46 protein-coding genes and 4 pseudogenes (1 of these 50 running past the window's edge) are annotated in these 57,671 nt (G+C 38.3%); 11 read left to right on the forward strand and 39 right to left on the reverse strand.

Annotation, left to right across the window (positions count from 1 at the left end; all coding sequences use genetic code 11):
- The 11 genes and pseudogenes from ACFILZ_RS06470 to ACFILZ_RS06520 all read right to left on the reverse strand — a co-directional run.
- Nucleotides 1-402 (reverse strand): annotated as a pseudogene (locus ACFILZ_RS06470) (hypothetical protein); the annotation flags it as partial.
- A gap of 114 nt (nt 403-516) precedes the next feature.
- A complete protein-coding gene (locus ACFILZ_RS06475; RefSeq protein ID WP_375610627.1) occupies nt 517-681 on the reverse strand; it encodes a hypothetical protein in 165 nt (54 codons plus the stop codon).
- 9 nt (nt 682-690) lie between these two features.
- A complete protein-coding gene (locus ACFILZ_RS06480) occupies nt 691-1,845 on the reverse strand; it encodes an MFS transporter (protein WP_375610626.1) in 1,155 nt (384 codons plus the stop codon).
- Nucleotides 1,832-2,032, reverse strand: coding sequence for a hypothetical protein (locus ACFILZ_RS06485; protein WP_375614198.1), 201 nt, complete (start codon nt 2,030-2,032; stop codon nt 1,832-1,834). The genes ACFILZ_RS06480 and ACFILZ_RS06485 overlap by 14 nt, the downstream gene beginning before the upstream one ends.
- Nucleotides 2,033-2,356: 324 nt before the next feature.
- A complete protein-coding gene (locus ACFILZ_RS06490) occupies nt 2,357-3,595 on the reverse strand; it encodes a DUF2087 domain-containing protein (protein ID WP_375610625.1) in 1,239 nt (412 codons plus the stop codon).
- Nucleotides 3,596-3,605: 10 nt separating this feature from the next.
- Entirely contained in the window at nt 3,606-4,280 is a 675-nt protein-coding gene (locus ACFILZ_RS06495; protein WP_375610624.1) for a hypothetical protein, read from the reverse strand.
- A gap of 210 nt (nt 4,281-4,490) precedes the next feature.
- A complete protein-coding gene (locus tag ACFILZ_RS06500) occupies nt 4,491-5,684 on the reverse strand; it encodes an MFS transporter (RefSeq protein WP_375610623.1) in 1,194 nt (397 codons plus the stop codon).
- 88 nt (nt 5,685-5,772) lie between these two features.
- Complete coding sequence (locus tag ACFILZ_RS06505; protein ID WP_375610622.1) at nt 5,773-6,573, reverse strand: hypothetical protein; 801 nt, start codon at nt 6,571-6,573, stop codon at nt 5,773-5,775.
- Nucleotides 6,574-6,678: 105 nt separating this feature from the next.
- Nucleotides 6,679-6,810 carry a hypothetical protein gene (locus tag ACFILZ_RS06510; RefSeq protein ID WP_375610621.1) on the reverse strand — a complete coding sequence of 44 codons (132 nt, stop codon included), beginning with the start codon at nt 6,808-6,810 and terminating at the stop codon, nt 6,679-6,681.
- Between the two features lie 123 nt (nt 6,811-6,933).
- Nucleotides 6,934-7,092, reverse strand: a complete 159-nt coding sequence (locus ACFILZ_RS06515) for a hypothetical protein (protein WP_375610620.1) — start codon at nt 7,090-7,092, stop codon at nt 6,934-6,936.
- A gap of 523 nt (nt 7,093-7,615) precedes the next feature.
- The gene (locus ACFILZ_RS06520) at nt 7,616-8,704 is read right to left on the reverse strand and encodes a DUF3792 domain-containing protein (protein ID WP_375610619.1); all 1,089 of its coding nucleotides are present in this window, start codon (nt 8,702-8,704) and stop codon (nt 7,616-7,618) included.
- A gap of 479 nt (nt 8,705-9,183) precedes the next feature.
- On the opposite strand from ACFILZ_RS06520, the gene pyrF reads away from it, so the two are divergent.
- From pyrF to ACFILZ_RS06540, 4 genes are all read left to right on the forward strand, one after another.
- The gene (gene pyrF, locus ACFILZ_RS06525) at nt 9,184-10,029 is read left to right on the forward strand and encodes an orotidine-5'-phosphate decarboxylase (RefSeq protein ID WP_375607231.1); all 846 of its coding nucleotides are present in this window, start codon (nt 9,184-9,186) and stop codon (nt 10,027-10,029) included.
- A gap of 49 nt (nt 10,030-10,078) precedes the next feature.
- Complete coding sequence (locus tag ACFILZ_RS06530; protein ID WP_375610618.1) at nt 10,079-10,336, forward strand: hypothetical protein; 258 nt, start codon at nt 10,079-10,081, stop codon at nt 10,334-10,336.
- Between the two features lie 42 nt (nt 10,337-10,378).
- Nucleotides 10,379-11,863 (forward strand): histidine--tRNA ligase, encoded by a 1,485-nt coding sequence (hisS, locus tag ACFILZ_RS06535; RefSeq protein WP_375610617.1) that lies wholly within the window; start codon nt 10,379-10,381, stop codon nt 11,861-11,863.
- A gap of 591 nt (nt 11,864-12,454) precedes the next feature.
- Entirely contained in the window at nt 12,455-12,988 is a 534-nt protein-coding gene (locus tag ACFILZ_RS06540; RefSeq protein WP_375607234.1) for a replication protein, read from the forward strand.
- Nucleotides 12,989-13,861: 873 nt separating this feature from the next.
- On the opposite strand, the gene ACFILZ_RS06545 is transcribed toward ACFILZ_RS06540, so the two are convergent.
- Entirely contained in the window at nt 13,862-14,386 is a 525-nt protein-coding gene (locus ACFILZ_RS06545) for a peroxiredoxin (RefSeq protein WP_375607278.1), read from the reverse strand.
- A gap of 217 nt (nt 14,387-14,603) precedes the next feature.
- Between ACFILZ_RS06545 and ACFILZ_RS06550 the strand changes: the two genes are divergently transcribed.
- From ACFILZ_RS06550 to ACFILZ_RS06560, 3 genes and pseudogenes are all read left to right on the forward strand, one after another.
- Nucleotides 14,604-16,232, forward strand: coding sequence for an alpha-D-glucose phosphate-specific phosphoglucomutase (locus tag ACFILZ_RS06550; protein ID WP_375610616.1), 1,629 nt, complete (start codon nt 14,604-14,606; stop codon nt 16,230-16,232).
- A 1,277-nt stretch (nt 16,233-17,509) separates the two neighbouring features.
- Nucleotides 17,510-17,845, forward strand: coding sequence for a zinc ribbon domain-containing protein YjdM (locus ACFILZ_RS06555; protein ID WP_375607236.1), 336 nt, complete (start codon nt 17,510-17,512; stop codon nt 17,843-17,845).
- A gap of 1,052 nt (nt 17,846-18,897) precedes the next feature.
- Nucleotides 18,898-18,980 (forward strand): annotated as a pseudogene (locus tag ACFILZ_RS06560) (DUF4102 domain-containing protein); the annotation flags it as partial.
- A 444-nt stretch (nt 18,981-19,424) separates the two neighbouring features.
- Here the strand turns inward: ACFILZ_RS06560 and ACFILZ_RS06565 are convergent.
- The 26 genes and pseudogenes from ACFILZ_RS06565 to ACFILZ_RS06690 form a co-directional block, all read right to left on the reverse strand.
- Nucleotides 19,425-20,003 (reverse strand): NifU family protein, encoded by a 579-nt coding sequence (locus ACFILZ_RS06565; RefSeq protein WP_375607237.1) that lies wholly within the window; start codon nt 20,001-20,003, stop codon nt 19,425-19,427.
- 59 nt (nt 20,004-20,062) lie between these two features.
- Nucleotides 20,063-20,554 (reverse strand): universal stress protein, encoded by a 492-nt coding sequence (locus ACFILZ_RS06570; protein ID WP_375607238.1) that lies wholly within the window; start codon nt 20,552-20,554, stop codon nt 20,063-20,065.
- A gap of 62 nt (nt 20,555-20,616) precedes the next feature.
- The gene (gene trpS / locus ACFILZ_RS06575; protein ID WP_375610615.1) at nt 20,617-21,687 is read right to left on the reverse strand and encodes a tryptophan--tRNA ligase; all 1,071 of its coding nucleotides are present in this window, start codon (nt 21,685-21,687) and stop codon (nt 20,617-20,619) included.
- A 60-nt stretch (nt 21,688-21,747) separates the two neighbouring features.
- Nucleotides 21,748-23,319 carry a murein biosynthesis integral membrane protein MurJ gene (gene murJ, locus ACFILZ_RS06580; RefSeq protein ID WP_375610614.1) on the reverse strand — a complete coding sequence of 524 codons (1,572 nt, stop codon included), beginning with the start codon at nt 23,317-23,319 and terminating at the stop codon, nt 21,748-21,750.
- A 776-nt stretch (nt 23,320-24,095) separates the two neighbouring features.
- Entirely contained in the window at nt 24,096-27,326 is a 3,231-nt protein-coding gene (locus ACFILZ_RS06585) for a BID domain-containing T4SS effector (RefSeq protein WP_375610613.1), read from the reverse strand.
- A gap of 336 nt (nt 27,327-27,662) precedes the next feature.
- Nucleotides 27,663-29,627, reverse strand: coding sequence for a BID domain-containing T4SS effector (locus ACFILZ_RS06590; RefSeq protein ID WP_375610612.1), 1,965 nt, complete (start codon nt 29,625-29,627; stop codon nt 27,663-27,665).
- A gap of 306 nt (nt 29,628-29,933) precedes the next feature.
- Nucleotides 29,934-31,220 carry a BID domain-containing T4SS effector gene (locus tag ACFILZ_RS06595; RefSeq protein ID WP_375610611.1) on the reverse strand — a complete coding sequence of 429 codons (1,287 nt, stop codon included), beginning with the start codon at nt 31,218-31,220 and terminating at the stop codon, nt 29,934-29,936.
- A 353-nt stretch (nt 31,221-31,573) separates the two neighbouring features.
- Entirely contained in the window at nt 31,574-32,410 is an 837-nt protein-coding gene (locus ACFILZ_RS06600) for a BID domain-containing T4SS effector (RefSeq protein ID WP_375610610.1), read from the reverse strand.
- A gap of 341 nt (nt 32,411-32,751) precedes the next feature.
- A complete protein-coding gene (locus ACFILZ_RS06605; protein ID WP_375610609.1) occupies nt 32,752-33,918 on the reverse strand; it encodes a BID domain-containing T4SS effector in 1,167 nt (388 codons plus the stop codon).
- Between the two features lie 310 nt (nt 33,919-34,228).
- Complete coding sequence (locus ACFILZ_RS06610; protein WP_375610608.1) at nt 34,229-35,827, reverse strand: BID domain-containing T4SS effector; 1,599 nt, start codon at nt 35,825-35,827, stop codon at nt 34,229-34,231.
- A 1,201-nt stretch (nt 35,828-37,028) separates the two neighbouring features.
- Nucleotides 37,029-37,214: pseudogene (locus tag ACFILZ_RS06615) on the reverse strand (type IV secretory system conjugative DNA transfer family protein); the annotation flags it as partial.
- A 248-nt stretch (nt 37,215-37,462) separates the two neighbouring features.
- Complete coding sequence (locus tag ACFILZ_RS06620) at nt 37,463-39,091, reverse strand: BID domain-containing T4SS effector (protein WP_375610607.1); 1,629 nt, start codon at nt 39,089-39,091, stop codon at nt 37,463-37,465.
- 243 nt (nt 39,092-39,334) lie between these two features.
- Complete coding sequence (locus tag ACFILZ_RS06625; RefSeq protein WP_375610606.1) at nt 39,335-39,508, reverse strand: hypothetical protein; 174 nt, start codon at nt 39,506-39,508, stop codon at nt 39,335-39,337.
- 99 nt (nt 39,509-39,607) lie between these two features.
- Nucleotides 39,608-41,527: a Ti-type conjugative transfer system protein TraG gene (gene traG, locus ACFILZ_RS06630; protein ID WP_375610605.1), complete on the reverse strand. Its 1,920-nt coding sequence runs from the start codon at nt 41,525-41,527 to the stop codon at nt 39,608-39,610.
- Nucleotides 41,528-41,682: 155 nt separating this feature from the next.
- On the reverse strand, nt 41,683-43,317 hold the full coding sequence (locus tag ACFILZ_RS06635; RefSeq protein WP_375610604.1) for a BID domain-containing T4SS effector: 1,635 nt from the start codon (nt 43,315-43,317) through the stop codon (nt 41,683-41,685).
- A 10-nt stretch (nt 43,318-43,327) separates the two neighbouring features.
- Complete coding sequence (locus ACFILZ_RS06640) at nt 43,328-43,543, reverse strand: antitoxin VbhA family protein (RefSeq protein WP_375610603.1); 216 nt, start codon at nt 43,541-43,543, stop codon at nt 43,328-43,330.
- A gap of 65 nt (nt 43,544-43,608) precedes the next feature.
- Nucleotides 43,609-44,679: a P-type DNA transfer ATPase VirB11 gene (gene virB11, locus ACFILZ_RS06645; RefSeq protein ID WP_375610602.1), complete on the reverse strand. Its 1,071-nt coding sequence runs from the start codon at nt 44,677-44,679 to the stop codon at nt 43,609-43,611.
- Nucleotides 44,676-45,836 (reverse strand): type IV secretion system protein VirB10, encoded by a 1,161-nt coding sequence (virB10, locus tag ACFILZ_RS06650; protein ID WP_375610601.1) that lies wholly within the window; start codon nt 45,834-45,836, stop codon nt 44,676-44,678. Before virB10 ends, virB11 begins: the two co-directional genes overlap by 4 nt.
- Nucleotides 45,829-46,695, reverse strand: coding sequence for a P-type conjugative transfer protein VirB9 (virB9, locus tag ACFILZ_RS06655; protein ID WP_375610600.1), 867 nt, complete (start codon nt 46,693-46,695; stop codon nt 45,829-45,831). Before virB9 ends, virB10 begins: the two co-directional genes overlap by 8 nt.
- A complete protein-coding gene (locus tag ACFILZ_RS06660) occupies nt 46,692-47,396 on the reverse strand; it encodes a virB8 family protein (protein WP_375610599.1) in 705 nt (234 codons plus the stop codon). The genes virB9 and ACFILZ_RS06660 overlap by 4 nt, the downstream gene beginning before the upstream one ends.
- Nucleotides 47,350-47,652 (reverse strand): type IV secretion system protein VirB7, encoded by a 303-nt coding sequence (locus ACFILZ_RS06665; protein WP_375610598.1) that lies wholly within the window; start codon nt 47,650-47,652, stop codon nt 47,350-47,352. Before ACFILZ_RS06665 ends, ACFILZ_RS06660 begins: the two co-directional genes overlap by 47 nt.
- Before the next feature lie 210 nt (nt 47,653-47,862).
- Nucleotides 47,863-48,849, reverse strand: coding sequence for a type IV secretion system protein (locus ACFILZ_RS06670; protein ID WP_375610597.1), 987 nt, complete (start codon nt 48,847-48,849; stop codon nt 47,863-47,865).
- Nucleotides 48,836-49,321: a type IV secretion system protein VirB5 gene (locus tag ACFILZ_RS06675; RefSeq protein WP_375610596.1), complete on the reverse strand. Its 486-nt coding sequence runs from the start codon at nt 49,319-49,321 to the stop codon at nt 48,836-48,838. The genes ACFILZ_RS06670 and ACFILZ_RS06675 overlap by 14 nt, the downstream gene beginning before the upstream one ends.
- Complete coding sequence (locus ACFILZ_RS06680; protein WP_375610629.1) at nt 49,318-51,672, reverse strand: VirB4 family type IV secretion/conjugal transfer ATPase; 2,355 nt, start codon at nt 51,670-51,672, stop codon at nt 49,318-49,320. Before ACFILZ_RS06680 ends, ACFILZ_RS06675 begins: the two co-directional genes overlap by 4 nt.
- 22 nt (nt 51,673-51,694) lie before the next feature.
- Nucleotides 51,695-52,003 (reverse strand): type IV secretion system protein VirB3, encoded by a 309-nt coding sequence (locus ACFILZ_RS06685; RefSeq protein ID WP_375610595.1) that lies wholly within the window; start codon nt 52,001-52,003, stop codon nt 51,695-51,697.
- On the reverse strand, nt 52,004-52,324 hold the full coding sequence (locus tag ACFILZ_RS06690; protein ID WP_375610628.1) for a TrbC/VirB2 family protein: 321 nt from the start codon (nt 52,322-52,324) through the stop codon (nt 52,004-52,006). It abuts the gene before it with no gap.
- 398 nt (nt 52,325-52,722) lie between these two features.
- Here ACFILZ_RS06690 and ACFILZ_RS06695 point away from each other — a divergent pair, with 398 nt between their 5' ends.
- The 3 genes and pseudogenes from ACFILZ_RS06695 to ACFILZ_RS06705 form a co-directional block, all read left to right on the forward strand.
- Nucleotides 52,723-53,448 carry a thermonuclease family protein gene (locus ACFILZ_RS06695; RefSeq protein ID WP_375610594.1) on the forward strand — a complete coding sequence of 242 codons (726 nt, stop codon included), beginning with the start codon at nt 52,723-52,725 and terminating at the stop codon, nt 53,446-53,448.
- 1,028 nt (nt 53,449-54,476) lie between these two features.
- A complete protein-coding gene (locus ACFILZ_RS06700) occupies nt 54,477-54,713 on the forward strand; it encodes an EexN family lipoprotein (protein WP_375607261.1) in 237 nt (78 codons plus the stop codon).
- Between the two features lie 466 nt (nt 54,714-55,179).
- Nucleotides 55,180-55,570: pseudogene (locus tag ACFILZ_RS06705) on the forward strand (integrase); the annotation flags it as partial.
- Between the two features lie 382 nt (nt 55,571-55,952).
- On the opposite strand, the gene ACFILZ_RS06710 reads toward ACFILZ_RS06705, so the two are convergent.
- A complete protein-coding gene (locus tag ACFILZ_RS06710; protein WP_375610593.1) occupies nt 55,953-56,312 on the reverse strand; it encodes a helix-turn-helix domain-containing protein in 360 nt (119 codons plus the stop codon).
- Between the two features lie 1,195 nt (nt 56,313-57,507).
- Here ACFILZ_RS06710 and ACFILZ_RS06715 point away from each other — a divergent pair.
- On the forward strand, nt 57,508-57,671 hold the start of the coding sequence (locus tag ACFILZ_RS06715; RefSeq protein ID WP_375610592.1) for a TIGR01459 family HAD-type hydrolase. The gene runs 682 nt beyond the window's last position; only the first 164 of its 846 coding nucleotides appear in the window; it begins with the start codon at nt 57,508-57,510; the stop codon falls past the right edge of the window.

Consider the following 57,671-nt stretch of genomic DNA (forward strand, 5'->3'; position numbering starts at 1 on the left):
AAGAAGGGGAAGCTTTTTGCTTTTGCAGCCATTGGTCTTGATGTTTGAACCGAAACTGGCAGTGGTAAGGGGAAGGCTACATATTTTTGATGTTTCCGTTTCGCGATAGTTTTTTCCTATTTGAAATGCTTCTGCAATTTTTGTAAGTATATCTCCTGTTTCTAAATGACGATCGCTGAAATTTTCCATATTTCGTACATTTTTATCTTCTAGCACTTGCCATAATTTATCGATTGCTTGAAATCCCTCTGTTGTGTTTTGAATAAGACCAAGGTTTAAAAGGCGATTAATAGATTTGTGAATGTTTTTAGTTTCTGAATTGACAAGTTTGAGGATATCAGAAAAAATTTTAGCACCAAGTATAATAACAGTATAGACAGCGCGTAGTGTCGGTGAGGTCATGGCAAAAATGAGCGAATTATAAGAAAAATGCTTTGGCTGTATTGCACATGGATATCAATAGAATATTATTCGTGCAGAATGTAGCTACCTTACGCTTGTCTATCCCATAATCCTTTAAGCTATGAGACAATTTGCAACGGCGTTTACAGAGCAATCTTTAAAGACCATTTTGAGCTTTTTTGCCGCAGAGTGTGTTACAAAATCATAATTGAGCCATTTATGGCGAAGTGTTTTGCGCACCCTTGTTGTGCCCCCAGTAGCAAAAATTATATGTGACATTGAAGTTCCTTATTTTTTAGTTTGCATAAGGCAAAGGCAAGAAGCAAAGGCGGAGACACCAACAATCATGCAAAAGGTGAAAGCGATGTGATTGTTGAAATGGCTGATGATCCATCCACTTGTCCATGAGCCGGCAGCTTGGCCAATATTTGAAATAACAAGAATATAACTAAAAAGAACACTGGCAGAGAGGGATGAGGTTGTTTTCCTTGCTTGATAGTATATCTCTGGAATCATGACAGATTCATAGACACTGTAGGCAATTAACGCAGTCACAGCGGTAAAGACGCCACCCATAAGGAAAAATGCAGCGAAACTTCCCATAAGCCATAATAGGTAGAAAGTTGATTTATCAGAAAGGCTGAGATGTTTATTGATTATTCCTTGCCAGATACAAATACTGATGCCAACAATTGAAAAGAAAATTCCACTATAAGGGGCGAGATTGCTGTCAAATTTACTGAGAAGTGTTGTGGTGGTGATGAAAATTCCCATGAGGAATGCACAAAGCAAAGCCGTGACCAGCAAATAAGCAATAGAGCGATTATATATTATTGTTTTTAAAGAAGAAAGAAAAGAATTCTTTATTTTTTTGTTCTTTTCAAGAGATAATTTTTTATGGGGGTAGTGATAAACAATTTGAATGGATAAAACACAAAGATACAAACCAATGAGTGCAAAAAAAGCCATCAAAAAAACTGATGCGTTGTATTTTATGGCACTCGTTGCAACAAGAGGGGCGATAACGACAGCAGCATTTTGAAAAAAAGAATAGAGAGTTAATGCGCGCTTAAGAGCATTTTCATTGAGATGTTCTGATAAAATTTCTCTCAAAAATGGCTTTGAAATTGCTTTCGAAAAAGCCATTAAGGTAAAAAAGATCAACCATGCAGAAGGTGTGAGCGATAGGATAATGCACACAAAAGCGCTACTCCTTAAAATAAAGGCGGTAGCCATTAAGAGTTTACGCGAAAATCTTTCTAATAAACCCGTTGTGGTTACCATGAGAATGCTTTCAAGGATTACTGATCCAGCGAGATAAAAAGCGACATTGGCAGCAGTTATGAGAGAAGAGTTTCCAAGCAAAGGGAGTACAAAGAAAAAGGAAAATTCAGAAAGAAAAACTGTGCTATAGATGAAAAAAGTTATTTTATTTTTGCCCATGGAATTTCCATAGAAGTGTCGTTAAATGATCAAATACATTTTGTTGTATCTCTTGAGGAAGTTTTGTCAGCCCTGTTTCTGCTGTGCACATTTCGTTGAAATAGTATCCTTCTTGATTCACCAGCCAGTCCACTGCAAGAATATTGTTTTTTGTTTTTTCTACGATGTTTTTAGAAATATCGAGCATGATTTGGATTGAGCAACAACACTGTGCGCGGATGTCTACGCAACAATCGTAAGATCATTGAGACCTTGATCCTATATCTTCTCCTGATGGTTTTGACTGTTCCTAATCCTATTTGATAACCAATTGACATCCCGCATTCTTGCTTTTCCATTTTAACCTTTATGAAGAGGATGTACTATCCCCCCATAGATTGTCAACATATGAATGGGATGAATGATTTTGTAACCTTTTAATGAATTTATATTTTTTTAGTGGAAGGTTATTCATTCTCTTGAAATAGAGAAGAAAAACGATAGCGTTCGCTAATCATTTTTCAATTCTCTTTTAGCGCATGCGTTGATATTTTCCTCCATGGCGTTGTAAAAAACCTCTCTCAACAAGAGTGCGTCGTAATCGGGCAAAGTCTATCGTAAAGAGGTTGCATATCTTGGAAACTTCCGTTTCGCTATAGATTTTTCCCATTTGAAAGGCTTCACCAATTTTTGATAGCATCTCTTCTGTTTCTAAATGGCGGTCGCTTAAATTTTCCTTCTCCCGCTCATGTTTATTTTCTAGCATTTTCCACACTGTCTCTTCGGCTTGAAATCCTTCTGTTGTGTTGTGAATAAGTCCAAGATTCAAAAGGCGATTGATGGATTTGTGAATGTTTTTGGCATCTGAATCAATATGTTGGAGGATATCAGTAAGATTTTTTGCACCAAGGATAATGGCGGCATAAACAGAGCGCAGGGTAGGAGAGGTCATGGCAGAAATGAGTGAATTGCGTGTGTAGCGTTTGTGAAGTGCTTCTGCTCCCATGGGCAAAAGATCATTGCGAATGGGCAGTTCATTGATTTCTATGAGTTCTGCTTGGAGCGATTGTGCGCGTACAATTTGTTCGGCTGGGGTGCGTTTGCGAATAATCCCCAGACCACCCTGGCGATATTTGTGGTTTTCGGGGAGTGTTAAAGCCTCATAGGAGCCATCAAGCCGATAGAGGAGTTCTTCCCAGATAGGGGTTCTAACGCGTCGAACACGTTGTTCGCTATTGAGAGCAATCGTTGTGGTCATTGTTGGTTCATGCAGACAAAGATAACCACCAGGTGTGATATGTTCCCAAAGGGTTATAACAAATCGTACATCATCTGCTGGCGTTCCAGCATCAATCCAAGCAAAATCTATTGGCACCCAAGATTTGAGAGTTCTTTCATCAAGAGAGAAAAAATTTTCATTGATAAATGTTACAGTATCTTTTTCAATGCCATCTTTAAGAAGTCTTTGCCATGCTTCTTCTGCTGATTGACCTTCTACTGTAAAATCATCAATGGTAATAAGCCGAGGTTCGTAATTTTCAGGAATTCCTGAAGGGTCAAGCAAAGCTGTACGCTCTTCCCAAATGGCGGATTCTAGAAGCTTTTTATCCTGTTGCCATGCTTGTTTTGCTTTTTGGAGTGCTCTTGCGATAAAGCGCGTACTATCACCAGCACCGATTTCAATGACTGTACGCGGTCTTGCCATTTGAATGAGTGCATGGATCAGTTGAGCACTATTTTCTGTTCCCATACCAGGTCTTATCAGCTGCATCTTTTTATCCTTATAATTTTATCAATCGTAGCATTCCTGCTTTTACAAGAAACTTTATTGAATCCTCTAGCGGATGTTGAAGATGCATTGGTGTGGTGGCTTGCTTCAAGAGATGTTTTGTTTTTTCATGAAGCCGGATTGTACGTCCATTAAGTTGATTAATGGCAAGGAACCCAAGAGAAGAATCTATGATAATACATGTTGGCTCTCGTAAAAGAGCGGTTGCATCATTTTTTGAAAAGGCTTTTTGATTTGTTTCGATGAGACCGTGTCGTAGCAGTGATATCAAAAGACTATTCACGTCAAAAAGGCAACCATTGAGTTTGATTTCTTTTAAGGATTGGACAAGGCAGCCTTCACGAAGTGCTTCAAATGTGGGAAAGTCGAATCCGCCAAATGCCGCTCCTTTTGTAGAAATAACGATTGCAGGTTGTATTTGCCGTTTTCCAATTAAAGCTGGTTTATTTCTCGTTATCTGTACGTCCTTTGCCCATTGAACGCGTGATAAAGGATTGAGTTCACGTGGGTAAACGTCAAAAGAATTGATGGCTGTGGGCGGTGTGGTTTTTTGTAAGGCAAGGGTGTGGATGCTTTCATTCAAGTCATGTAGCATATAGTCTGCCAGTTGCCATATATAACCACCTGTTCCATTGTAAAAGTTTAAGCCTATAGGGTCTTGTTGCATGATGTTAAACTGTTTTCTTCTGCTTTAAAATATCAAGTTTTGGCAAGGGTTATTTGCTTGGGTTGTTTGCTCCTCCACACGAGAATGGTTTATCAAAATCACATTGCTTGGTATAGGGTTGCATGGGAGATACAATAATTTGATCAAGTGGTGATTTTTATGCCATTTTTGGGCATGTTTTTTTTTCGAGAGAAAAGATGGTAAAGTTTGCTAGGCATTATCCCATTCCTTTTTTTGCAGAGCGCGGTTTAATGTAAAGCCTAATATGCCTGTGATCATGGTGGCAATGCCGATGATAAGGAGTGTGTATTGGGTGTGATGCACTTTTACAAAACCTGCACTGATAAAACCAATGCACACGGCTGTTTGTATGATAAAGATATAGGCGGGCATTTGACTGTTTCGTTGTTCTTTTTGGATGGCTTTCATCATAAAACTTGCCATTAGTGCATTTTGCACACCGTTGGCACCCCCAAGGATGAAAAATGACAGCATCATCAACCATACAATGTGTGTGAGAGAAAAGCAGAAAATTGCAAATCCAATTATTGTCGCAGCCAGTGATGCTCCAGCAGCATTGCCAAAGCGGTGGAAAAGGCTGGAAAAGCAGAGCGGTCCAACGACGAGCCCTAGACTTATCATACTTGCAATTATCCCGTAGGTTTCAGCGCTTAAATACAGTTCGGTGCGGATGCGGACAATTGATAGGACATTAAGAGCCGAGGTGAGGGTGATGGTAATGATGAGGGGGGAAAGAGCATAGACAACATTTTTTTTACGCAAGAGCCCTCTTAAGTCTAGTCCCTTTTTGGCTTGTTGTACTGCGTTTGTTGTTGGCGTATGCATTTTTAAACTTTTAAAACAGAAGAGAGTGATAAAGGTTGCACAGAGAACCATGATGGATAGTGCAAAGAGCCCTTTTTGCCCGTTTGAAAGACCATATAGTACACCTCCTAACAGTGGTCCTGCAATGTAGCCGAGATTACGGACTGTTTGGATAATGCGGTTGTTACGGTCTAATTGCCGATCATTTTTTGCGAAGTCAGGTACAGCAACAAGGATAGCAGACCAAAAGAGTGAACCAGCACACCCTAGTGCAAAAGAAAGGGCAATATAAAGCCAAAATTGGTTAGCGATTGCGGCTGCGGCTATGAAAAGTGCTTCAAACAATAAAACAATGGGGACTGTTCGCGTTGGTTGGAAGCGATGTAAGAGGCGCGGCGCAATGGGTCCTGCACAAATTGCTCCTATAAGCCCTGCAAAAAGCAGCATTGAAATCGAGGCTGTACTTTCTGCTAAGTGTAAAGCAAATGTGACCTGCGCTGTTTCATCGGCAAAGCTGCTAAGAGCCAAAATAATAAAAAGCCCTATTTGGGCGAAAATCATGGATTTCTTCTTTGTCACAATGCTCCCCAAGATGCCAAAGCTTTTACAGCTTTCAAAATTTCCTGCTGTGCATATTTATATGGGGTATCATTTAATTTTGCTAGATCTAATTTTTTCCTGATAAAAGTTGGGAAAGGAAGCTCTCTAGATGAGATCTATACTCAAAATTGGCGCAATGCCCATTTGCAGCGATAAGGAGTTCTTTTGTTTCCAGTAAGGGCACCCATTGGAGGGTTGTGAGTGGGCGAAGAGTGATTTCATTTTCAATCTCAGAGACGTCAACAAGAGGGCGATCGATGCATAAACGTGAACTTGTATCACAAATTAATTGAGAAACCAGCATATGGCGTTTTAAGGTACCATTTGCGATGGCGGAGTTTAGTGCAGAGTGTTGAAAAGCATTATCAGGGTTTAAATTTGCTCTTCCTGATGCGCGGATATCATGTCGCGTTCGATCATCAAGATGGAGTAAATGCGTGACATAATTTTTATGATGTTGTGCATCGTGTGCTGTTTCCCAAAAGGCAATATTGATATTTGCCGCGATATTTTTTCCAGTTTCAGCAACGTGGAAAGCATCATGGGGAAAGTAGGCAACACGGTCTGTACGGTTTTGCAGCGCAATTGCTGTTGATTTATGCGCTTCATATTCAGGATATTTTAACCCTTGGAGGTCTTCTCGTGTGTTAGGCCGTGCAAACATTGTTTTGCCATCCTGTAGAGTAAAACCAAAATTATGAGCGTGATCTACATGGATCCCAACATGGGTAGAAGAATACCGGCCAATGAAGCAGTCAATATCTACACGTCCACCAGGTCTAAAACCTAAAGAATGTGCTAATTGATCTGCAAATTGTTTTGCCGCGTCCCATAGTATAGGAGTTGCAGCGTATAACCCATAATACATGACCGACCATTCTTGCCCTTTAGCATATTGATCAACGCGGGCAGTATATTCTTCTATAGTCCTTTCCGTATCTAAAACAAGAAAGTTTGAAGGAGGGTGTGGAGCTCACACGCCATTAACCACTGTTACTACTTCGGATTTAGGATTAAGTGCTAAGAGTTTATGAGGACGTAGAGCGTATTGTCTTAAAGCATCCAAAACATCCATTTCATTGAAAGGGATGTACGAAATTGACAATTCAGCTCCTTGCTTAGCCCAATTTTTTGAGAAAAGCCCTCTGAAAATAACTGAAACATGCACTTAAATAAGCTTAATTTTTAAAGTTGGATGGATAAACAGATTTGCATCAACAATACATCATTAAACTTCCAGCGAACCATTCATAACAAGCTTATCAAGCTTACTTTGATAAATTTGAACATCGTTACGCTGTGCATACTTAGTAAGCATTGCAGTTGGCATAACTTCATCAGCAGCCAATTCAATAACATTTTTTACTTTATCAAGTGAAATGTTCATATATTCCTCCCCTCATAGCTGATAAAATATAGATAATTTAAATATAAAAAACTATCAATTTTTTAAACTTAGCATAGATTTATTTTTTTTGTCAAATGTCATGTTGTTTGAAAATATTTCTTATTCTTTTTGAAGTTATATCATTGTTGTGTTGAGGCGTTTTTTAGCAATATCATTGAAGAGGGTATTCGCTTTTTTTCTTAACAACAAAGAGATGCGTGATTTTTTTGCTCTTTTCTTTGAAGGGATACACTGCATATAATGAAGAGCTCTCTATGTTTTCTTAAAAAGATAGATTGTTCTCTTTGAGGATTTTTGATTTTTTAAGGGCAATGAGTACAATATTCTCTCATCATTTGTGTATTCTGCTTTCAAGTTTGAACTTCGAAAGACTTTGTTTTTTTATGTTGTAAGGTCGTGTATAAGTTGCCATTTACGCAAAAAGCTTTTCAAGCAGGTGCCAAAAAAGCTGTACAGATTGTACAGCTTTTTATTGGTTTTATACCTTCTGAGCCATAAGTATTTAAAGCGTGAAAAAGTCTCTGCGACTTCTGTACCCATAATAGCCAAAAACGCTGGAAATTACGGCACCTATGAGGCTTCCTAAAAAGCCCCACCATCCCATATTGGAGGCTGTTTTTGTGGCTTTAGTTGCAGTGTTTTTTGCTCCCTTGATCGTATCCTCAAGATTGTCTGAGAGTTTTTCAGCCTGTTCTTCAAAGGTTTTGATGGCTTTTTCGGTTTTTCCCTCTGCGCTTTGATAGAGTTGAACGGCATGGTTGGCTGCTGTTTGTGCCTCCGCACGGGTCATGCCATCCTTCATAAGCGCATTGATGATATCGCTTCGATTAAATTTTGTCGTGAGATCTTCTACACGATCAGACAGGCGTTCACCAAGATTTTTTAAAGTGGTGCGATAGTGAGACGGATCATTTTTAAAAGCTGTTATCGCAGAACCAATATCATTGAGTGCAGCTTGATAGGTTTGTTTTAAGCGATTAGCATTGAGAGCAGGAATGTCGCTTTTATTGAGAAGGGTGTGTAACTCATTGCCAAGTTGGTCAAAATTAACTCCATTGTCACTTTTTGTTGTAAAAAACTTTTCAAGACTTTCACTGTTTAAGTTTGACAGTAGGGGGGATATGTTTGTTTTAAAACTATCTACGGTTTGTTGTATCGTAGCAGTGTTTTCTAGAGCGGTTTTAGCCCCTATCTTTGCTGTACTAGAAACCACGTGGATGGCTTGGAGGGTCAGAAGAAGTGTTATGAGAGCCCAGGTTAAGAACCCATGAAGAGCTCCTGCCGTTTCAGCAAAACGTCCGGCGACAAAGCCTCCCAAGGCTAGGCTAATCAGTGTAACGATAACAGAACCCACGCCAAAGGAGAGGAAAGAGCCTTCAAATGGGGATGAAGAAGTGAAATCCATTTGGCTGAAGCCCAAAGCAGAAATGAGGAAAGAGAGGCAGATTGAGGTGGCAAGAGCTGTCACCAGTCCCGCAAAGATTGCGGACCATGAAATGGGTGTGTGAAAGAATGGATACTTTTCTTCTAGAGATGTTTCTCCTAGAAAATTGGTATCGAATGGTGTGTTTTCAGGAATGCGAGTTTCCATGTTTTATCTCCTTGAATATGCTGGAGATACAATGCCTTTTTGCTAATTATGTTCCAAAAGGGAATAGATATGAGCCAAAAAGGAATAGGAAAGATCTAAAGTTAAGATCGAGATCATCATGGTGGGGCATTTTCTTTTGAAACTTTGTTTAAAGCGCGTTCATAGAGAGTTTTTGTTGATCATAAAAAAGGGTGTGAAAACGACAAGGTACGCTTATAGGGCTTTATGAGGTCATAATAATATGGATGCTTTTTTGTTTATATTCTTTCATAAATTTGAATTTTTATCTCATGACAACGTCTTGGTCGATAAACATATGATAAGCGTTACGAATGGGAATATATTTATGTTTCATGAATAAAAGCACACTTTGTATAGAGAGCTCTTTCTTTGTGTTTTCGCTATTGTATTCTTTTGACAAATGCTTTTCTTTTTGATTGTATCAAAAAGTTTAAAGAGAGACCTTGTTAGGATATAAAATGTTTCGTTCAACTTTTTTTAAAAATCGTGAAATCTATGGACCTCTTTGTATTGGCTTTGATCCGAGCCATAAAGTTTTGCAATCGTGGAAACTAAGCTTTGATTATAAAGGTCTAAAAGATTTTTGTGATATTCTCTTAACAGCAGTTGTGGGTAAAGTAGGTATTATAAAGCCGCAAGTCGCATTTTTTGAATTATATGGTGTGGAAGGTCTTCAAGCTCTGAAAGAACTGATTGAAAATGCACACGAACAAGGCATATTGGTTCTGGCGGATGCAAAAAGGGGGGATATTGGCTCTACTGCTGAAGCCTATGGTAAGGCTTGGCTTGGTTCAAGCAGTGCGTTCAAAGCTGATGCCATGACAATTAATCCTTTTTTGGGTTTTGATGCTCTTATTCCTCTGATAAAGGTTGCTGAAGAAACAGGAGCAGGGGTTTTTGTAGTGGTTCAGTCTTCTAATCCAGAGGGGAAACAAATACGAAATGCGCTTATTGGTGACCAGACACTCTCTCTTCATCTTGCACAGTGTATTTGTGATTATAATAGTCAGTCTTCGGTTCTCCATCATAATATTGGCCCCATAGGTGCGGTTATAGGAGCGACATTAGGATCTGAATCAAAAGATACAATTGAGCAGTTAAACAGTAGTCTGTTTCTCGTTCCAGGTATTGGCACCCAAGGTGGAACAATGACACAACTAGCAAATCAATTTCCACAAAGACTTTGGCAGAATGTTATTCCCTCTGTATCACGCTCTATTACAGATGCTGGACGAAATATTGTTGATTTAAAAAATGTTATCAATCATTTTGCAGAACAAGCGCAAAGCACACTGATGTCTTGAGGATTTTTGCATCTGTAATAAATCTGAAGAATTCTGAGAGGGAGGGCTTTTGAGGGGGATGTTTCCGATTTATCCAGAATCAACAGTTGCTTTGTGGTTTCTTTCAACAAGCACAGATGTCTTTTCATTGAATGTTAAGCGTGCATTTCATGTTGAGTGGGGGGCTATGTTCCTATTGAAAATGCAAATATTTTCAGTAGATTGCCTTAAGGGTAAAGGTTTGCATCTTTTAAAAGCAAAAGCTTATGCATATTGTTACCAGTTTCCAGTTGATAAAGGTATTGCAGCGTTTGTTTCTATAAGATAGACACACGTTATCGGTGAATATATATTGTTGTTAGAGAAAAATATGTTATCAAAACAAGAAAAAACCAAAGCCCGTTTACCCCGTGGGTTTGTTGATCGTACAAGTGCACAGTTGTATGCAACTGAAACAATGATTGCGAAAATTCGTGAAGTTTATGAACTTTATGGTTTTGAAGCACTGGAAACACCAATTTTTGAATATACAGATGTGCTGGGTAAGTTTTTACCGGATTCAGATCGTCCAAATGCGGGCGTTTTTTCGCTACAAGATGATGATGAGCAATGGATGTCTTTGCGCTATGATCTGACTGCGCCTCTTGCCCGTTATTTTGCTGAAAATTTTGAAACGTTACCAAAACCTTATCGCAGTTATCGGTTGGGGTTTGTTTTTCGCAATGAAAAGCCTGGACCGGGGCGGTTTCGGCAATTTATGCAATTTGATGCTGATATTGTTGGAACACCAACCGTTGCGGCAGATGCTGAGATTTGCATGATGGCAGCCGATAGTTTGGAAAAACTAGGGTTTCAGCATCATGAATATGCCATTCGTCTGAATAACCGAAAAATTCTCGATTGCGTTTTAGAGAAAATTGGTTTGGGGGGAAATGAGCAGGCTGAAAAGCGCTTAACTGTCTTAAGAGCAATTGATAAACTGGATAAATTTGGTTCTAAAGGGGTGCGTTTGCTTTTGGGAAAAGGGCGTTTGGATGAAAGTGGTGACTTTACAAAAGGGGCGGAGCTTAAGGATAAAGAGATTGAGTGTATTCTTACCTTAACTGCTGCTGGAGCTGAAACAGCAGAAGAAACGCTTGAGGCTCTTAAAGAAGTGGTTGGTGATCATGTTCAAGGGCGTGAGGGAATTCGTGAGCTTGAGGAAATGCAAGCAATTTTTGCCGCAAATGGTTTTCAGAATCGTATCAAGATTGATCCATCGGTGGTGCGTGGACTGGATTATTATACAGGTCCTGTCTTTGAGGCTACGTTGCTGTTTGATGTTTTCAATGATGATGGGCAGAAAGTTGTTTTTGGCTCCGTTGGTGGTGGTGGGCGCTATGATGGATTGGTGGCACGCTTTCGTGGTGAAAACATTCCAGCAACAGGTTTTTCAATCGGGGTCTCACGCTTGATCGCTGCTTTGCAAAATCTTGGAAAGTTGCCTATGAAGGAGACAACAGGGCCGGTTGTGGTGCTGATGATGGATAAAGAGCCAGAGGCGGTTGCTGGTTATCAAAAAATGGTGATGCAGTTGCGTGGTGCGGGAATTCGTGCTGAGCTCTATTTGGGGGCATCGGGGATAAAAGCGCAGATGAAATATGCGGATCGACGCCAAGCGCCTTGTGTGGTTATCCAAGGTTCACAAGAACGTGAGAGCGGAAAAATACAGATCAAAGATTTGATTGAAGGGGCGCGGTTATCTCATGAGATCAAAGATAATCAAACATGGCGTGAAAGTCGACCAGCACAAGTGACGATTGATGAAGATCAATTGGTCAAAACGGTACAGAATATTTTAGCTACCCAAAAGTGATAATGGTAAAAGTCTTTATCGAAAGGATTACCTGAAATATTCGGAAAAGTTGAGATTCAATTTTTGAAATTTGTGCTTTGCTCGTTTATACGTGCTGGCACACGCGTTCAAAAGTGGGGTTTTGAAGTGCGTGCGGCATAAAAGAGAGATTTTTTAAGAGATAAAAGTAAGCGCTATTCGCTATAAAATGTGCCCTTCTGAGGATGCGATGATAATGCGTTAAAATGTGCAAAAAAAAATAGTAACGAACAAAAACTCTGAGAAAATTAAAGGGTTTCACGTAATGCTTCTGAAAAAGTTTATAAAATATTGACAGTTTATATTGGCTTCATCTTTGAATTCTCATCTATGAGTATCAAATCCTTTGATGTTCTCTTCTTGGACATTACAAAATCTAGCCTTATTGCAAAAGGAGGGAGAACTAGAGCGTTTTATCCTAAAAAACTTTTTAAGCTTCAAAAAACAATGGAATGACTTAAATCGAACAATTTTTTACAGGAGCATGTTTGGATGAATTGTAAGCTGCTATAATGGTAACCTACTGATAATATGCATTTTTCATAAAATCAATTCTTTAACGGAGAAATGAAAATGGTCCAATATGATTTTACTCTGCTCTATGAACGAAATCCCTTTATTCTTGAAAGACCTGAGAATATTGGAAAATCATTTAAACTTCCTCCTTCAAATTTCGGATTTGAAGATCTTCCGCAAATTACCTTTTCAGGCGCCTCGTCATGTCGGCGTATGATTTTTGGGTTATCATTTAATGGTATGAAAGCATTTTTTGTGATGTTGTGGCAATTAGGGAAAATGTTAGATGAGGGGGATAATGTGGATTTATGGTTTGATCAGATAACATTGGATCTTGATATTCTTGAAGAATTTTTGACTTGCGATCTTTCAATTCAAGAACCAGAATATCTTAATTTTGAAAGTTTTAAAGAAGGTATCAAAGAATTAGAAACAAATAAAATTGTAGCGAAGGGGACAAAAAAAGATTGTTATTTCATCAATCCAGATATTTTTGGTCTTCCTGAATGTGATGAAGATTTTGAGTTCGATGAAGAGGAAGAGATAGAAGCACGTTTTACGGTAGAATACCCGAATAAACAACTCCTTTAACCGTTTTTCTCTTAGAGAAAAATAAAAGCTTAGAATAAATGGCTATGAGAACAGTAATGAGTTTGTTTATGGTATGTGAATTGGAATGTTTGCGGGATTTGTTTTGATTGAATCTTCTTTATAAACGGTTCTTTATGCAGAGCTGTTTTTATGCCGTGTTTGATTATTTTTTATGAGACATAACTCAATTTGAACTGTGCGCCTCTTCAAACAAATGTTTGATCTGTATTTTCTCTCTTGATGCTTTTGTGTACCTTGCAGTCTTAATGTTCACAGCTTTCGCCTTTGAAAGCATTTACGAGAAGCATTTTCACTCTTTTTAATGGTTTATTCATATGCCAATCCCACTTGCTAATGAGCAAAAAAATAGTTTTAAGGGATTCAATATAAGAAGGGATAAAATAAAACAATCTTATGATATTCGGCTCCTCTCATTTAATATGAGAAATTATAAATCAAACCATTTTCAACATAAAGTTTTTCTCAACATGAGGAGCTCAGCGTTGATTTTGCATAGTTTATCTATATGTTAATCCTTGATGTTTCCGAGAGAGTTTTGCATGAATTTGCGTATTTGGCAATTGCATCAGCATTTTTTGATAGCGTGCAACAGCTTTTAACTCTTTGATTTTTTAGTACCACAACAGGGCCAGATTTTTCATCAGCAATTTTTCAAGCTTTTACAAAGCCGTTAGAACATAAAATATTTATTGAAAAAATTATTGCTTTAATCTTTTCTCACAGAAGGCACACAATAAACTTATAGGGTCTGCTTTCACGAATAGATGTTGCAAAAAATAAACGACACAAACTTTCCTGCTCAGGAAATTTGTGTCGTAAAATTTTGTTTAAATGGACGATTCGGGGTTGGAATTAGCTTTTCAAGGCTTTTAAAACATTTTGTGGTGAAGAAACTTCGTAAGGATCTGTTGCACAATTATCTGAAAAACCTGCTTCTTCGAACCATTGTTCAACCACACCATCATTAATAACAGCTGCATAGCGCCATGATCGCATGCCGAAACCAACATTGTCTTTTGCAACCAGCATACCCATTTTGCGTGTGAACTCACCAGAGCCATCGGGAATTAATTTCACGTTTTTGATATTTTGTGCTTTTCCCCAAGCATTCATGACAAAAGCATCATTGACGGAAAGGCAATAAATTTCATCAATACCAGCGTGTTTAAATTCATCATAGAGTTTTTCAAAGTCAGGCAGCTGAAAGGTTGAGCAAGTAGGGGTAAAAGCTCCAGGAAGAGAAAAAAGAATAACACGCTTTCCTTTAAAGTAAGCATCGCTGCTAACTTCTTGCCACCGATAAGGATTGTCTCCAGCCATTGATTCATCGCGTACGCGTGTGTGGAATGTTACATTGGGAACTGTTTTTTTCATCATCATGATGCTCCTGTATTCTTTTACGAAAATTTTGTTTTAAAACAGCCTTCGTATTTAAAAACATATGGGAAAGATCGTTTTAAATAAAAGGGCTTCTTAAAAAATTCTTACTTCTAACGAGTGTGCAAATATTTCACACTTCCGTCAAGTAGAATTAATGGTCGACTTTGGATACTCTTCACCTTAAAATTATAGGAAAGAATATAAAGGTATGGATATGACCATAAAGACAGTTTTGACCACGGCTTTTGAGGGGCAAAAACCGGGAACATCTGGTTTGCGCAAAAAAGTGTCTGTTTTTCAACAACCCCATTATGTAGAAAACTTTATACAGTCTCTTTTTAATAACATTGGGCCTCTTGAAGGAAAAATGTTAATTCTTGGGGGGGATGGGCGCACTTTTAATCGTACTATCCTTCAGATTGTGTTGAAGATGGCAGCGGCGCATGGTGTCTCTCTTATTAAAATGGGAAGGGGCGGTATTCTTTCTACACCTGCTGTTTCGCATCTTATTCGTAAAACTCATGCCCATGGTGGACTTATTCTTTCTGCAAGCCATAATCCTGGTGGTCCAGAAGGAGATTGTGGTATTAAATATAATATTTCTAATGGGGGACCCGCTCCTAATTCTTTATGTGATGCTATTTTTGCAACATCGCAACGTCTTTCTTTTTATAAAATTCTTGAAGCACCAGATGTTGATTTAGATAGGCAAGGTACGATCTTTATGGGAGCCATGCGGATTGATATTATTGATCCTGTCGCTGATTATGTTGCTTTGATGCAGGAGCTTTTTGATTTTGACTGTATTGCCAAGGCTGTTGCTCGAGGTCTTACTTTACGGTTTGATGCCATGCATGCGGTAACAGGGCCTTATGCTCATGAAATTTTTGAAAAATGCTTAGGATTTTCTGAAGGGACGGTGGTTAATGGTATTCCTTTGCCAGATTTTGGAGGTGGTCATCCAGATCCCAATTTGGTTTATGCTAAGGCTCTTTATGATTTATTGATGTCAGAGAAAGGACCAGATCTTGGCGCAGCCTCTGATGGTGATGGAGATCGTAACCTCATTATTGGTCGTGGGCAATTTGTTTCGCCGTCAGATTCTCTGGCTATTATGGCTGAGCATGCACACCTCATTAAAGGATATCGAAAAGGCGTTGTGGGGATAGCTCGTTCTATGCCGACGGGGCGTGCTGCTGATCTGGTTGCGGAAAAAAAGGGATTAAACTTTTTTGAAACACCAACGGGATGGAAGTTTTTTGGAACGCTTTTGGATGCGGGGAAAGTAACCTTTTGTGGTGAAGAAAGCTTTGGAACTGGGTCTCATCATATCCGTGAAAAAGATGGTTTATGGGCTGTCCTATTTTGGTTAAATCTTTTAGCGGTAACAGAAAAAACTGTCGCACAAATTGTTCAACAGCATTGGTACACCTATGGGCGTTTTTACACGTTACGGCATGATTATGAAGAAGTCGAAGCCGATAAAGCTTTGGAAATTATAGAACATTTGCGTGCACACTTACCACATTCAGGAACTGAAATTTCTGGATTTTTCGTCAAAAAAGCAGACGATTTTACATATCATGATCCTGTTGATCAGAGCGTTAGCACGCGGCAAGGTATCCGTATTTTTTTCAAGAATGGAGCACGGTTGGTAGTCCGTTTGTCGGGAACAGGAACACTGGGTGCTACTTTACGACTTTATTTTGAACAATATGAAAGTGATCCACGCAAACACAATTTTAATCCGCAAGAAGTTCTCCAACCTTTGCAACAGGTGGCACTAAAACTACTAAACATACAACAAGTATTGGGACGAGACCACCCTGATATTATTACCTAAGATCATTGGAATGTTTTTTTGTAAAGGTATGATGATTGATCACATGGGGTATGTTTTTAGGGGCATGATTTTATTTGCCATAAGGAAGAGCTTAACTCCATTTTCAAGCTCGCTTTGTTTTTTTCACCTTTACATATCGATCCGATTCCTAAAACTGCGTGCTTCTTAAAACCGAATGCTGTAGGCAATTATAATCCAGCATAATCGGAGCATTTATGCCCAATGGTTTCTGATGGTTTGATAGAAGTGTTTGTTTAATAGGATGATGTTCCTCATGCAAAACAGAACACTGTCGTTATTGCGCATTTCATATGCTTATTTAAAAAGCCTCTCTCAATACACTTACGCCCTTCTTTATGGAATGCTGTTCATGTAGGAGATAACGGTAAATCCTCGAGAAGAATATAATGGTCGATATATATTGGATAATAAATTGATTTATAATAATAATTTAGTATTATTCAATTTGAATGAGAGCTCTCCAATATTGTAAGATTATCTCATCTCAAATCTATTCCATGTTGAATCAATTAAAACCATTCATTTGCACATAACAAGCGGGGAGAGCCGTGTGGATAAAAACTGTACAAAAAAGAACTAAAAGCACCTCTTATGAATCAATCATCTTTTGTGCCAAGGGCAGTGACAACATTGAGCACCACCATTTTTATGAGAGAGTAAGCCCAGCTCCATCACACTTATTGATTAGTTCCCAATGTGCATCTTTCCACTTGTAACATGCAAGCGCAAGGCTTTGGTTGATTCAATAGAAGAGGATTTGAAATAAGAAAATCTTAAAATATTCGGGTGTTCTATTCAACATACAAAACCATTGATGATGATTATAAATCAACATATTCTCTAATATTATAACCGTTATTTTTACTTAAAATAAAAGGTCAAGTTAAGGCATCACTTTCTTTTCTCGCAATATTCAATCGTGCTTCGCTCTTTGAGAGAATTTATTAAGAGATGTTCCTTTTTTCATTTTTTATCCATTCGTTAATTTCATTTGTGACGGATAAGAAAATGATTTTGATTGATTTATAAGAGAGAATGAAGGGAGTAAATTTTATGATAGGTAGGGGCTTATTTAAGGTGTACAATGATAAATCATTCTTATAAATTAACGTCTTGTCTGTGGTGATCGCATTGACAAACATAGTTGGCAGATGGGGAATGAAACAAAGGGACGTATTTTTCTAAAATAATGGACAATAAGCATTTCTTGTTTTATGACCGTCATAATGAATGATTTTTCTAAAAAAGGGGAATTTATGACCCAATATCCCAAATGTCCTCGTTGTGATTGTCTTTATACTTATGAAGATGGTGAAAATTTTGTGTGTCCTGAATGCGCACATGAATGGCCACAAAAGAACGATGCCGCTGTTCTTTCCGATACTGTTTATGATGCCAATGGTCAGATTTTGACAAATGGCGATACTGTTATGGTGATAAAAGATCTGAAAGTAAAAGGCGCTTCATCTGTTTTAAAAGGGGGGACGAAGGTAAAGAATATTCGCTTGGTAGATGGGGATCATAATATTGATTGCAAAATTCCTGGGATTGGGCAGATGAGTTTAAAGTCGGAGTTTGTGAAAAAAGTTTAGACGTTTATCCTATTGCAATTGTTTTTGTATTTCTTTTCTTATTTCACTGATTATGCCAATCAGATAGATGCAATATATGCCCTTATTGGGATATAAAAGATACGTACAGCAATAATTTGATTTATAAAGATAATTCACTATTTTGCATGTTGAATGAGAGCTCCAGATCTGTTCCGTGTTGAATCAATCAAAATCATGTCTCTTGCATGTTACAGGCGGGGAGATCCGTGTGGAGTGACATGGTACAAGAAAGTAGTAAAAAGGCCTCTTATGAACCATCTCAAGTGCCAAGGGCTATTGCAACCTTGAGGGTTGGAAAAATATATATAGTAGAGAAATACTGACACTGTCTTTTCTTTTAAACATATTGTGATGAGAAGGGGTAGATGTTGATTTACAAGCAACAATAAAGGTATGCGCTTTATGAAGAGAACGATGCCGTAAAGTAACAAACTTATTTCTGCTGAATTGAAAAAATATTCCTACTTTTTCTCAAATGACTTCCAAAACAACCATAATAGATCTGATTTTACATTTATTTATTTTTACAAGTATTTGTACACACCTTCCTCGCTATATTTATGGAGATCAGATTCAAGGTGCTAGAGGGGAATTTTTGACTCAAAAATAGGAAAAGATCGGTACGAGATACTGATAAGGTAGCATCATCATGCATTTTTTTCCAGCTCTCAATGTTGCAACAGTTCTTATATTTAAAAGTGTTTATAAGCGCTATTAAAAATAGTTTTTGTTATTATCCAGTTTGTGCTGTGTAAGCGGACGATTTTCATTGATGCAATAAAAACAGAATTGAAATAAGAAGAATGTCAGAATTTTCATTCAAGTTGCAAAATATGATCTTTGTCAATTTTCTGCTACAACATATTGATTTATAATAATAAATTAGCGTTATTCATATTGAATTAGAATCCCGAATAACGTGGATTCTCTCATTTCAAATCTGTTCCATGTTGAATCAATTAAAATCACTTATTTGCACACCACAAGTGGGGCTGGCGTGTGGGTAAAAACTGTACAAGAAAGGATTAAAAATGGCTCTTATGAATCGTCTTAAGTGCCAAGGGCTGTCGCAACATTGGGGGCTGGCAGATATAATGATGGTGCCGGTTTGCTACAAGAAGTATTTTGCATGATTTTGTCGTTGGGAGAGCTGAGAAAGATGAAGCAAATGGGTACTCTATCTTGCAATGTTTTTTTTGGGATTTTCTTTTTTTGTAACGAGGTCGTGTTTTCCTAGTTAAAATTGCATGACAAGATTATGAAACAAAATAAATTTAAAATGCACATCCCTATGCGTTCTATTTCTGTCTATGCGATTGGTTTATTGAAACAATTTATGCTCTTAAGGGGCAGAAAGCTTTTTAAGGCATATGTGGAGGTGAAAGGTGAGCGAAGGGATCATTTTATTTAGATTTTTTTACAGTACTGTATTTTTATGGCTGCATAGCTCACTTCTAAAATTTCAGGAATAAAATGATGTAAGATTTTTGCACTCCATGTTTGAGCGCTGTTGAAGAAGGGCAATCAGTGTGGTTGTTTTACCTATTGAGGTCAATATTTATTGTGGCATGGCTTCAACGCCTAAAACTTCAGGGATAAAATGACGTAAAAGATTTTCAATACCATGTTTGAGGGTTGCCGTTGAAGAGGGACATCCAGCGCAGGCGCCGCGCATATTGAGATAAACAATACCATTTTCAAATCCACGAAAAGTAATGTCTCCACCATCATTGGCAACTGCGGGGCGGATACGCGTTTCAAGGAGCTCTTTAATGGTTAAGACAATATCAGCATCTTTTTCGTCATAAAATTCTTCGTTAAGGGCATGGGTTTGTGCTTGTGTTGTGGCGTTGGTGGTGATCACTGGCTCATTGGATAGAAAATGTTCCATAATTGTGCCTAAAATGACGGGCTTAAGATGTTGCCATTCTCCTTCTTTTTTGCTCACGGTGATAAAATCATAGCCTAAAAAGACACCATTGATATTGGGAATATTAAACAGTTTAGCCGCTAAAGGTGAGTTTTTAGCTGCTTCTTCACGGTCACGAAATTCTAATACGCCCTCAGAAAGAACCACGCGTCCTGGCAGGAATTTAAGTGTTGCAGGGTTTGGGGTGGTTTCAGTTTGAATAAACATAGATTCTCCTTTTATAATGAAGGCTTGGGAAGATCTTACATTGTAGAAAATTATATTTTTTAGGCAATAGATCTAATATCTTCATCGGCAAGATTGCTAGGAATAACAATGACAGGGATTGAAAAAGCTGTCCCTTTATTCCCGATTAATTGAACAAGGGGTCCTGGTCCTTCTGTATGTCCACTGGCTGCTAAAACAATCAGTGCAATCCTTTTATCTTCGTCGATCAGTTTAGAAATCTCATCAATTTTTTTTCCTTCACGCACGACTATTTCTGTTTCAAGCGCATGGGTGGTGCGGACTTCACTGGCAATGTCTCCTAATATTTTATGAGCACTTTGCTTTGATTCTGTACGCATAAGGTTGTTTACACCCAGAAAATGTTGAAATTCTACACTATCAACGACACAAAGTAATACCAATGTTCTACTGGTATTTTGGGCATGCTGTGCGGCAAACGCAACGGCACGCCGACACTCTGGTGTTTCATCGATAATAACTAAGTTTTTTTTCTTTGGTTCTTTTTTCGGATTTTGGGGTTTGGAAATCATGCACTTTCTCTATTTTGTACAAACGATTTTTTTGCTCTCTACAGTTTTTAGTTTTATTATTTTTATGTATCGTGCAAAAATCCAACAATTTCACGAATTTTTTTCATATTTTCTTCTGCAAGCATACTAGCACGTTTAGCGCCATCATGCAAAACAGAGTCGATATAACCGCTTTCTTTATGAAGGCGACGTAATTCTTCTGTTATAGGGGCAAGCTTATGGACAACAAGGTCGGCTAGAGCTGTTTTAAAATGCGAAAACTGTTGACCAGAAAATTCTAAAAGAATCTTTTCTTTGCTAATTTTGGCAAAGGCGGCATAAATACCAAGCAGGTTATCTACTTCTGGTCGTTCTTTTAAAGCGGCAAGGGTATCGGGAAGAGGGGCCGAATCCGTTTTGGCTTTACGTATTTTTTTTGCGATAAGATCAGCATCATCGGTTAAATTAATGCGTGAAAAATCTGAAGGATCTGATTTTGACATTTTTTTCGTCCCATCGCGCAAAGACATAATGCGTGTGGCTGTTGTTCCAATCAGTGCTTCTGGAAGAGGAAAAAAGCCTTGTCTTTTTTCTTCATCCGTTTGCATAGAGACGCCAAAATTTAATTCGGCAATACGCTGTGCATAGTCGTTGTTAAACTTTTGTGCAATATCGCGTGTGAGTTCAACATGCTGTTTTTGATCTTCGCCTACTGGAACATGCGTTGCACGATAGACTAAAATATCAGCAGCCATCAAAGTGGGATAAGCAAAAAGCCCGATGGATGCTTTTTCGCGATCTTTTCCCGCTTTATCTTTAAATTGTGTCATGCGTTGAAGCCAGCCGATACGGGCAACACAATTAAAAATCCAGGCGAGTTCAGCATGTTGAAAAACACGTGATTGGTTAAAAATAATGTGTTTTTGAGGATCAATACCGGCGGCTAAAAAAGCTGCTGTCACTGTTCTGGTGGATTCGCGTAAAGTAAGGGGATCTGGGTTGACTGTGAGCGCATGCATATCCACAACACAATAGAGACAGTGATGAGAGTTTTGCAGTTCAACCCAACGCTGAATGGCTCCAAGATAATTGCCAAGATGTAAATGACCACTCGGTTGTACGCCGGAAAAGACAAGTGGTGTGAAGGTATCCATAGGAGTGCTCTTTCTTCAATTAAGGTTATTCATTTTATTGTTTTTGACAAAGTATAGATATTATGAGCGTTTTTTCAAATTTTTAAGCGTGTGAAAAAAGGAACGGGTGTTGAATAAAAAATAGGTACTAAAATAGATCAAAAATATGCCAATCATGATCCCAGCTAAGGTGATCGCGCGCAAGAAAAAGGATGCTTGTGAGGATAAAGGAAAAGACAAAAAACTAAATACACTCAATCCGTAATAGAGGGCTAGTGCACTCAAAAGAGTTGCCATCATGAGACATAATATTCGCTTTATTAGTTGGAAGTCGTATTTCCAATAACCGCGTTTGATAAGGACACTCCACAGCAACAGGGTGTTGGCCCATCCAGAGGTAATTTCAGCAATAACAATGCCTCGTGCAGATAGAATAGGAAATAATGTTAAGGCGAGACCGATATTGATAAAAACGCAAATACCTGTAAAAATCATCGGTGTTTTGGTATCTTCATGGGCAAAAAAATTAGGAATAAAGACCTTAATAAGAACAAAAGCTGGAAGTCCTAGTCCATAAAGCTCCAGTAATTGTGCAACATGGTGTGTTGATTGACTGGTAAATTGTCCTCGTTCAAAGAGCAAACTGACAATGGGAGTGGAGAGCAGCAAAAAAGCGATGGATGCTGGAAGTGTTAACAACAATGTTAATTCAATAGAGCGGTTTTGTAAATGGTGGGTTTCTTTATGCTTTTTGCTCCGCAAAGCGCGTGTTAACTCTGGTAAAAGAACCGTTGCAACGGCAATGGCGATTACGCCTAAAGGCAATTGATAAAGACGATCCGCATACATTAAAGAAGAAACAGCACCTGATTGACTAGAAGCAATGTTGGTATTAATGAGCAAATTAATTTGCGTGATGCCACCCGTGATGGCTGCTGGAAATGCTAAAGTTAACAGCTTGCGAACATTAGGACTAAAATGGGGCTGGCGGAAGGAAATTTTCATTCCACTTTGACGTAAAGCAAGGGCAATTAAGGTGAGTTGAAGAAGCCCTGCTGCCAACACACCCCAAGATAGATTTAAACCGATATGCCAAGCGTCAAGTTTATAGATCCAAGCATAGGCAAGCACACCAATCAGAACAATGTTTAAAAAGAGTGGAGCAATGGCGGCAATAAAATAGCGTCGCAGCGCATTAAGCATACCCCCCATCATGGCAGCAAGCGACATGCAGGTTAAATAGGGAAACATGATTGCAGTAAAGTGAATTGTAGCGTTAAATTTTGTTACATCTTCTGTAAAACCTGGAGCAATAATGGTTCGTACCAAAAAAGGCATACTGAGTTCCATCGCAATCGTTAACAGTAAGAGCAGTGAAAAGAGAACGCCAAAGACCTCTTCTGCAAATTTGCATGCCGTTTCGTGGCCTTCTTCAGTGATTTTTTTTGCAAAAAGAGGAATGAAAGCAGCGTTAAAGGCACCTTCAGCAAAAAAACGACGAAATGTGTTGGGAAAACGAAAAGCAGCGTTAAAGGCATCAGAAACAGGACCTGTCCCTAGGGCTGCTGCCATAAGCATTTCGCGTACGAAGCCAAAAATACGGCTCATGAGGGTTCCGGAAGCAACTGTCGCAATTTTTTTAATCAATGTCATAAAGATATATCAACTTTGTTGTAAAAGAGAAGCGATGACAGGAGAAATAAACTGTTTTAAATCGTAAAAATCTGATCTCTATCCTAATCAAAGAGACTTTTTGAAAGCGTTTTACGACGGTGTTTATCTTTCTGTCAACAATGGTGCTTGAAGACTTTTTTATGCTCCTTGTTTACTGTTGCATTAAAATTTTTATTGTTGCCATAAAATAATTAAAATTTCTTTTTCAAACTGAAATATGCGAGTGATATCATAACAGTTTGAAGGGATATATAATGATCATTTCCCTTTATGGTGTGATATCGTGAATAGTGTAAGCCAATACCGTTCTGTTTTATGTGAGGGGTGTGACCCTATTAAAAGAACGCCAATAAAATAAAAGCGTGGAGCAATGCGCCATTTCCATTATTTATTCATTATTAAGAAAACAGCGCTTTAGATGTTTTAAAAAGTCGTAAGGCTGAGCTAAAAGGTAATGGTAAAGTTGGTGATTGGTTTTCACTTTTACGGCTTTATGTTTTCCCCAAATTTGCCGGCCCTCCCATTTTAGAGATTACATAAACAAGAGGATAGGAAGACATGATCTTTCAACAGCATTTTTCCTGTTCAGGTTTCTTTTCACAGTTGATGAGGATAAAATCTGAGGAAATAAGATAAAAATTACTCTCTCATGGTTTCCATTCTCGTTGAGGTGCGATTGATTTGCCGATGAAGGCAGGGGGGAAAGGCTATCATTTTTACCAGAGGGGGCGAAAAAGTTAAAGTTTATGAACCTTTTAGACATTCATTGCCATTGCTTTTGCGTGTGCCGTTTTGTGAGGTTGAATATTTTCTTGTCTTTTGGGATTCTGATTGACGTTTTCTGTCATTTTTTGCACTTTAATTGCCTCTTTATCAAGAGTGTTGGAACATTTTTTTTCATTGTTTTTCTTTATAGATTGATGCTGGTTTGGTGCGAAACGCTCATCGAATTTATGATTATAAAAATACATGGGTTGTATATGCTGTTCTATCTCTTTTATCTGCTTGACTATTTCCATAATCTCTTTTGCTTTAATGGTTGATGTGCCAAGACTCTTCGCAAGTCTTTCAGGATTATTTTCTTTTATAGCTTCATGCTCGCTTGAGGATAAGCGCTCATTGATTTTTTTGATATAAGTCCTTATCTCCCCCCTTAATTCGGGAGAGTTTGATAACGTTTCTTGCTGTTGTGTTTTTGACACGGAAAAGAGATTTGTTATCCAAGCTTTAGGTATTTCTACCGACTGTTCACACCGCCTTTGTTTTACATGATGGGTATGGAGAATGTCTCTTTCTGTTTGTTTAGAAATATTGATATAACGATCAATGGCTTTACAGAGGGGCAAAATATTTGCTTCAGCATGGGCGCGCGCGTTGTTTTTTATGCCAAATACATTGCTACCAGAAAGCTTAGAAATAGATTGGGGGGAGGTGGAAATTTGATAGGAGAGTTGTTCTCCTTCAGTATGATTTTCATGGATCATCTCAATTCTTTCCCGCAAAATATGACGATTGCCATAAATGATTTGGCACAAAGTTTCTATTTCTTTTCTTTTTGCTTGAATGGAAGCGTTGTTTTTTATCCTTGTGGCAATTTCATTGTTGGTAAGGGGGGGTATTGTTTGTGCGGGGATAAGCACTTCTTGCTGGTTTTGAACTTTTGGTGCTGTAAAGGAGAGGGCGTCACCGATTTTTAATGTCTGTATTTGCTCTGGGGTGAGATCTTTTTTATTTCCCAAGATGAAAATTCCGTTGGCATCAAGCATAAAGCCATTGGGTCCACTGCCTCTGTAAAAGCCTTTATAGGTATGACCTTCTTTTGCTGTTATAATAAGATGATGATGAATACTCTCAAGCCCGATATGTTTCATACTGTCCATGAATTCTTTTAAAATAAGTATTTTTTCTGGATTTGAGATATCTTCAAGCAGATGTTTCATTTCTTCTTTATCGTTATGTTTTAGCGATGCAATGCTGGCAAGATTCATACGTTTTTCTGTTACAAGAGAAAAGTCGAGTGTGTGGCCAGCAACTTGCCCAAGTTTTTCAAAAAACATTCGTTGCGTGCGTCCATTACCTTCTCTGAAAGGATGGGTATAGTTGAGCTGTATCAACATTTCAGTGACATATTCAACAAATGTTTCGCGGGTTAAGCCTTTTAAACTATTCGTTTCAGCAAGTATTTTATCTAAATTTTCTAGTCCCTCCTGTATCTGTTTTGCTGAGGCAAAAGAAATACCAGCTTTTTTCATCATTGGCATATAAGCAACGGTACCATCTTCAAATGTAAATGGTTTTTCGCGTGTTTGTCCGGCCCATTCAAAAGTATTTTTAAATAGGGTGTGATGAATATATTGGAGATATGTGGAGGTTAGTTTTTGTGGTGGCGCTTCTTGGCGCAGATGAATGATTGCTTTTGTTGTATCATGGGCACATTGCACTTTTAATTTTCCGTAGTCTTTTATTCCATATTTATTCTTTAAGGTGATACTATTGGGGTAAAAGAAATTACGGTGTATTGTCTTATTTTCTTCGGTTTCAGGTGGTGATGATAATTTCTCCTGTAAGGTGAGAGGGATTGTGTCCGTTTTTCTTGTACCAGTATCCCAGTATGCCATTGCTTTTTTGATAGGCTGTTTTTCTATTTCTGGATGATCAGAGCGTGTTTCCTTTGTCATTTTGACAGATATTGGATCATTTGTCGCTGTATTACTGCTCTGTAAAATATTTTTTTGAAAATCTTTTTGCGTTTGCCTCATAGCGGAAGCCGATTGAACAATTGGTTGTGCCATTTGTTCTTTTTCTTGTGCTTGCAAATTTTTGGGCATAACTTCAACGCTGTCATGTAAAACATGAGAGGCAATCCATGGTGCAAAATGGGCTTTTGTTTTTCTCTTTGTTTGAATGGATGCGTTGTCTTTGCTCTTTTCAGTTATTTTATCGTTTTTAAGAGTGGCTCTTTTTTCTTCTTTTTCTTCTGGAAGCAATGTTTTTTGCTGGGTTTTTTCTGGGTTTTTAACTTTTGGCGCTGTAAAGGAGAGGGTGTCACCGATTTTTAATGTCTGTATTTGCTCTGGGGTGAGATCTTTTTTATTTCCCAAGATGAAAATGCCGTTGGCATCAAGCATGAAGCCATTGGGTCCACTGCCTCTATAGGTACCATGATAGGTTTCTCCTTCTTTTGCAACGACAGCGAGATGATAATTTTTTTCATCTAATCCAAGCTTTCTCATAGAGTTGGTGAATTCTCGTAATAGGAGCAATTTTTCTGGATTTGAGATATCCTCAAGAAGATGCTTCATAGGCTCTGGGTTGCCATGTTCCATGGCAGCGGCGCGGACAAAGTCTTTACGTTTTTTGCTCACAAGAGAAAAGTCTAGCTCATGTCCTGCTGCTTGAGAGAGTTTTTCAACAAACAGTCTCTTTGTGCGCTTATTGCCCTCTCTGAAAGGATGCAAGTGGTGCAAATCTATCATTATACCAGCTGCTTGCTCAACGAATTCTTCGCGAGTTAAGTCTTGTAAATTATTCTTTTCAGCAAGCGTTTTATTTAACTTTTCTAGTCCCTCCTGTATTTTTCTGCCAATCGCAAAAGGTTTTGTAAATTCTTTTCTTTTCAAAATGGGCATAGAAGCAACAGTGCCATCTTCAAATGTAAAAGGCTCTTCGCGCGTTTGTCCGGCCCATTCAAATGTGCGGGAAAAGAGGCGTTGATGAAGGTATTTTAGATAAGAGGCATTAAACTGCTCTGGTAGAGGTTCTTGGTGCAGTTTTATCATTTCTTCTTTTACATCATTAGAACAGCGTTCTTTTAATATTTCGTTATCTTTGATGCGGTATTTATTTTTAAGCACTTTGCTATTGGGGTAGAAAAATTTTTGCGCTTCTTCATTGATTTGCTTTGAAATGGCTGCATTAATTGCAGAGTGTTGTTCTTGCAATTCTTCCGGTGTAGAGGAGGCACAATGTTCTGTGTTTTCTTTCATGCATATTTCCTTTCAAATGGTAACATTATTTTTTTAAAATCTTCTTTTTTACATTTTTTGCCTTTTATTATTTTCATAGCGTTTTCTTCAAAGAAGAGTGCCTATTTGAATGATTGAAAAAATTGACCTTATTCGCATGGAACCAAGTTAATCATGGAACAAAGTTAAAGTTTGTAATTTTTATGAAGTATTATCGTGAAATTTTATCAATGAATTCTGTAAAATAATGGGGTGCCTTATTCAAAGTTTTCTGTATTTCATACACCGTTTTTGGTGCAATCTTGGTAAGATGATTGCACCAAAGTTTTGTATGAAAAGTCAATGATGATTAGACTGTCACGACAAAGCCATTGCTTTTGATGTTTCGGCTCTACGCGGTCGAATAGGCGGTTTCTCTTCTTGTCTAGATGTTTCTGTAAGCTCCTGATGTTGCTTTGCTGTTGAGCGTTCAGGTAGCTTCGGGGACTGCGATAGGCTTTGCTGCTGTTGCAATTTTTTATCGAGATCGTTAAGCGGTTGATGACGTTTTTGTTGTTCTGCCTGATGGTTTTGCACAATGGTTTCTCTTAACTGTTTTATCGTATCAGCATAATCCTTAATGGCGGTACAAAGGGTAGGAAGATTTTCTTCAGCAGCTTTTCGTGCTCCGTTTTTTAAGCCAAGGACTTGCTTACCAGCAAGAGGAGCAAAAGATGTACAATCCTTTTCAATTTGAAATACAATTTCTTCTCCTATCTCTGGAATTTTGTGCATATCTTCTATTCTATATTGCAAAATAAATGGATCCTTATAAACAATTTGGCACCAATATTGGATCTCTCTTTGACCATATTGAACCGATGGATCTTGTTGAACTCTGCGAGCAATTTCCTGATTTGAGAGAGGTTTTATTTTCTTTTCTGAATTGAGCGGATTTTGTAAATGTTGATTTGTTAGCTCTTCCTCCTGTGTTTGTCGCTGATGTTGTTGTTCCGTGTGAGGACCTTGAGAAATACTTTCACTTTTTGTATATTTTGAAGTATACACATAACCGTTAATAGCAGCACATAGGGTAGGAAGAGTTTCTTCAGCTTGTTTGCGCGCATGATTTTTTATGCCAAGAACTTTTCTACCAGCAAGCTTAGAAATAGACTTAGGCCGTTCTGTAACATCCCATAAGAGCTGTTCTCCCATATCGGGGTTTTCTTTGATTGCTTCTATTCTTTCACTTAAAATAAGCCGTTCGCCATAAACCTTTTCGCACAAAAATCGTATTTCTTCTTGATATGCTACGAGCAATAGCTCTCTTTCCATTGTATTAATAGATGGTTTTTGTTCGTGAGACGGTTTTGGTTGTTCAATTGCTGTGTGTGGAGAGGAAGTTTTTGGGACGACAGTATCGCTTTGTTTTCTGTTTTGTATACGGTGCGGTTTTCTTGAAGGCGGGACGGCATATGTTCCACTGTCTTGTGATGATGAACTGCTTTGCTGCCTGACTTTCATATGTGATGATGTTTTGGGTCTAACACTTGGTTCGTGTGTTTCAGGATTTTGAATTTTTGTGCTGTTTTGTACTCTTTCTCTCATGCGTGGGGGAAGGGGCGGAGCCACTTTTGTCTGTAGAGAAGGGGATTCTTGAGCAGTTGGTTTATTTTGTTCTCTATCTTTTGCACGCGGTGGTCTTTGTGGGGCCATTTTTATGCGCGTGGAGGGGCTTTCTTGGGTTTCATGCTTTTGGATTTTTGCGTCGGCTTGTGTTTTTTCTCTCATACGTGGGGGCGGGGGCGGAGCCATTTTTTTTTGCGGGGAAGGGGACTCTTGAACTGTTGGTCTATGTTGTTGCCTCTCTTTTGCACGTGGAGGTCTTTGTGGAGCTGTTTTTGTGTGCGGAGAGGAGTTTTCTTGGATTTTTGAGTTGTAGATTGTTGTGCTGGTTTGTGTTTTTTCTCTCATGCGTGGAGGAGGGGGTGGAGCCACTTTTGTCTGTAGGAAGGGGGACTCTTGAACTGTCGGTTTATGTTGTTGTCTCTCTTTTACACGCGGAGGTTTTGGCGGAACTGCTTTTTTTTGTGGGGGAGGTGTCTCTTGGTTTTTGGCGTTAGGAGGCATTGTGCTGGTTTGCACTGGGCTTTTCATCCGTGGGGGAGGTGGTGGAGCAACTTTTGGGTGGTGGGATAAATTATCTGGGCGTTTTTGTACAGTTGGTTTTGGTAAACTTTGAGAAACTTGGGGAGGGGGGGGGCTGGTGGGGGATTGTTCAGCCTGTTGTTGAAATTTTTCCATCATTTCGGTGATAAAAGGGGAGGGATTTCTTTTTTTCATGCATGTTCCTTTCAAACTCTTTCAATATTGTTTTTAAATACTATTTAAAAATGTACGTTGGTTTTTATTCTGTTTTATGCTTTTTCACTTACTCTAATATGAAAGAGAATATGAAACTGAGAAGCTTCACAAGATTTGACTCTCATGGTTCAGATCATAATCACTCTCTAAATATTGTTTTCTCCAGTGTTTGGGTTAAGGGACGGAAAAATAAATTTTGTTTCAATTTTCTCTCTTTCTTGGCGCAAACACCTCTTTCCTGTGTTGCGCCAAGACGTTAGATTTAATGTGAAAACTTATGTCTGTTTAGCTGGCAAAAGCCATCGCTTTTGGGGCGGCAGTTTTGCGAGGACGAATATCTGTTTCTCTTTGTTGCGTAGAGATTGTTGCTCCTTCATGCGTTACTATTGAAGGCTCAGGGCGTTGAGCAGACTGTGAGACGCTTTGTTGTTGATGCAAGTTTTGCGCTCTGTCAGAAGATGCTTCATTGTGTTCTTGTTTTGCCTGCTGAGTTTTTGAAAGGCTCTCTCTTACTTGTGTTACAGCTGTTGCATAATTGTCAGCGGCGTCAATGAGGTGAGAAAGACCCGCTTCAGCATGTCTGCGTGCTTTATTTTTAAAGCCACAAAAGTTACGACCAGTGTATTTGTTAAAAGACTGAGGATTTCCGGCAAGTTGCTGTGCCAGCTGTTCTATTGTTTCAGGGTTTTGGAAAAGCATTTCCACCTGTGATTGCAAAATGTTTGTGTTGCCAAAAACAACTCCGCACCAATATTGGATTTGGGCATGGTGTCTTCTGACTTTTGAATGTTGGTGAATTTTGGTAGAAATTTCTGTCTCTGAAAGCGTTTCTTTTTCGCGTTGATCTGGTTTTTGCAGAAGTTTAGCGACGGCTTCCTTCCCCATTAAGCGTTCATAGTTTTTGAGTTCTTGCTCTGGAGATTGTAAGAGACTCTCTCTTGCCTGTTTTACGGCTTCTGTATAACAATCAATAGTAACGCATAGAGCGGAAAAACTTTCTTCCGCTTGTCTACGCGTTCGATTTTTAAAGCCCAACATGTTGGTTCCGGAAAGTTTAGTGATGCTTTCAGGATGAGCTGCCATGCGCCATGAGAGCTCCTCTCCTGCAGCAGGATTTTTTTGAATTTCCTGCATTTTTTCTTGCAAAATGTTTGGATTGCCATAGGCTTTTGCGGATAAATGTTGGATTTCCTCTTGATATGTTTTAACCAATGAATGGTGTGGAAGCAATAGAATGATCTCTTCCTCTGAGAGAACTCTTGTTGCCCTTTGTAATGCTGCTTGTGAAGGAATTGTTGCGTGTGTCGTTTCAGCTTCTTGCGGTCTTTTGGTAGAGCCGCCTCTTGTTAACGAAGCTGTTCGATTTGTTGATGCATATACAGTTTCTTCGCTTAAAAGAGATTGTCTTTCCTCATCTTCTTCCGGTATGGATGACAGTCTTTTGCTTTTTGAAGGTGTTTCTTTAGGAAGGGGGGCTGCAGCGCCTGAGACCTCTGCCGCCGCTTGTTCATAGAGCTTTATAAGTTCTTGTATTGAAGAGGATGGAAAAGGATGAGGGTGTTTTTTTTTCATGCATGTTTCCTTTCAAAAATTGTTTTAGAAAACCTCTTTGGTGCATTCTTGCCTTTTATGCTTGGATCGCTTTGAGACAAAAGAAATATCGAGCTGAATGAGCTTCCAAAGATCTGCGCTATTTGCAATCAGCTTAATGGACATTTGTGTCTTTTATACAGTTTTTTTGTGAAATATTATCAATAAGTTATCAATATTTATCGTGAATTACAGGCGTCATTTTTAGGACTATTTTTTGTAACATTCTAAAACAATTCTTGGCGCAATCGCGATGAAACGATTTGCGCCAAGAAACTCACTGAAAAAAAGATTACATGAAAAACAAAAACTATCTGTTTTTATGTTTATGCCCCTTACATGGCATAAGCCATTCCTTTTTCTCCTTGTCTTTGTCGTTGTGGACTGTGTTCTGGACTATTTCGTTCTTGTCCTCTTTCGTGATGATGACGATGATGATGGAGGCTCTCAACTTGCTGAGAATTTTCTTGACGGCGTCTTTGTTCCGCTAGAGGGGTTTGCAATAGCTGTTCCGTTGCGTTTTCTACAGCTTTTATATAACCGTCAATGGCATCAACGAGCGGTTTAAAACCGTCTTCAGCTTCTTTGCGTGCTTGACTTTTTATGCCAAGTGCGGAGCGGCCAGCAAGCCTATGTATAGATTCAGGATCTTCAGCAAGTCGATTTGAAAGGTCTTTTCCTTTACTGGGATCTTTAAGTATGTCTTGCAAGTGCTGTTGGAAAAGCGTGTCACTGCCATAAACAGTTGTACCCCAATGCACGACCTCTTGTGCATATGCTTGAACCTGTGGATTTTTTAAAAGCATTACACTCTTTTGGTCAGTTGTGAGAGAAGGTGAAGGCTTTCCTCTTTGGTGCGGAGCAACCGTTGTATAGTTGGTTTCAGGATCTTCTGTCCTTTGATTTTTACCTCTTGAAGGAGAAATACTGCTAACGGATGCGTATGTAACCTCAGCTTCACGTTTTGGGGGAGAAACCGTTGCATAGTCGGTTTCAGGACTTTCTCTTCCCCGATCAGGATGTCTCCCTTTGGAAGGAGAAATACTGCTAACGGATGCGTATAGAACGTCTTCTTCTGGGGTTGGTCCGCGCTGGTTTCCTCTGTTTGGTTTATTAACTGTTGCATAGAGGGCTTCTGGATTTGCAGAAGGATGTGAATGATGTTTTTTCATACATATTTCCTTTCAATATTTTTAGAAAACCTCTTTGGTGCATTCCCCACTTTTAGTTTTGATAACTTTTATATAAGGAAGATATCCAACCGAATGACCTCCAAAGATTTCGCGCTATTCGGGAATAGTGTAACGGACCTTTGTGTCTTTTATACAGTTTTTTTATGAAATTTTATCAATAAGTTACAATAAATTACAGGATCCACTTTTAGAACTATTTTTTGTAATATTTTAAAACAACTCTTGGTGCAATCACGATAAAATGATTTGCACCAAGAAACTCACTGAAAAAAAGATTACATGAAAAACAAAAACTATCTGTTTTTATGTTTATGCTCCCCTTACATGGCAAAAGCCATTCCTTTTTCTCCATGTCTTTGTTGTTGTGGGCTGTGCTCTGGACTATTGTATTCTCGTCCTCTTGCGTGATGATGATGGTGGTGATGTCTGTGTTCTGGGTCTCTTTCTGGACTTTCTTGTCTTTGACCTCTTTCTCTTTCCTGCTCCCGTGTAAACTGTTTATGGAGCTTTTGTGTATTATGTATATGTCTCTCAAGAGCTGAGCAAAGAGGACGAAAACCATCTTCAGCTTCTCTGCGGCTTAGAGATTTTACACCAAGTATTTTGTGACCTGCAAGCTTACCAGCGCTTTCAGGATTTTCTGCAAGGCTCCATAAGACTTTTTCTGCATTTTGAGGGTCGTCAAGAATCTTAGCCAGTTGTTGATTCAAAGCATGTTCGTTACCATAAACAACTCTGCACCATTCTTGCGTTTCTCTTACACCATATTGAAAGTCTACGTTTGTTAAAAGCTTTGTTGTAACCACATCTTTTGGGGTTCTGGGAGGGGAGATTCTGCCTCCGCCAACGCCTTGATAGATGGGATTTTCTAGTTGTTCAGACTCTTGCCCGCCTTCAGCTCCCATGCCAACCGTTGCATAGACGGATTCGAGTGGTCTTTGGGGAGAGTGCCTACCATTTTCACCAACTTCAAGCTCTGCATAGAGATGTTTTGGTTCTTGGGGATGTCGTCCACCCTGTGCACCTTCACCAACTGTGTCGTAGGGTGTTTGCCAACCTTGTGCTGCCAAATCCGTTATTGAATAGGGGTTTACGAGTTTGTCGGTGCGTCGCCCATCACTTGGTCTTTCACCAAGTCTGTCATAGGGATTTCCTAGTGGCTTTTGGGGAGCATAGGCCGTTTCTGATGGTTGTTGAAGTGTATATTGAGGTGAGGTGCGCTGTTCTTTGGGTGGCTTATTAACCCTTGCGTAGAGGTCTTCTACATTAGAAGCTCCTAGGTTTTGTTGGTCAAGTGGCTTTTGGGGAGCAAAGACCGTTTCTGGTGGTTGTTGAAGTGTATATTGAGGTGAGGTGCGCTGTTCTTTGGGTGGTTTATTAACCTTTGCGTAGAGGTCTTCTACATTAGAAGCACCTAGATTTTGTTGGTCAACTTGTCGTCTTAGTTCCTCTACATTGGTAGAAGGGCTTGGGTGATTTTTTTTCATGGCTGTTTCCTTTCAATATTTTTAGAAAACCTCTTTGGCGCATTTCCCACTTTTTGATATTTTTTAAGACAAAAGAAGAATATCAAACTGAATGGTCTCCAAAGACTTCGCGCTATTCATATTGATATGTAATGGACATTTATGTCTTTTATACAGTTTTTTTTATGAAATATTATCAATAAGTTATAGTAGATTACAGGATTCATTTTTAGGACTATCTTTTGTAACATTTTAAAACAATTGGTGGGCGCAATGGAGATAAAATGATTGGTATAAAGAGTTTTGTTGGAAGGCAAAAGTTCACGCGTTTTTAGCCGGTAAGAGCCAGCGATGATGAACAACTAACTTTCAAGCTGCGAGCTTGGCATTGTGCTTCTTGGGTGTTCTTTACAGTATTCGCAATTTCTTTTGCTTTGCTTTCCGATGTCCCAAGGAGGCAAGCTAGTCTGGTATAATCTTTTTCTTGTATGGCTTTACGATCTTCTGAGGATAGACGATTGTGTAGTTGTCGTGAAAAGGTATGGAGTTCTTGTCGCAGTGAACGAGAATGCAATAAAGCTTCCCTTTGTTGTTCTTCTGATAAGGAAAAAAGGTTTTGTAAATTTTTTCCAGGTTTTTCGACAGCGTGACTCAATCGATTTTGTTCTCTTTGGTGTTGCTCTAAAATTTCTTCTTTTGTTTGTTGTGTTATTGTGGCATAATTTTTAAAGGCTTGGCTGAGTTGTGGAACAGTCTGTTCGGCTTGTCTGCGATTTGAACTTTTCATGCCAAGTATTTTACTTCCTGCAAATTTAGAAATTGATTGAGGGTTTTCTAAAATTTCATCGGCAAATTGATTTCCCAAGTTTGGAGCTGCCGTTACGATATCTAATGTTGTCTTTAAGGCGTGGGTTTTACCATAAACAGTCTTTGATAAATTTTCGATTTCTTTTCGGCTTCCTTCAACATAAGCGTCATTTGAAATCCTTTTAAATAACTCTTCATGGGTAAGAGGGGCTAATGTTTCTTTTGGGATCAGTATTTCTTTTAAGTTTTGAATGTTGGTTTTTTGAAAGCAGAGGCGAGCACCGTTTTGTAATGTTTTGACTTGTTCTGGGGGAAGATCATCTTTGTGTCCGACGACGAAAGCTCCCTCTACTTCCATGACAAAACCTTCTGCTGAAACGCCTCTAAAGATGCCTTCATAGGTTACATCTTCCTTTGCTGCAACAACAACACGATCGTTAATTTCATCCAGTCCAGCTTCTCTCATCTGGGAGATAAATTCTTTTAAAACAAGGGCTTTTTGTGGATGGGTGATATCTTCAAAAAGATCTTTCATCGGTTGGGAATTGCCATATTGCATAGCTTCAATACAAGCTGTTGTCATGCGTCCCTTTGTGATGAAAGAAAAGTCAATGGTATGTCCTGCTGCTTGTCCAAGTTTTTCCATAAACATTCTATTGACGCGCCCATTCCCTTTTCTAAAAGGATGCGCGTGCTCGAGCGCCATAAAAACTTCAGCGGCATTTTCAGCAAATTCTTGGCGCGATAAACCTTTTAAATTGTTCTTCTCATTAAGTGTTTTTTCGAGTTGTATGAGTTCTTTTTTTATCTGTGGACCGATAGCAAAAGGAGCTTCATAACCTTTGGGACGCATTGCCGGCATATGGGCAGTGGTGCCATCTTCAAATGTAAAGGATGTATCGCGGGTGTGGCCCGCCCATTCAAAAGTTTCGTAGAAGAGGCTCCAGTGGATTAGTTTTAGATAGGAAGCATCAAATTTTTGTGGGGGTGGTTCATGGCGAAAATTTACGGCTGCTTTAGTGACGTCATGGGTACTGCGTTCATACAGTTTTTTAGGGTCTTTGATGCCATATTTATTTTTGAGTGTTTTGGTTCCTTTATATAGATAATTTTGCTCTAACATGTAATCTCTCCTAAGTAGGTAGGGTGGTGGTTGATGAGCGTCTTAAACGCTGCCATGTGAAAAATTCCCCTTCGCGTATTCTTTTGAGATTTTGGTTGTTATGAGAGGGAGCATTTTTCCCTCAAGTGCATGGGTTGTATCAATCGTTTTGTGATGCTTTTGAAAAGCTTTTCTGATGTTTCCTGTGTTTATTATCTTGTGCTGTAAAATACTTGGTATTTAGGGTGCTGATATGAAGCTCATGAGTGGCCAGAAAATGGATTTTCTATAAATTGACTTTGGGCAAAATCTTCGTTCTTTGAGGTGTAAGAAAGAGGTCAAAAAGAAAAATGTAGCTTAAAACTGTTTTTTCCTTTAACAAAGTTATTTGCAAGAGCGCTTTGATGAGGGGCGTGGATATAGCGGGTGTAATCGCTCTTGGTTAGCGGATGGTGCTGGTACTTTTCATACACAGCTCTCAGATTGGTGAATCTATGGGCAAAAGCAGTCATCAAAAATTTTTCTCCATTATGTTTTTCTTATTGCTCCATATGAATATTTTGCCATACGGATATCTTTTTTGTGTATTTTTGCAACAAAATGTTTTTTATTTTATATTGTTGCTCTTACTATATTGCGCTGCTCTAAGATCCATGAGAGAGAAAACTCTTTCTTTGGTTGAAAAAAAAGCTTTTTTCAGCGCTTTATCGTTAAAATAGAACACTTTATGATATCGTAAAGGGGGGAAAGCTTGTGTAAGAATGATTTATTCATTTTGATGTATATCTTAAATATTTTTTGGGAAAAAATCGATGTTCTTGAGTGTAGGTGTTTTGAGAGTTCTTGTCTCAAAGATCAATCGTTTGTTTTTCTTAAGCCTTGATATTGGTGATTAGCGTTGTGAAATGTTTTTGGTTGTTTGTAGGGGATAAATTATACACAAAAAGCTTTGTAGGAATGTATTTGCAGGACTTTTCCAAGTGGAAAGGTTGGTTTAGTTATAGATAATTTGAGGGTTTTGGTATTTCTTATAAAGACGATGGGCGCTGGTAAAACGATACACAAAATACAAAAAGGAAAAACACGGATTTTTTTATCATGTTTTCCTTATATGTGTGTGTGGAAGCGGTCAAAAACTTTTTGTTAACGGGTTTTTAAAAAACAGAAATCTATGTTGTTTCTGTGGTTGTTCTTTTCATAGTCAAGATCTCATAATAGAAGGTTAGTTTTTCTTTTGTGGAGCAAAGCGGTTTTTTGCAGCAGCGGCTAACATTTCTTTTCTTCTGAAATAGATGGCGCGGCCACATCGCAAAGGGGGCTGTCCTTGCATAAGAATAATTTGTTCATCTTGACGCATTTCTTGAATTATCTCATGGGGTAAAATGAGAGCTCTTTTTAAAATATTCATATAACCACGAAAATCGACTCCATCTAAGACAAATAAAATAGGCTTTTGTAGCTTTCGTCAGTAGTAATCATGACGTTTAAAAGGAATTAACAATTATCCTGTCCAATTGCTTTGGATATGGTGTATATGCTATGTGCAAAATTGGTGGTAGGGCGTTTAAGTAGTCTGTTTTTTGCATGTATGATAAGAATATTAAAATATCTCTTCCACATAGGTGTTTAAATCAAAAAAACAAAGTTTCATATTTTTTAGTTGGCCATAGCAAGTGTATTTGAACGATTTTGTGTGCGTGTGTAGAATTGGCTATGAGTGTTCCTTGCTTTTTGAACAATGTCGGTAATTTCTCGTGCTTTCTGTTCTGATATACCAATACTTTGTGCAAGTGTTTCATAATCTTTGTTTGTGATCGCACTACATTCGTTTGATGAGAGACGATGTTCTAAACTGTTTATAAAAGTACGGAGCTCTTGGTATAATTGAGGAGATTGAGACAAGATTTCTCTTTGTTTTTCCGGTGATAAAGCAAAAATATTTTGCAAGTTTTGACTGGGATTCTCTACCGCTTTTCCAAGGCGTTCTTGTTTAATTTTATGGTCTCGAGTGACTATATTATAGGTAGCTTCTACAGTATACACATAATTCTCAATTGCAAGAGAGAGCACATCAAGATAATTTCGAGCGTGTACACGTGTCGGATTTTGTAGACCGCATATACTAAAACCTGCAAGAGGAGAAACAGAGTGCGGTGCCTGTTTAATCTGATTAGCAAACTGTCTGCCTAATTCTGGATTTTTAATAATCTCTTCTATCTGTTCGTTTAATACGTTTGCGTCACCATAAACAGTTTTTGCGTAAGTTCGGACTTGCTTTTGAGCTTTGAGAACGTAACTATCTAGCGCAACTGTTTTGGCACATTCACTTTTTGTGAGAGGCGCTAATGTTTCTTTTGGAATAAGCGTGTTTTCAAGCTCTTTGCTGTTGGGGGCGGTAAAGGTAATGATATCACCAGGTTTTAATGTTTTTAATCGTTCTGGTGTGAGATCATCTTTGCTACCAATGATGTAAGTTCCTTGCATATCGAGTATAAAACTTTCTGAATAACAACCTTTATAAGTTCCTATATAGGTTTCTCCTGCCTTTGTTGCCATAACAAGGCGATCATCCACGTTGCGTCCCGTATTGTTTATGTGATCCATAAATTCTTTTAAAAGACGTATTTTGGGGGGATTGGAGATATCCTCAAAAAGATCTTTCAACAGTTGTGTATTGCTATATTGCATTGCTTCGCTACAGGCAGCCATCATACGTTTTTGTGTGACAAGCGAAAAGTCAAGCTGATGTCCTGCAGCTTTGGCAAGATTTTCAAAAAAGACTTGTTCTGTGTGCTCATTGCCATCTATGAATGGGTGGATTTTGTGAAGAGAATAAAATAGACTCGTTGCTTCCTTGACAAATTCTTCGCGTGTTAAGCCTTGCAAATTGTTTTTTTCGGCAAGCGTTTGATCTAATTTTTGTAAGAGTTCAGGGATTTCTTCACCAGTTGCAAAATTATTGCCCCATTCCATTCTTTTCATTTCTGGCATGGCGGCAATGCTATCGTCTGTAAATGCGAAGGGGATATGGCGCAGATGTCCAGCCCATACAAAGGTATTTTTAAACAATTGTTGGTGGATATGGCATAGATAAGTTGAATTAAAATATTCTGGCAGGGGGTCTGCACGCAGATTGATCATGGCTTTTTGCCTATCATGTGAGCATTTTTCCAGAAAGCGTTTTAAATCTGTTTCTCCATATCTATTTTTGAGAATTTGGGTACCAAGATAGATATAATTATGGGGTGAGGGAATTCCTTTTGTTTTTTCTTTTGCTTTTGGCATTGTTACATTCCTTATAATGTTACATTGTCTATGAGAGTGTGTTAAACTTTTTGTTTGAAAATCCCCCACGCATATTGTTTTGAGATGTTGAGACTTGGGTGAGGAAAAAATCCCTCAAATTCGTAGGTGTTTTTGAGTGTATCAATCTTTATCTTGGCACTTTTTTCTTTTACTGAGAGAGAATAGTTCATTTGGGTTGTTTTCATGCATATTGTCTTTTAATTTTTTTGTAGAAAAATTTTCCTATAAAAGCGGTGCCTTCAAAAGTTTCTTGATAGGATTCTCAAGGCATAGATATGATTGGTATTTATTATTTGGAGATGAGGAGAGTGCTTTATAAAGAAAATTGGCATTGGTAAGCACAGGCATAATACCATCATTCAAAGACTTTTCCCTATATTTTTCTTGTTGTATCAAGCGGGAATTCCTTCTTTATAGGCTTTTATGAGATAGAATCTCTGCTTTTATCCTTTGATGTTTTTGTTTTGATGCATGACCTCCATTGGAGGGTGTTTTTTAGTTTTTCTGTGCTTTTGGGGCAAAACGGTTTTTTGCAGCTGCGGCTAACATTTCTTTTCTTCTGAAATAGATGGCGCGACCACATCGCAAAGGGGGTTGTCCTTGCATAAGAATAATTTGTTCATCTTGACGCATTTCTTGAATAATCTCGTGGGGTAAAATGAGAGCTCTTTGTTGGTAATTGATGTTGTAAGAACTTTTTCCTAAAGATAAACCTCTTGATTTGCTCGTTCCGGTGACTTCAACGGTCATTTGACCACAGCGTTCTGAAATGTCTTTAGCTGTTTGAAGGTCTTTAATGGCCGCATAACTGACAAAGGAGCAGCTTTCAAACCATGAACGTGCTCCTGCTTCGCCAAAGTGATTGACCAACTGACCCGTGGATTGATAAAAGAGCATCAAGGATGTGCCGTATTTACGTCCACGATCGCGGGCTTCTTCTAAAATATTCATATAGCCTAGAAGATCAACTTCATCTAAGACGAATAAAACACGCTTTTTATAGTTACCGTCTGCTGTAACCATGGCATTGAGAAAGGCGCCAATAATCACACGTCCAATAGCTGGATAACTGTTTAAAATGCTTGCGGGGAGATTGAGAAAAACATCTGTATTGCCATTGGCAATATCTGAGGAAAAAAAATCATCTCCGCAGACAAGATCTGCATAATTGGATAAAGAAAGCCATTGGGTGTCTTTTGAGGCGGTTGTATAGACTCCTGAAAAGGTTTGCTCTGCCATTTCTGTAAAAATACCCACCATTTCACGAATAAAAGGAGAAGGTGTTGTTTCTTGAATCATGCGTAATTGATTAACAACAGCTGTTTCTGATTGAGAGAGAATACCACGCAATGTTTTTAAATTGCGCTCGCTGTCTTCATATTCATCAGAAAATACAACATGAGCAAGAAGAGCTGTTAATAGGTTATGGGCTTGTGTTGAGAAATATTCCGCTGAAGAATTGTCTGATTTTTTATCTGTAAGAAGCAACTTTGAAAAGCTTACAATATTCGCTTCGCGTTGTGTGCGTGGTACGCTGTCGTCTAAAAGCCAATCGATGACATTAAAGTTTTTTGTTAACAATGAGTTGGGATCGAGAACAATGACATTTCTATTTCCCATTTTTTGACGCGCATATTTGACCATTGGGGCAACTTCTGTTGAAGGATCAAGACAAATAATAGACCCTGGATAGGTTAAACACGTAGGAACTACTGTACTTGTTGTTTTATAGCCACCAGAACCAGCAAAAAAGATCATATGAGTTGAACCAAAATCAAGATTAAAGGTTAGCAAAGGGGCTGTTCCACCCTTTCCCCATGTTGTTTTATTGCCAGGTGCAAAGGGAATGTTGCACACATTATCTTGATCGACACGATATCTTTCACCCACAACAATTTGCCCATTGGCAGGAAAGATTTTTGCTGCTTCTCTTAAATTCATCCATGATGCTTCACCAAAAACACCTTTTTTTGCACGCTTGACCTTACTTTTAGGTGGAGAGGTTGTTATGAATTGAATGAGGGACAAAAAAACACCAATGATGATGCCAAAGACAACCATGGGATCCATAAATTGAAGAGCGTAGCTCCACGTTATTCCTTGTTGGCCAACATAGGGACTTAAACGTTTTATTTCACCACCAATATAGTAAAGAGCGGTTGTTCCAAAAAAGACAACGGAGACAAAAGTGATCATTTTACGCAGGTGCAGTTTTTGCGAGAGACTATACAACAATGAAACAGCAGCCGTTAGTGCTAAGACTAATAAAGGCTCAGAACGAAGAGTCCAATAAATTTGATCGCTTTTTAGTCCATTTGTTATAAACAATAAAAAATGAGGGACAAGGAATATCGTTAAAGCACCTAAAGCGATCGGTGTTAAAATGAGTACCATTTGTGTTTTGGTATATTTCATTGTATTTTACTTTCAATTCTGTCAGAATATGTTGCGAAATGCTCTTTTCTAGGTGTGTGATATGAACTCTCATCTCTTTTTGCAAAGGTGCAGATAACGCCAAACAGTTTTCGCTTATGAGCCTTTCTCATTAAGGAGGAAGGTTTTGTCTATTCTTAGCAGGCCATAGCGAATGCTTTGGAACGGTGCATTGTGCATACTTGTGCTTGCTGGTGTACTTTTTTGGTTTGCTTAATAATTTGTGTAATTTGTTTGGCTTTATTTTCTGATACACCAATGCTTTGAGCCAATGTTTCATAATCATTATTTTGAACTGCTTTATGTTCATTTGGTGAGAGACGGGTGTTGATCTTTTTTACAAAGTTGCTGAGCTCTTTTTGACATAAAGGATTTTTTGCTAAAGCTTCTTGTTGTAATTCTTTTTGCAAGGCGAAGAGGTTTTGCAAGCTTTGACTTGGCATTTCTACCATTTTTGCAAGGCGACTTTGTTCTGTTGCATGTTCTTGCGTAATTTCCTTTTCAGCATATTTTACAGCATGCGCAAAATTTACAACGGCAGTACAGAGTATCTCAAGATGATTTTTAGCGTTTGCACGTGCCTGATTTTGTAGTCCACATAAACTGAAACCGGCAAGATGAGAAATAGAATGCGGTGCCCTTTCAATCTGGTTGGCGAGCGGTTGGCCTAAGTTTGGATTTTTGATGATTTCTACCATCTGTTTGTCTAATGTTTTTGTACTACCATAAACAATTTTTGACAATTGCTGAACCTGTTTTAGGCTTGCGTGGACACAAGAATCTTCTGCAACCATTTGGGCCGTTTCATTTTCTGTCAAAGGGGCTAATCTTTCTTCTGGAATGAGAATGCTTTCAAGCTTTTTTGTTTTGGGAACGGTAAAGGTAAATCTATCACCAGGTTTTAATGTTTTGAGTTGTTCTGGTGTGAGCTGTTCTTTATTGCCGATGATGTAAGCGCCTTTCACATTGAAAGCAAAGCTATCATAACCAGCACCCCTATAGGTGCCCGTGTAAGTTTCACCTTCTTTTGCAACCATAACAGGACGATCATTAACATTGCGCCCAAGTTCTTTCATGTTGTTCATGAATTCCTTTAAAAGAAGTATTTTATTGGGATTAGAGATATCTTCAAACAGATGTTGCATTGGCTTTAGGTCACCATTTTCTGCTACAGCAACACTGGCGAGCATCATGCGTTCTTTTGTAACAAGTGAAAAGTCAAGCTGATGCCCTGCGGCTTTGGCGAGATTTTCAAAAAAGACCCGTTGTGTACGTCCATTTCCTCCCCTAAAAGGATGGAGTTGGTGAAGAAAGTTAAATAAGCTTATTGCTTCAGAGTTAAATTTCTCACGCGTTAAGCCTTGCAAATTATCTTTTTCGGCAAGTGTTTGATCTAATTTTTGTAAACCTTCAGGGATTTCATCGCCGAGTGCAAAAGGATTTTTCCATCCTGTTCTTTTCATTTCGGGCATGGCGGCTGTGGTACCATCTTCAAATGTAAAGGGAAGATAGCGAAGATGACCAGCCCATTCAAAGGTATTTTTAAATAGATGTTGATGAATAGAACATAGATAGGAGGTATCAAATTTTTCTGGTAGGGGAGCTTCACGCAGATTAACCATCGCTTCTGCTGTATCCTGCGAGCATTTCTCCAGAAAGGATTTAAAGTCTTTTATTCCATATTTATTTTTGAGTGTTGTGGTATTTGGGTAGACATAATGATGGGGAGAAACTGTCTGTATATTTTTTGTCTTTGCTTTTGCTTTTGGCATCGTAGCTTCCTTATAATTTTACGTTATCCATAAGAGTGTTAAATTCCTCGAGTGAAATATTCCCCTTTGCGTATTCTTCTAAAATTTTGAGTGTTGTAGGATGAAGCGCTATTCCCTCTATCGCATGGGTGCTGATGGCTGCTTCAACGGCTTCACGGCGTTTTTTTAATTCTTCTTCTGTCATCGATAAAAGATTTTCTCTATTTTCTGTTTCGTTGGTTTTCATGCATTTTTTCTCTTATTTGCAATCGTTGCTTTAAAAGAGCCTTTGGCAGCCGGTGTGATCTTCTTTTAGTCACCTCCAAAGATGTTTCGTTGTTTGAAGGGATCGTAATAAATTTCTGTGACCTTAAATTTTCCTTCAATCCGTTTGCATTGGATGATGATATCAATCATTGAAATCAACAAGCCTCGAATATCATCACGCTCTAAATCACCACCGCCTTCACTTTCTTTGACCAAAAGGGTCATCTGCTCAAAGGCTGCAAGTGCTGTTGATGCGTGAACCGTCGTAATGGAACCTGGATGGCCTGAATTGACATTGCGGATATAATAAAAGGCTGTACCATCTCGAAGTTCTTGCAAAAGAATACGATCAGGACGCATCCGTAAAGATGATTCAAGCAACTCTTTGGGGCCAACGGAGGCTAAGCCTTGTCCATCTTTTGAATAGAACATTGAGACATGGTTAGGGTGTGGTATCACCAATTCTTGCGTGTCTTCAATGGTGATAATACGCTCTTCTTGAGGGATTTTGGCGATTAATGCTTTTGATAATGTTGTTTTACCCGAACCGGTTTTTCCCGCAATTAAAATATTTTTCTGGCATTCTACAGCTTGATTTAAAAAAGAGACAAAGTCTTTATTACAGTAGGCATTGGCTAATTTATGCTCGATGATTTTGAGTTCGTTAAAACGAGAATGATAGTCATTCAAGGGGGTGAAAGAGACCTGTTCACAGAGCGAGAAGAGGCCTTTCTTGGCGAGCTCTTCGAGAGAAAAACTCTGCGATGACGGTTTGCGAATTGTCATACTAATCGTGTCTTTTTCGACAGCCGGTGGAATGACAATTTGAATACGCTCATTGCCTGGTAGCGTTGCAGATAATATTGGGTTTTTGTCCGATATGTTTTGCTTGGAATAGGATGCTACAACTTTCGCAATCCCCATAAGCTCATTAAAAGAGAGCCCCGGTGCTTCTATTGTTTTCCATCCATCAAATCCTTCAGTCATGACTTGATAGGGACGATTGATAACAATTTCAAAGAGTCTATCATCTTTCAAAAAAGCACTGATGGGTTCAAGTTTTGTGAGAACAATCGCAACGGTTTCATCGCTCATGGTATGTAAGTTTGAGTTCATTCTAAAGTTACCGCCGAATTTTTGTAAAAGTTTCTTGAAACAGCTCGATTGATAATCTGTTTTTTGTTTTCGATGACTTTCAATTTATAAACGCTGGAAAAATCTAAATCGCGGGCAACAAAGATATTCACCATTTCCCCTTGGTTTTTGGATAATGTTGGAGGAATATTGGCGTAATTTTCTACGAGAATGTTTGCGATGTTTTGTCCTGAAGAGATTGTTTCAGTTTCTTCTTTTTCCTGTTTTTTTGATAAACGTTTATTGGCATAGTGTGTTGCATCTTTTATTAGTGAGACAAGAAGCGCAGACCCAATCCTCTCGAGCCAATGGTTATCAATATCTCCATCCATACCAGAACGCCCTAAAGCATCCGTTGCCGGTGAAGCTAAGGATATAATGATACCATTGGGGGTTTTTGCTCTATTCCATAGTACAAAGAGACGTGTTTGGCCCTTTTTCAATCCGGCGCGATATTCACCAACAATTTGGGTGCCTTTATCAAGAAGCACAACACGACCATTGTCTGATAAGATATCTCTGGAGATGATACAACTAGCAAAACCTTGTTGATCACTGTTGATGGCTGTTTCTAAAATACAAGGGATAGAAGTTCCCATCGCGATGATGTAGTTTCGATTGCCAAGGGTTGAAGCACGAATACCTTCAAGCACTGTGGGTTTGAGAAGATGATTAAAACGTTGTGTTGTTTCATCAGGTTTGCTTTCAAGTTGGTGAGGCAAAGCACCATTATTTGTTTGTGAATCTATTTTGCCTTGTTGTGTACTTGCATAAGCTAATACAGGAGCACGTTGTGCTGCCTCCAGCAGTGAGTCATCAGAATTTAATTGATTGATGTTTGGTGTTGGTAGCTCGACTTTTGGTAATAGAGCGTTATTTCGTTGAGGCTGTTCAAAGGGGGGAGGGGTAGGCTTTGCAGGATGAAAAAGCTCTGTTTGTTTTATAACTTTTCCTTCTTTTGAAGATTCAATTGGTTGCTTTTTGTCTGTAACAAGTGTTGAATAGGCTAAATAAAGACAGACACTGAAAAGAATAATAAGAGCAATAGCTTTCCCCACATTGTTCTGTTGACTTTTCCCTTGAACATTTTTTATTGTATCGCGATCATTAATGCTTTTTTCATCCACGGTGTTATTCATGGCTGCTTCCTAGGTTCACTTTACGTTGTACAGATGGTGATGTTGTACCTGTTTCAGGATTAATTCCTTTTGGTACGAACCTTTTGTTAAAGATGCACAATACTTCATTCCCACGTCGTAGCGTGAATTGTGCAGCTGTTGCATGAACAATAACCTTGTTGCCTTTAATCGATTTGGGAATAAGCGCTTCTTGCCCATCAGGCGATACAATGTAAATGGCAGGGATTTCAATGTTGCCTAAAAAGGTAAAGGTTGTTGTTTTCCCATTATCATAGACAGAAGCAGGTTCAATAAGAGATGAGCCTTGAGCTTCATAAGCCCAATTGCGTGGTCCAAAATCTTCATGGATATTTAAAATATCATTGACAAAGTTTTCTTCACGTTGTTTTTCTTTTTCTGCTTCGGCTAATTTCTTACGTAAGGCTTCATCTTCTGGATAACGAAACTTTACCAAGAAATACGTCTCATTGCCGGCTGAAACATCGCCTTCACGGACTTGTAGCTCGAATTGATAAGAGCGTTGTATTCCATCTTGGCGGCTTGTGACAATTTGTAAATTTGTCACAGGCTGAATTTCACGTGGTTTGAGAAAAACAAAGTGTCCAGCCGGTGCAACTTGCCAAGCAACCGAATTTCCAATTCCTACATAGGTTACTTCTTCATCAACGGCAAATTCTAGTTGAACCGAAGAGCGAATGGAGCCAATGATTTGTACGACGTTGTAGGGGTCATAATTGACAAATCTGATGCGGTTATCTTTACGTGCACTGACAGGTGCTGTTTCTGCAAGTGAGAGAATTGTGTGAAAGCTGAGAGTGATCATAAAAATTAAAGAGATTGTTTGTAAAAGTCTGATCATTTTATCACCTCTGGATCAGATCTATATTCCGATACTTGAAAACCAAGAGGGTTGATAAGACGATCAGACGTTGAAATGTGTGCGTTCACGTAGGAAAAATTTAAGATTGAAATCCAATGGGAAATATTTTCTTTTTCATTCAAGTCTCTGATCGTTTTATAGTAACGAACTTGGATAAGATCTTTACTTATAAAAGAGATTGATTTGATTGTGATCGTAGCAATCATGTTATGATAAATATTTTGCGGACTTTCTGGATTATTGCCCGCGTACCATTTTGCAAAACGGTTTTGTTCTTTTGGAGAAGATAAAAGAGAGACTAAGCGAAAATTGTTTTCTGCTTCTGATGCTTGAAAACCTTCACGAGCGCGAACATATTGGCTGGCAAAATAACGCGTTATCGCTTCATCATAGTCGTTAGGGGATTCTTTTAGGGCGCTTACAGTATCAATAATGCCTGTTGAGTTATCAACGCGGATAACAAAAGGCTCTACCGTTTTCAAAGGTGTCAAAGCTGCGACAGCTAAAGCCAGCGCAATTGTCATCAATCCAAAAAGTACTGTTAAAGCCATGGAGATTTTCATCCGCACGCGCATGCTATGCATGCGATCAATGTCAAATGAGCGCGCTTCTTTTATATATTCTTCAAGGGCATCACTTTTCACGCATAACCTCCACAGTTTTATCAGATCGTGCTTCATGAATAACCGGCTTTAATAAAGCTGAATTGGCTGTTACTTTTTCACTTTCCAAAGTATTGAGAATGATGGGAGTGGTAACAGGCTTTACGCTCTTTTCTGGGTAGACAATGTTTTTATTGTCCCAATTCCACTTATCTTTATTTAAAGCGCGTGTATGTTTGCCATTACAGCGTGGTGGTTTTTTAGGGCCACTCAAAGAGGCACAACCAGTAAGAGCGATTGTTAGGACCATAACAAAAGTTATTTTTCGTTTCATTTTTTGAACTCACAAATATCTTGGAATACAATGCATGAGAGCCTTTGTTCTGAACATTTTTACAAGTTTATGTGATGCAAGATTTTGATTGGTTTTGTTGTTAGACCCAAGATGTTAGATCTTATCTGGAACAGGATCATGGCGTGTGCGCCAAAGGGCGCACACAAGGCAAAAACAAAAATGCTTATTCTTTTAAAGAGGTGCTTTATCTTAAAATCGACCACGACCGCCTCCAGATTTACCTGCTTTTGCTGCCGCCCCTGCCGCACTTCTAACAGCGTTACCGGCAGCTCCTGAGATTTGTGAAGTGGCACTTTTTACTGCATTGCCACTCGCTCTTGCACCATTGGAAAGCATTGTAAAAATCTGTCCTCCTGAAGAGACACCAGCGTTAAAGTATGGTCCGCCAGAGGCCAGCGCTGTTGCAATACCAGGAAGCGCACGGAAGATAATAACTCCTATGATCGAAATGACGATGACAGGGGGAAAAAGAACATAAATTGATTCATATGAAACTTTGAGAACCTGTAGGATAACTTGACATATAATGGTTCCAAGCATGATTACGAGAACTTGTAAAATGGTAAAATTGATCAAAGTTGTAATCCATGCATCGGAGTATTTTCGCGTTGCATTGAACAAATACAAACTAATGAATAGAGGCCCAAGACCTATAATCATGACGAGTGCAACTTGTGCAAACATTTGCACAATAAAACCACCTATACAAAAAAGAATAACCGCGAGAAGCATGATAGAACCAAGAAGACCCACAATGATCTTTTCAAAAAACCAAGCATTGTATAAGACTTCTTGATAACGTGAACTTGCCTTTAACAAAATATAATCAAAAACATTGGAGCTTGCAGGATTACTGTTAAGCGCATTCCCAATAGCATTGGATAAATCATTGAAGAAAATATCCTTGACATAAGTATTAAATGTATCCGCATTCGTTGCCATTGTTGTAACAACAACGATTTTAACAACATTATTGAGAAGACTATGCATGGAAAGCGCAACGCGACCTGTCATAACATTATAGCCATAAAGAAAGATAAAAATGATTGCGGCGAGATTTAAGGGCGCTGAAATAGCAGAAGATAGCCCACTCACCGTTGTGTCCATCACATTATCGAGGGGTTTTAAAATATACCCAGAAACGCTTTCAAAGGGAGAAAAACTAAAGTCTGACATCTGTACGCGCACTTTCAAGTTTTTCTTTTAATTGTTTTTCTTTTTCTTTTAACTGTTTTTCAATATGTTTATGCTTTTGTTGTTCCTTTTCTTCACGCAATTCGTCTTTTGTTTTCGTATCTCTTGCTTGAATCATATCAAGAGACTGAAGTTTTAAAGAATTCACTTGAAGATCGGCTTGAAGAAGAGAAAGTTTTATTTGAAGCTCTTGTTGAAGGGCTTGCAATTCTTCAGGCTTAGTGTCTTTTTTTGATTGAATATTTTCAAATTGATGATTTATTTCTTTGATTTTATTTGCAGTGTCAGTTGCTGTTTTATAAATAGTTTCAGCTGTTTCTGATTTTGCAGCATTTAATTTTTGTGTGTTCTCGAGTGCTTGTTTATAATATTCATCTACATCGGGTGTCGTTTGTGATATTGCATGAGAAATAAAAGAAAAAGATAACAGTGTAACTAAGCCATATTTTTTCATTGATTTTTTCTCCTTTGATAAAATATGGGCAGCCATTTGTCAGGGTCAGCTCCATATTCGTTGATAATTTCATTCATGAGTTCAATGTTTTTTGTTGTGCCGCTTAAAACGGCGATCTCATCATTCATTCCACGTAAGTTAAGTTCTGCAACGACGGAACTTTGTCCTTGTTTGATGAGAAAACGACGGGATTCTCTGCTTAACTCTGACTGTATCAGTTCAAATTCACGCTCAGTAAGTTTGAAAGCTTCGACATAATCATTGTAATTTGCTTTTTGATTTGGAAAAAATATTTGGGTGGGGCATTGCTCAATAATTGTGTGTGCGATTGTTGAGTTCAAAGCATCTTTAGGGCTTTGTGTTGCAAAGAGCATCATGCCATTTTGTTTACGGATTGTTTTTAGCCGATCTTGCGCAAAAGCTTTGAATGAATCATCTTCTAAAGCTTTCCAGAATTCATCAATGACGATAATGATACGTCGCCCATCAATCAAATCAAGAATGCGGTGAAAAAGATACATCATTAAGGGGCGCCGAATTTCTTCATTATCTAAGAAATCGGTCATGTCATATCCAATGAACTGCGCATTTAAATTGAGATCATCTTGGTCATTATCAAAAACCCATCCTAAATCATTGCCTCTAATCCAGCGTTGCAGCCGTATGGCAATTCCTTCTTTGGATGTGTTGTCAAAAAACAGTTGAAGGGCACCAAGAGAGCGCTGGGTTGGGGGTAAGTTTTCTAAGGAATCAATGGCTTTGGCGATATCTTGTCGCTCTTCTTCTGTTACGATTTGCCCTTCAGCAGTCACCAGCTTTAAGATCCAATTACGAAGAAAGATTTTATTTTTTTCGGTGTATTCCATGCCCTTTAAGGGAGCAATACCCGTGGGCTGCCCATTTTTTAAAGGTTTGTATTTCCCTCCTCCAGCCCGTACAAAAATCTCTGCTCCTTGATCTTTATCAAAAAAAACCATTGTTGGATTGTGTTTTTGTAATTGTGCAAGAAGAAAATTAACAATCACTGTTTTACCAGATCCTGATGGACCACAAACAAATGTGTTTCCAAGATCGCCATAATGAAAATTAAAATAGTAAGGTGAACCAGCCTGTGTTTTTAGCAATGCGACAGCAGCTCCCCAAACATTATCGTTCAGTTTGCCAACAGGGAAAGAATGGAAGGGCGATAAAGCAGCAAAATTTCTGCTGGTAATGGCGCCTGAACGCGCACGATAGCTAAAGTTTCCAGGAAGCTGTGCCCACCATGCTGCTTCCAATCCTAAATCTTCTCTGGCAATCACGGCTCCCCCATTGGTTAAATGGGAACGTGCTTTTGATAAGTTTTCAGACAATATTTTGGGATGATCAGCAAAAACAGCTAAAGAAATGTGGTGTTCTCCCAAAACAAAACGGTTTGATTCTAAATCATCTAGCGCTTCATCCAGTGCATCGATTTGTGAGCTGGCACGGTCAGCTGCATTGATCATTTGATTTTGTTTGCGGCTCATAATCGCACTGGCGGCTGCCTTACTTTTAAAGACAAAGGATTGTGTTAAGATGAATTCAAATGGCACCGTAAGCAGACCATCAGTCATACCTGGGCGTGTTTTAGAAGGATACTCTTTCCATCCAAACATGCCCACAAAGCGTTCATTGCTTTCATGGCGAATTTCGATAATTTCTTTCCCAAAAATAACACGATCCGAGTAAATTGTTGAAGCAATAGTTCCAAATGTGAGAGGAATACGCTCACGTCTTCCCCCTACTAGCTGGTGGAGAAATTCACTTTGTTCGGCAAATAAAAGTCCTTCATGTTCATAGATTGATAGTAGACGGACTTCATACTCTTCCAAACCTTGCATAAGATCTTGACTTAACTCTTCGAGTTTACGAATAGCTTCTTCATCGGGCTCAGATTGTGTTTTCTTCGCTTTGCTCAAGCGCTGAAAAAATGAAACCAGCTTTTCTGTTTTATCCGCGGCCGGATTCCAAAGCAGTGAAATAAATAGATCATTTCTATACAGTTCTTGCGAAACCATCTTCTTTTTATATTTTTCATCTAATGTTGTTGCAAAAGATGAAAGAAAATGACCTTCTGGGTATATCGTTTCACGGCGGCGGATGATGTGAGAATATAAAGCAAGCCGTTCGTCTGCGATATTTTTTAAAAGGGTGTTTAATTGGTTGTGTAAAGAATTTAATTGATCAATATCCGCAGTGTCAAAATTTATACCCTCAACAGCCATCACAACCATTAAACAGCGTGAATTTAAAGCAACGACATGTTGGTTGATGTAGCGTATATAGGGAATATATTCTTCAGGCAAAGTTTCCCGTTTCATGATTGACATCTGTTTCACCAGTTTCGTTCCTTCAGCTTAGTTCCTTATAAGTGCGGATAAGGCGTAAAGGGGAGGTTGAACCTCCTCCCCATCTGTTGAGGTTTTTTTGTTTTCCTCGGGTATTGAGCCATGCAAATAATACGCGAAATTGATTGTGATCGTACTTTGTCACTTCTCGCAAAATAAAGTGCATCCCAATACCAAGACCAAACATGGTAAAATCACTGGTCAAAATGAAAAGAATGGATGTCGCCATGACATTGATCGCCATCGCTTCCATTGTAACACCAGCAAACATGGCCGGGCGCGTACAGGCAAGGAAAAGAGTATCTTCGTTCATTTATGTTGTGCCCGCTAATTTACCGACGAGAGTGGGGGCACCAAAAACAATAGCAATCCCCAGAACACAGTAAGCTGCTTTGCGTAAATCAATAAAGCCGTACATCCAACCAATCCCCACAGCAGCAACACATATAATAGCAATGAGTCTTGCAGTTGGACCCGTCATCATTGCGACAATGTTGCCTAAAACACCATCGAGCTTCCCGAAACCACCTCCACCAGCAGTAGAAGCAGCATAAGAAGGATCTGATACAAGCAATGCTGTAAAAAGCAGCATGGTCACGATAAAAATGATGTTTTGGAATCTATTATCTGTCATTTTACCTCTCTTTAACAAATAATATTTGTTCATATGTCGACATTCCATTGCCTCTAACAAACTAGAGAGTGCTGTCATTTGATGACAGTTTAATTCTTCTCGTTTGTTTGTTTTAAAAGCCTTGATCGCGGATCTGTTCACTCTCAAGCTCTTCTTCGTAAAGAGACAGAAGTCTTTTCAAATTGAGATTGTGTTACATGAAAATGGCAATTTTAAGTTGTGTATATTGGTAAAAATAACAATATTAAAATAATGAAAGAAAGAATATCATTCTTTACAAAATGTAGTTAATCTGCAACACTTATATTTGGATTTTTTCTTTAAAAACAAGGGGATTGCTGATCAATAATCTGACATGATAGGAAAAAAACGAATTTTTTGAGCGAGCGTGTTAAGAGATGCTATTTAAATTGATTGTTATTATTTACATTATGGGGGCTACGGTGTGGGGATTAAGCCAATATAAAGATAAAATGGATTTCAGCATTCTTAAAACATTTGAGACGCAAGATATCCAAGATATTGTCGATCTCTATCGAGAAGAAAAAAAGTTGGGTAGATCTATCACCAAACAGCAATTAGAAAAAAATGAACCAGCTCTCGATTTGCAGAAGAGTGTTTCATTAAATGATGTTGCAAATAATGCTGTTGTTTTTCATGGTAAGGCTTCTGTTACAAGTGGGGTTACATTTAAATTACTGACGCCTGCTGCACAATCTTGGCGCTCACATATCTCCCGTGATATTCATCTTTATGGTGTGGACACATGTGCACCCCGTCAAAAAGCAAGATTAAATGATCAAGAATGGCCCTGTGGTGCGGTTACAACGGCTTGGCTTGCCACCAAAACACTTGGACAGGATTTGTCCTGTAAACAGGCTTTGAAGCACAATGGTGTTTATTATGCGCAATGTTTTGTTCAGGGGGGTGATTTAGCTGAGGAAGGTCTTAAAGAAGGTATGTTGGTACTCTCAAAAGAGGGGAAAAATCCTATTCCAGCCCAGTATCATCATGCGGAAGAAAAAGCACGCGACAACAAGATTGGTCTTTGGTCCAGTCATTTCACTGAACCTTTAAAATGGCGGCGAGATAATGGATCCTACAACCCCTTTGCTAGTCCATGATTGGTTTTAACGAACCTATTGACTTAAATCTTTATAGAAAAACTTTATCAATAAAATTGTACTAAATCGTAGAGCAAGTTTGAATAAACGGTGAGATTATTTTCGTTTATGAAGTAAATGGATGATACATTCATGTTGAAGAGAGATTTGCTCTTAAAATAGCTTCTCTTATTGATGTGCTTTAAAAAGAGGCGGGAATGTCATTGTTGGTGGCAAAGCATTTTTGAGTATTTGTGTTTGAAGGAGAAGTGAGGCGATAAAAAACGCTCAAGAAACGGATTTCTAGAGTGGTGTTGATAAAAGTAAAAATGAACAAATTTCAAAATGGTGTAAGGTTTGATATAACGGATAGAATCTTTCACAATGCCTTAAAAGAATTCATAGCAAAAGTTTTTTCATCAGAATTTTGTCTTCAGGATTGGATCACGTTTTTTACTTATTTAAAAGTGATCAATCTGTTGCATTTCTTGAAAAGCTTTCATAATTATCTGCTTTTAAATTCAGACTTCCAAATGATGGATGGATTTCAAATAGACTCTACACGAAGAAATCTTCGTAAAAATAATTTGCATTGCTGATTGTTTTCTATATATCACAAAACGTTTCTATTTAGGCCTTCGATGGGGAACAATGACCAAAATATAAATAGGTAAAAGAAGGGGCTCGTACTTTTTTATTATGGCCTCATAGTTCATTGATCGCAATACTAACCATTATAATGTTCATAGATTATCCTACTGGATAGGGATAATTTTTATCACAGTCTCTATATTTGAAATTAGTTGGACAAAAGCTTTAGTCCGCTTTCTGATTTTATCATTTGTGGTCAGTTTTGGCTTTTTCCTTCTCATAGTATTTATGACAAATTCATACAATGGTTGTCGTGAGCTCTTCTTGCGTTATTTTACTCAGAGTATTTGCTGTGAAAGCAAGCAAGTAATAGTAAGGCTGTATTCTCATACAGTGTGAAAATTAAAAATCCATTTAGGTGATGATGTTAACAAATAAGCTCTTTAAAGAGGGGTAAAATGAAAAAAATTATTTTATTATGCATGGCTCTATTATTCGTTGTGGGATGTGAAAAAACTTATAGTGTGGAAGATTTTAAGAAAGATGCAAAATTAAGAGAAGAATGGGGAAAGAAATGTTTTCTTTCAGGACTAGCTGTTCAGGAATCTAAAAATTGTCAAAATGTTCTCCAAGCAGATAATGAACTATTTTTCTCGCCAAAGCTTGATTCTACAGGTCGTGAACACGGCTTTTAATAGAAATATACACTCTACAATAAATTTTGATATATTAATGTCTCAATAAAGAAGTTACTATTCAAAGAATAATTGCTTCTTTAATTTTTATAGGTAGTAATCGTTATCATTTTTTAGATAATTGCCTCAAATTGTATTGGTCATTATGTTTTTTGTTTCAACTTTGTAAAATTGAGGGTTATTCTCACGAGAGTATAGGATCGCGTTGTCTTATGATGGCATTGGTATCGCATTGAGACTTTAGAGGAAAGAATATGCTTTTAGGAATGTATAATGATACCAAGTCTTTATACAATAAATTCATTTATAATGATAATTTACTGTTTTGTATGTTGAGTGAGAGTCCCGAATATCGTAAGATTCTCTCATTTCAAACCTGTTTATGTTGAAGCAATCAAAATCACTTTCTTGCATATCACAAGCGGGGTGAGTATGTGGATAGAATTTGTATAAGAAAGGACTAAAAATAGTTCTTATGAATCGTCTTAAGTGCCAAGAGCTGTTGCAATATTGGGAGCTGGCAAAGTTTGTGATGGTGCCGGGTTGCTTCCCCACAAGCGTAAAGATGGGGCTGCTCAATGAATTTACCGTTATACCATTCATGGGCATTGTCGCGAAGTGGGCTTGGGTACTTTAAGAGATGTTTTTTTAAACAAGTCTATGAATTGGAAATTGGGTGGCGTTCTATTTTACGTGAGGGTTGTTACCCCATTAAAGAACGCGATAAACAAAAGCGTGAGGCAATAAGCAATCTGCATTATTTAAAAGATATTGCTTTGGGTATTTTTGAAAGCCGTAAAGCTGAATTAAAAGGAGATGGGAAAGATGGTAAATGGTTTTCACCTTTATGCCTTTATAAGCAGGCATCTTACGAAAGTATATTAAATGCACATCGTTTAAAATTAATGGAGTGTCCACAGCGAAGAGGGCGCTACCCTTTATACGTATGAATGCTTGTCCTATTGTGCTGTAAAACACTATTGTTTGCGGTATGGTGATATAAGACACAAAAATTTATGCATAGGCTGTTTTGATAAGAGAGTGTGATGAATATTCAAGGGAGGGCTTTTTTATATAATTTTGTGAAAGGAATCCTATGAAATTGGAAGCTGAGAAGGAGCTATTTTTGAGAAGGCGGATTGTTTATCAACCGGTTTGAGGAGGGAGCGTCCCTTGAGGTGTGGGGAGAAAGCCAAGAATAGGGCGTGTAGTACCCTATAGCTATGCTTTTAAAGTGTTTTAATTTTGATCACAAATTAAGTTTAAAATCGCTTTCTGTTTAACAGATGTGAGGACTCTAAAACTTTTTAAAAGCAAATATTCTTCTCTGCTTGCTGCGATTTCATCATAATGGTATGGGGTATTTTCTTTTGTGACAATATCAGTGTAAAAAAAGGCAAGCAGAATATTCAAAATATCGGAAATTTCCTTTAAACGTCCTGCGTTCACGCGATTTAAGCCTTTTTCATATTTCTGGATTTGTTGGAAAGTGATACCTAAATGATGCCCTAATGTTTTTTGATACATTTTTAGCATTTTTCGCCTAAAGCGAATTTTTTTGCCTACAAAAAGATCAATATTAAGATTTTGAGCTTGCATTTTCCCCCTCTAGGTGCGAGCGCCCTCGCATTGGTATTCCGAGAGCTTGAAAACACTGAACCCTAGTCAGCATTTTGCTTTTAGTGCTTGGAGCACCTGGACATAGGAAAATCTCTCGGAATTCTGGGATACCCACATAGTGGGTTTATTTTTACGCTAGGGTTTTGGGTTTTCAAGACCCCTTTTGATCGTTGCGTATGCGATCAAAACACTTTTCGATTCATAAAGTAATTTTAGGAGATTGGCAATAAAAATAGTTTTTCTTGAGACGGATAGATTTTTTTTAATAGGAGGTTGTTTGCCTTTCAAACTTTTAAGGTTTGCTTACTCAACTCATGACATCAGATATGCATTTTACGAAGGTAAAGCTTGGTTTTTAAGCTCAAGGCACCGCTTACGGTGTTGCTCTTAACCAATAACCAAAATGGCTTGTTTTGATGCGTCTGAGATATCATGATGATAGGGGAAAGCTTTTATGAGTAAAGAGCCCTCATGCAAAATAAACTCAAAACATTATAGATCTGATTGTTGTATATTCACATGTTTGTTTTAGAAGATATTTCTCAATGTTAGCGCCTATTTTACAATGGCGCTTCGTAAAGTATATAGCGTAAAAGCCTCTATAAATGGGATAAAAGCTATATTGCTATCTTTACTGAAAAAAAGATGCTCGGACGACACATACTCTCTGCCAGTTCAAAATATTACGACAGTTTTTGCCTTTGAAAGGGAGCATAAGAGCTATTTTTTCTTTCTTCACGTGTTTTTATCTGTACGCTCTCTGCTTATAATGTGTAAGCGAATAGGTTTTGATTGACTCAATATAAACAAATTTGAAATGAGAAAATATATTGGGCTTTCTCATGATGCATGTTTTTAAGAGGGGGATACGTTTATTTTCTCAGTGAAGAATTTGAGTATTTTAGATAAAAAACTCTATCAACGTCGTTGTTGTTAGAATTAAAATTTTTATGAGAAAAATGAGCATTGGGGAATGATAAGCTTTTGCTATCAAGCATTTTAGAATTTTGCACAACTTAATGATAACTTAGTTATTTTATCATTTCTTATGATCTCTATAGACGATAAAAAGTTGGGATATGGTTTGAGAAAGCAGATGACACAAGTATTATCTTTCGGTAAGTAGTTTTAAAGTAAAAGACAGCTTTAAATGACAAATAGAGATAGGTGCACCATGAATGAACTTACCCATATTGAGACTATTATAGCGCATTATGATGCTGTTTTTTGTGATGTGTGGGGTGTTGTGCATAACGGTGTGCATGCATTTGAACCAGCGTTGAAGGCGTTGTATAAAATCCGACAAATGGGAAAAACTGTCATTTTATTAACCAATTC

The sequence above is a fragment of the Bartonella sp. AP40SXNS genome (assembly GCF_042195825.1).
Classification (GTDB): Bacteria; Pseudomonadota; Alphaproteobacteria; order Rhizobiales; family Rhizobiaceae; genus Bartonella.

Coding starts and splice junctions, on each gene's coding strand:
- ACFILZ_RS06550 (WP_375610616.1), top strand. CDS start 14,604: ATGACCATAAAGACAGTTTTGACCACGGCTTTTGAGGGGCAAAAACCG.
- ACFILZ_RS06555 (WP_375607236.1), top strand. CDS start 17,510: ATGACCCAATATCCCAAATGTCCTCGTTGTGATTGTCTTTATACTTAT.
- ACFILZ_RS06710 (WP_375610593.1), bottom strand. CDS start 56,312: ATGCAAGCTCAAAATCTTAATATTGATCTTTTTGTAGGCAAAAAAATT.
- traG (WP_375610605.1), bottom strand. CDS start 41,527: ATGAAATATACCAAAACACAAATGGTACTCATTTTAACACCGATCGCT.
- ACFILZ_RS06690 (WP_375610628.1), bottom strand. CDS start 52,324: ATGACAGATAATAGATTCCAAAACATCATTTTTATCGTGACCATGCTG.
- ACFILZ_RS06475 (WP_375610627.1), bottom strand. CDS start 681: ATGTCACATATAATTTTTGCTACTGGGGGCACAACAAGGGTGCGCAAA.
- virB11 (WP_375610602.1), bottom strand. CDS start 44,679: ATGAACTCAAACTTACATACCATGAGCGATGAAACCGTTGCGATTGTT.
- ACFILZ_RS06570 (WP_375607238.1), bottom strand. CDS start 20,554: ATGATTTCCAAACCCCAAAATCCGAAAAAAGAACCAAAGAAAAAAAAC.
- ACFILZ_RS06515 (WP_375610620.1), bottom strand. CDS start 7,092: ATGAACATTTCACTTGATAAAGTAAAAAATGTTATTGAATTGGCTGCT.
- ACFILZ_RS06545 (WP_375607278.1), bottom strand. CDS start 14,386: ATGATGAAAAAAACAGTTCCCAATGTAACATTCCACACACGCGTACGC.
- ACFILZ_RS06590 (WP_375610612.1), bottom strand. CDS start 29,627: ATGAAAAAAAGAAATCCCTCCCCTTTTATCACCGAAATGATGGAAAAA.
- ACFILZ_RS06610 (WP_375610608.1), bottom strand. CDS start 35,827: ATGTTAGAGCAAAATTATCTATATAAAGGAACCAAAACACTCAAAAAT.
- pyrF (WP_375607231.1), top strand. CDS start 9,184: ATGTTTCGTTCAACTTTTTTTAAAAATCGTGAAATCTATGGACCTCTT.
- virB10 (WP_375610601.1), bottom strand. CDS start 45,836: ATGAATAACACCGTGGATGAAAAAAGCATTAATGATCGCGATACAATA.
- ACFILZ_RS06665 (WP_375610598.1), bottom strand. CDS start 47,652: ATGAAACGAAAAATAACTTTTGTTATGGTCCTAACAATCGCTCTTACT.
- ACFILZ_RS06660 (WP_375610599.1), bottom strand. CDS start 47,396: ATGAAGCACGATCTGATAAAACTGTGGAGGTTATGCGTGAAAAGTGAT.
- ACFILZ_RS06620 (WP_375610607.1), bottom strand. CDS start 39,091: ATGCCAAAAGCAAAAGAAAAAACAAAAGGAATTCCCTCACCCCATAAT.
- trpS (WP_375610615.1), bottom strand. CDS start 21,687: ATGGATACCTTCACACCACTTGTCTTTTCCGGCGTACAACCGAGTGGT.
- ACFILZ_RS06635 (WP_375610604.1), bottom strand. CDS start 43,317: ATGCCAAAAGCAAAAGCAAAGACAAAAAATATACAGACAGTTTCTCCC.
- ACFILZ_RS06695 (WP_375610594.1), top strand. CDS start 52,723: ATGCTATTTAAATTGATTGTTATTATTTACATTATGGGGGCTACGGTG.
- ACFILZ_RS06520 (WP_375610619.1), bottom strand. CDS start 8,704: ATGGAAACTCGCATTCCTGAAAACACACCATTCGATACCAATTTTCTA.
- ACFILZ_RS06675 (WP_375610596.1), bottom strand. CDS start 49,321: ATGAAAAAATATGGCTTAGTTACACTGTTATCTTTTTCTTTTATTTCT.
- hisS (WP_375610617.1), top strand. CDS start 10,379: ATGTTATCAAAACAAGAAAAAACCAAAGCCCGTTTACCCCGTGGGTTT.
- ACFILZ_RS06595 (WP_375610611.1), bottom strand. CDS start 31,220: ATGAAAAAAAAACACCCTCATCCTTTTCCATCCTCTTCAATACAAGAA.
- murJ (WP_375610614.1), bottom strand. CDS start 23,319: ATGACATTGATTAAAAAAATTGCGACAGTTGCTTCCGGAACCCTCATG.
- ACFILZ_RS06565 (WP_375607237.1), bottom strand. CDS start 20,003: ATGTTTATTCAAACTGAAACCACCCCAAACCCTGCAACACTTAAATTC.
- ACFILZ_RS06495 (WP_375610624.1), bottom strand. CDS start 4,280: ATGCAACAAGACCCTATAGGCTTAAACTTTTACAATGGAACAGGTGGT.
- ACFILZ_RS06600 (WP_375610610.1), bottom strand. CDS start 32,410: ATGAAAAAACATCATTCACATCCTTCTGCAAATCCAGAAGCCCTCTAT.
- ACFILZ_RS06585 (WP_375610613.1), bottom strand. CDS start 27,326: ATGAAAGAAAACACAGAACATTGTGCCTCCTCTACACCGGAAGAATTG.
- ACFILZ_RS06505 (WP_375610622.1), bottom strand. CDS start 6,573: ATGTATTATGGGTTATACGCTGCAACTCCTATACTATGGGACGCGGCA.
- ACFILZ_RS06685 (WP_375610595.1), bottom strand. CDS start 52,003: ATGAACGAAGATACTCTTTTCCTTGCCTGTACGCGCCCGGCCATGTTT.
- ACFILZ_RS06485 (WP_375614198.1), bottom strand. CDS start 2,032: ATGCTCGATATTTCTAAAAACATCGTAGAAAAAACAAAAAACAATATT.
- ACFILZ_RS06540 (WP_375607234.1), top strand. CDS start 12,455: ATGGTCCAATATGATTTTACTCTGCTCTATGAACGAAATCCCTTTATT.
- ACFILZ_RS06640 (WP_375610603.1), bottom strand. CDS start 43,543: ATGAAAACCAACGAAACAGAAAATAGAGAAAATCTTTTATCGATGACA.
- virB9 (WP_375610600.1), bottom strand. CDS start 46,695: ATGATCAGACTTTTACAAACAATCTCTTTAATTTTTATGATCACTCTC.
- ACFILZ_RS06480 (WP_375610626.1), bottom strand. CDS start 1,845: ATGGGCAAAAATAAAATAACTTTTTTCATCTATAGCACAGTTTTTCTT.
- ACFILZ_RS06605 (WP_375610609.1), bottom strand. CDS start 33,918: ATGAAAAAAAATCACCCAAGCCCTTCTACCAATGTAGAGGAACTAAGA.
- ACFILZ_RS06680 (WP_375610629.1), bottom strand. CDS start 51,672: ATGTCAATCATGAAACGGGAAACTTTGCCTGAAGAATATATTCCCTAT.
- ACFILZ_RS06670 (WP_375610597.1), bottom strand. CDS start 48,849: ATGTCAGACTTTAGTTTTTCTCCCTTTGAAAGCGTTTCTGGGTATATT.
- ACFILZ_RS06700 (WP_375607261.1), top strand. CDS start 54,477: ATGAAAAAAATTATTTTATTATGCATGGCTCTATTATTCGTTGTGGGA.
- ACFILZ_RS06490 (WP_375610625.1), bottom strand. CDS start 3,595: ATGCAGCTGATAAGACCTGGTATGGGAACAGAAAATAGTGCTCAACTG.